General features: G+C 52.3%; 57 protein-coding genes and 1 other RNA gene (2 of these 58 cut by a window edge). 31 read left to right on the top strand and 27 right to left on the bottom strand.

Features of this window, described 5'->3' with window-relative positions; genetic code table 11:
- The 5 genes from hybB to X965_RS00525 form a co-directional block, all read right to left on the bottom strand.
- Positions 1-938 carry the 5' portion of a Ni/Fe-hydrogenase cytochrome b subunit gene (gene hybB, locus X965_RS00545; RefSeq protein ID WP_015422968.1) on the bottom strand. The gene continues 244 nt to the left of window position 1, outside the view, so the window shows 938 of its 1,182 coding nt (coding positions 1-938); the start codon lies at positions 936-938; the stop codon falls past the left edge of the window.
- The gene (hybA, locus tag X965_RS00540; RefSeq protein WP_036416591.1) at positions 928-1,911 is read right to left on the bottom strand and encodes a hydrogenase 2 operon protein HybA; all 984 of its coding nucleotides are present in this window, start codon (positions 1,909-1,911) and stop codon (positions 928-930) included. The genes hybB and hybA overlap by 11 nt, the downstream gene beginning before the upstream one ends.
- A gap of 2 nt (positions 1,912-1,913) precedes the next feature.
- Positions 1,914-3,047, bottom strand: coding sequence for a hydrogenase 2 small subunit (gene hybO / locus X965_RS00535; protein ID WP_036416587.1), 1,134 nt, complete (start codon positions 3,045-3,047; stop codon positions 1,914-1,916).
- An 870-nt stretch (positions 3,048-3,917) separates the two neighbouring features.
- Positions 3,918-5,234 carry a sodium-dependent transporter gene (locus X965_RS00530; protein ID WP_004236374.1) on the bottom strand — a complete coding sequence of 439 codons (1,317 nt, stop codon included), beginning with the start codon at positions 5,232-5,234 and terminating at the stop codon, positions 3,918-3,920.
- Positions 5,235-5,608: 374 nt separating this feature from the next.
- Positions 5,609-7,318, bottom strand: coding sequence for a pyridoxal-dependent decarboxylase (locus tag X965_RS00525; protein WP_004240468.1), 1,710 nt, complete (start codon positions 7,316-7,318; stop codon positions 5,609-5,611).
- Between the two features lie 747 nt (positions 7,319-8,065).
- Here X965_RS00525 and X965_RS00515 point away from each other — a divergent pair.
- The 6 genes from X965_RS00515 (at position 8,066) to X965_RS00490 (ending at position 11,769) form a co-directional block, all read left to right on the top strand.
- Positions 8,066-9,016: a VirK/YbjX family protein gene (locus tag X965_RS00515; RefSeq protein WP_004236371.1), complete on the top strand. Its 951-nt coding sequence runs from the start codon at positions 8,066-8,068 to the stop codon at positions 9,014-9,016.
- Between the two features lie 263 nt (positions 9,017-9,279).
- The gene (locus tag X965_RS00510) at positions 9,280-9,960 is read left to right on the top strand and encodes a DedA family protein (protein ID WP_004236370.1); all 681 of its coding nucleotides are present in this window, start codon (positions 9,280-9,282) and stop codon (positions 9,958-9,960) included.
- Between the two features lie 217 nt (positions 9,961-10,177).
- Positions 10,178-10,480: a YqjD family protein gene (locus X965_RS00505; RefSeq protein WP_004236369.1), complete on the top strand. Its 303-nt coding sequence runs from the start codon at positions 10,178-10,180 to the stop codon at positions 10,478-10,480.
- 3 nt (positions 10,481-10,483) lie between these two features.
- Positions 10,484-10,897, top strand: a complete 414-nt coding sequence (locus X965_RS00500) for a phage holin family protein (protein ID WP_004236368.1) — start codon at positions 10,484-10,486, stop codon at positions 10,895-10,897.
- Positions 10,890-11,192, top strand: a complete 303-nt coding sequence (locus X965_RS00495) for a YqjK-like family protein (RefSeq protein ID WP_004236367.1) — start codon at positions 10,890-10,892, stop codon at positions 11,190-11,192. The genes X965_RS00500 and X965_RS00495 overlap by 8 nt, the downstream gene beginning before the upstream one ends.
- 190 nt (positions 11,193-11,382) lie before the next feature.
- Entirely contained in the window at positions 11,383-11,769 is a 387-nt protein-coding gene (locus X965_RS00490; RefSeq protein ID WP_004240479.1) for a DoxX family protein, read from the top strand.
- Here X965_RS00490 and X965_RS00485 read toward each other — a convergent pair.
- From X965_RS00485 to X965_RS00480, 3 genes are all read right to left on the bottom strand, one after another.
- Positions 11,735-12,157 (bottom strand): glycosyltransferase family 25 protein, encoded by a 423-nt coding sequence (locus tag X965_RS00485; RefSeq protein ID WP_225903346.1) that lies wholly within the window; start codon positions 12,155-12,157, stop codon positions 11,735-11,737. The two genes, X965_RS00490 and X965_RS00485, sit on opposite strands and share 35 nt — an antisense overlap.
- Positions 12,158-12,211: 54 nt before the next feature.
- Positions 12,212-12,346, bottom strand: a complete 135-nt coding sequence (locus tag X965_RS19865) for a hypothetical protein (protein WP_256364898.1) — start codon at positions 12,344-12,346, stop codon at positions 12,212-12,214.
- Positions 12,347-12,544: 198 nt separating this feature from the next.
- The gene (locus tag X965_RS00480; RefSeq protein ID WP_015422972.1) at positions 12,545-13,441 is read right to left on the bottom strand and encodes a LysR family transcriptional regulator; all 897 of its coding nucleotides are present in this window, start codon (positions 13,439-13,441) and stop codon (positions 12,545-12,547) included.
- Between the two features lie 106 nt (positions 13,442-13,547).
- Between X965_RS00480 and X965_RS00475 the strand changes: the two genes are divergently transcribed.
- On the top strand, positions 13,548-14,246 hold the full coding sequence (locus X965_RS00475; RefSeq protein WP_036416580.1) for a pirin family protein: 699 nt from the start codon (positions 13,548-13,550) through the stop codon (positions 14,244-14,246).
- A gap of 49 nt (positions 14,247-14,295) precedes the next feature.
- On the opposite strand, the gene rnpB is transcribed toward X965_RS00475, so the two are convergent.
- An RNA gene (rnpB, locus tag X965_RS02400) (RNase P RNA component class A) lies at positions 14,296-14,667 on the bottom strand.
- A gap of 76 nt (positions 14,668-14,743) precedes the next feature.
- Positions 14,744-15,616 (bottom strand): 16S rRNA (cytidine(1402)-2'-O)-methyltransferase, encoded by an 873-nt coding sequence (gene rsmI / locus X965_RS00470; RefSeq protein ID WP_036412939.1) that lies wholly within the window; start codon positions 15,614-15,616, stop codon positions 14,744-14,746.
- Positions 15,617-15,676: 60 nt separating this feature from the next.
- Here rsmI and X965_RS00465 point away from each other — a divergent pair, with 60 nt between their 5' ends.
- The 4 genes from X965_RS00465 to dolP all read left to right on the top strand — a co-directional run bounded on the left by X965_RS00465 (position 15,677) and on the right by dolP (position 19,068).
- Complete coding sequence (locus X965_RS00465) at positions 15,677-17,431, top strand: penicillin-binding protein activator (protein ID WP_004236361.1); 1,755 nt, start codon at positions 15,677-15,679, stop codon at positions 17,429-17,431.
- Positions 17,432-17,498: 67 nt separating this feature from the next.
- Entirely contained in the window at positions 17,499-17,861 is a 363-nt protein-coding gene (locus X965_RS00460) for a YraN family protein (protein ID WP_004236359.1), read from the top strand.
- A 34-nt stretch (positions 17,862-17,895) separates the two neighbouring features.
- Positions 17,896-18,486, top strand: coding sequence for a DnaA initiator-associating protein DiaA (diaA, locus tag X965_RS00455; protein ID WP_004240488.1), 591 nt, complete (start codon positions 17,896-17,898; stop codon positions 18,484-18,486).
- Between the two features lie 9 nt (positions 18,487-18,495).
- Positions 18,496-19,068, top strand: a complete 573-nt coding sequence (gene dolP, locus X965_RS00450; protein ID WP_004236357.1) for a division/outer membrane stress-associated lipid-binding lipoprotein — start codon at positions 18,496-18,498, stop codon at positions 19,066-19,068.
- Between the two features lie 237 nt (positions 19,069-19,305).
- Here dolP and mtgA read toward each other — a convergent pair whose 3' ends face one another.
- The 3 genes from mtgA to arcB form a co-directional block, all read right to left on the bottom strand.
- A complete protein-coding gene (gene mtgA, locus X965_RS00445) occupies positions 19,306-20,028 on the bottom strand; it encodes a monofunctional biosynthetic peptidoglycan transglycosylase (protein ID WP_036416578.1) in 723 nt (240 codons plus the stop codon).
- A gap of 6 nt (positions 20,029-20,034) precedes the next feature.
- Positions 20,035-20,685, bottom strand: coding sequence for an isoprenoid biosynthesis glyoxalase ElbB (gene elbB / locus X965_RS00440; RefSeq protein ID WP_004236355.1), 651 nt, complete (start codon positions 20,683-20,685; stop codon positions 20,035-20,037).
- Positions 20,686-20,926: 241 nt separating this feature from the next.
- Entirely contained in the window at positions 20,927-23,215 is a 2,289-nt protein-coding gene (gene arcB / locus X965_RS00435; protein WP_371257979.1) for an aerobic respiration two-component sensor histidine kinase ArcB, read from the bottom strand.
- A gap of 661 nt (positions 23,216-23,876) precedes the next feature.
- On the opposite strand from arcB, the gene gltB reads away from it, so the two are divergent.
- Together gltB and X965_RS00425 are read left to right on the top strand one after the other, a co-directional pair.
- Positions 23,877-28,334 carry a glutamate synthase large subunit gene (gltB, locus tag X965_RS00430; RefSeq protein WP_036416577.1) on the top strand — a complete coding sequence of 1,486 codons (4,458 nt, stop codon included), beginning with the start codon at positions 23,877-23,879 and terminating at the stop codon, positions 28,332-28,334.
- 11 nt (positions 28,335-28,345) lie between these two features.
- Positions 28,346-29,764 (top strand): FAD-dependent oxidoreductase, encoded by a 1,419-nt coding sequence (locus tag X965_RS00425; protein ID WP_036416575.1) that lies wholly within the window; start codon positions 28,346-28,348, stop codon positions 29,762-29,764.
- Positions 29,765-29,840: 76 nt separating this feature from the next.
- Here X965_RS00425 and sspB read toward each other — a convergent pair whose 3' ends face one another.
- The 5 genes from sspB to zapE all read right to left on the bottom strand — a co-directional run bounded on the left by sspB (position 29,841) and on the right by zapE (position 33,539).
- The gene (gene sspB / locus X965_RS00420) at positions 29,841-30,329 is read right to left on the bottom strand and encodes a ClpXP protease specificity-enhancing factor (RefSeq protein WP_004240493.1); all 489 of its coding nucleotides are present in this window, start codon (positions 30,327-30,329) and stop codon (positions 29,841-29,843) included.
- Positions 30,330-30,335: 6 nt separating this feature from the next.
- Positions 30,336-30,986, bottom strand: coding sequence for a stringent starvation protein SspA (gene sspA, locus X965_RS00415; protein WP_004236347.1), 651 nt, complete (start codon positions 30,984-30,986; stop codon positions 30,336-30,338).
- A 347-nt stretch (positions 30,987-31,333) separates the two neighbouring features.
- Positions 31,334-31,726, bottom strand: a complete 393-nt coding sequence (rpsI, locus tag X965_RS00410; RefSeq protein ID WP_015422974.1) for a 30S ribosomal protein S9 — start codon at positions 31,724-31,726, stop codon at positions 31,334-31,336.
- Between the two features lie 15 nt (positions 31,727-31,741).
- Positions 31,742-32,170 (bottom strand): 50S ribosomal protein L13, encoded by a 429-nt coding sequence (rplM, locus tag X965_RS00405; protein WP_004236344.1) that lies wholly within the window; start codon positions 32,168-32,170, stop codon positions 31,742-31,744.
- A gap of 241 nt (positions 32,171-32,411) precedes the next feature.
- Positions 32,412-33,539, bottom strand: a complete 1,128-nt coding sequence (gene zapE, locus X965_RS00400; RefSeq protein WP_036416573.1) for a cell division protein ZapE — start codon at positions 33,537-33,539, stop codon at positions 32,412-32,414.
- Positions 33,540-33,723: 184 nt separating this feature from the next.
- Between zapE and zapG the strand changes: the two genes are divergently transcribed.
- Positions 33,724-34,128, top strand: coding sequence for a Z-ring associated protein ZapG (gene zapG / locus X965_RS00395; RefSeq protein ID WP_004236342.1), 405 nt, complete (start codon positions 33,724-33,726; stop codon positions 34,126-34,128).
- Between the two features lie 234 nt (positions 34,129-34,362).
- Entirely contained in the window at positions 34,363-35,757 is a 1,395-nt protein-coding gene (gene degQ / locus X965_RS00390; protein WP_004236340.1) for a serine endoprotease DegQ, read from the top strand.
- Positions 35,758-35,814: 57 nt separating this feature from the next.
- On the opposite strand, the gene cysI is transcribed toward degQ, so the two are convergent.
- The gene (gene cysI, locus X965_RS00385) at positions 35,815-37,542 is read right to left on the bottom strand and encodes an assimilatory sulfite reductase (NADPH) hemoprotein subunit (RefSeq protein ID WP_036416570.1); all 1,728 of its coding nucleotides are present in this window, start codon (positions 37,540-37,542) and stop codon (positions 35,815-35,817) included.
- Positions 37,542-39,338 carry an NADPH-dependent assimilatory sulfite reductase flavoprotein subunit gene (cysJ, locus tag X965_RS00380; RefSeq protein WP_036416568.1) on the bottom strand — a complete coding sequence of 599 codons (1,797 nt, stop codon included), beginning with the start codon at positions 39,336-39,338 and terminating at the stop codon, positions 37,542-37,544. The genes cysI and cysJ overlap by 1 nt, the downstream gene beginning before the upstream one ends.
- 359 nt (positions 39,339-39,697) lie before the next feature.
- Here cysJ and X965_RS00375 point away from each other — a divergent pair, with 359 nt between their 5' ends.
- The 5 genes from X965_RS00375 (at position 39,698) to degS (ending at position 44,468) form a co-directional block, all read left to right on the top strand.
- The gene (locus X965_RS00375) at positions 39,698-40,735 is read left to right on the top strand and encodes a glycine betaine ABC transporter substrate-binding protein (protein ID WP_036416566.1); all 1,038 of its coding nucleotides are present in this window, start codon (positions 39,698-39,700) and stop codon (positions 40,733-40,735) included.
- A 2-nt stretch (positions 40,736-40,737) separates the two neighbouring features.
- On the top strand, positions 40,738-41,511 hold the full coding sequence (locus X965_RS00370; RefSeq protein WP_036416563.1) for a taurine ABC transporter ATP-binding protein: 774 nt from the start codon (positions 40,738-40,740) through the stop codon (positions 41,509-41,511).
- Between the two features lie 23 nt (positions 41,512-41,534).
- Positions 41,535-42,332: a taurine ABC transporter permease TauC gene (gene tauC / locus X965_RS00365; RefSeq protein WP_036416561.1), complete on the top strand. Its 798-nt coding sequence runs from the start codon at positions 41,535-41,537 to the stop codon at positions 42,330-42,332.
- Between the two features lie 20 nt (positions 42,333-42,352).
- Positions 42,353-43,180 (top strand): taurine dioxygenase, encoded by an 828-nt coding sequence (gene tauD, locus X965_RS00360; protein WP_369749900.1) that lies wholly within the window; start codon positions 42,353-42,355, stop codon positions 43,178-43,180.
- Between the two features lie 199 nt (positions 43,181-43,379).
- Positions 43,380-44,468, top strand: a complete 1,089-nt coding sequence (gene degS, locus X965_RS00355; protein ID WP_004236329.1) for an outer membrane-stress sensor serine endopeptidase DegS — start codon at positions 43,380-43,382, stop codon at positions 44,466-44,468.
- Positions 44,469-44,524: 56 nt separating this feature from the next.
- On the opposite strand, the gene murA is transcribed toward degS, so the two are convergent.
- From murA to mlaF, 7 genes are all read right to left on the bottom strand, one after another.
- Positions 44,525-45,790 carry a UDP-N-acetylglucosamine 1-carboxyvinyltransferase gene (gene murA, locus X965_RS00350; protein ID WP_004236328.1) on the bottom strand — a complete coding sequence of 422 codons (1,266 nt, stop codon included), beginning with the start codon at positions 45,788-45,790 and terminating at the stop codon, positions 44,525-44,527.
- Positions 45,791-45,857: 67 nt separating this feature from the next.
- Positions 45,858-46,112: a BolA family iron metabolism protein IbaG gene (gene ibaG / locus X965_RS00345; protein WP_004236327.1), complete on the bottom strand. Its 255-nt coding sequence runs from the start codon at positions 46,110-46,112 to the stop codon at positions 45,858-45,860.
- A gap of 174 nt (positions 46,113-46,286) precedes the next feature.
- Complete coding sequence (mlaB, locus tag X965_RS00340; protein WP_004236326.1) at positions 46,287-46,577, bottom strand: lipid asymmetry maintenance protein MlaB; 291 nt, start codon at positions 46,575-46,577, stop codon at positions 46,287-46,289.
- Positions 46,577-47,206 carry a phospholipid-binding protein MlaC gene (gene mlaC, locus X965_RS00335; RefSeq protein ID WP_004236324.1) on the bottom strand — a complete coding sequence of 210 codons (630 nt, stop codon included), beginning with the start codon at positions 47,204-47,206 and terminating at the stop codon, positions 46,577-46,579. Before mlaC ends, mlaB begins: the two co-directional genes overlap by 1 nt.
- 118 nt (positions 47,207-47,324) lie before the next feature.
- On the bottom strand, positions 47,325-47,843 hold the full coding sequence (gene mlaD / locus X965_RS00330) for an outer membrane lipid asymmetry maintenance protein MlaD (RefSeq protein ID WP_004236322.1): 519 nt from the start codon (positions 47,841-47,843) through the stop codon (positions 47,325-47,327).
- A gap of 3 nt (positions 47,844-47,846) precedes the next feature.
- Entirely contained in the window at positions 47,847-48,629 is a 783-nt protein-coding gene (mlaE, locus tag X965_RS00325) for a lipid asymmetry maintenance ABC transporter permease subunit MlaE (protein WP_015422977.1), read from the bottom strand.
- Between the two features lie 7 nt (positions 48,630-48,636).
- Positions 48,637-49,440 (bottom strand): phospholipid ABC transporter ATP-binding protein MlaF, encoded by an 804-nt coding sequence (mlaF, locus tag X965_RS00320; protein ID WP_004236320.1) that lies wholly within the window; start codon positions 49,438-49,440, stop codon positions 48,637-48,639.
- A gap of 299 nt (positions 49,441-49,739) precedes the next feature.
- Here mlaF and X965_RS00310 point away from each other — a divergent pair, with 299 nt between their 5' ends.
- From X965_RS00310 to npr, 11 genes are all read left to right on the top strand, one after another.
- Positions 49,740-50,699 carry a calcium/sodium antiporter gene (locus X965_RS00310; protein ID WP_004240511.1) on the top strand — a complete coding sequence of 320 codons (960 nt, stop codon included), beginning with the start codon at positions 49,740-49,742 and terminating at the stop codon, positions 50,697-50,699.
- A 51-nt stretch (positions 50,700-50,750) separates the two neighbouring features.
- Positions 50,751-51,719 (top strand): arabinose-5-phosphate isomerase KdsD, encoded by a 969-nt coding sequence (kdsD, locus tag X965_RS00305; protein ID WP_004240513.1) that lies wholly within the window; start codon positions 50,751-50,753, stop codon positions 51,717-51,719.
- Between the two features lie 9 nt (positions 51,720-51,728).
- Positions 51,729-52,292 (top strand): 3-deoxy-manno-octulosonate-8-phosphatase KdsC, encoded by a 564-nt coding sequence (gene kdsC / locus X965_RS00300; protein WP_004240514.1) that lies wholly within the window; start codon positions 51,729-51,731, stop codon positions 52,290-52,292.
- Between the two features lie 40 nt (positions 52,293-52,332).
- Positions 52,333-52,914 carry an LPS export ABC transporter periplasmic protein LptC gene (lptC, locus tag X965_RS00295; RefSeq protein WP_004236315.1) on the top strand — a complete coding sequence of 194 codons (582 nt, stop codon included), beginning with the start codon at positions 52,333-52,335 and terminating at the stop codon, positions 52,912-52,914.
- Positions 52,895-53,431: a lipopolysaccharide ABC transporter substrate-binding protein LptA gene (gene lptA / locus X965_RS00290; RefSeq protein ID WP_004236314.1), complete on the top strand. Its 537-nt coding sequence runs from the start codon at positions 52,895-52,897 to the stop codon at positions 53,429-53,431. Before lptC ends, lptA begins: the two co-directional genes overlap by 20 nt.
- 6 nt (positions 53,432-53,437) lie before the next feature.
- Entirely contained in the window at positions 53,438-54,163 is a 726-nt protein-coding gene (gene lptB / locus X965_RS00285) for an LPS export ABC transporter ATP-binding protein (RefSeq protein WP_004236313.1), read from the top strand.
- 24 nt (positions 54,164-54,187) lie between these two features.
- On the top strand, positions 54,188-55,624 hold the full coding sequence (gene rpoN, locus X965_RS00280) for an RNA polymerase factor sigma-54 (protein ID WP_004236312.1): 1,437 nt from the start codon (positions 54,188-54,190) through the stop codon (positions 55,622-55,624).
- Positions 55,625-55,647: 23 nt separating this feature from the next.
- Entirely contained in the window at positions 55,648-55,935 is a 288-nt protein-coding gene (gene hpf, locus X965_RS00275) for a ribosome hibernation promoting factor (protein ID WP_004236311.1), read from the top strand.
- Between the two features lie 119 nt (positions 55,936-56,054).
- Positions 56,055-56,522, top strand: coding sequence for a PTS IIA-like nitrogen regulatory protein PtsN (gene ptsN / locus X965_RS00270; RefSeq protein ID WP_036416851.1), 468 nt, complete (start codon positions 56,055-56,057; stop codon positions 56,520-56,522).
- A 69-nt stretch (positions 56,523-56,591) separates the two neighbouring features.
- Positions 56,592-57,443, top strand: a complete 852-nt coding sequence (gene rapZ / locus X965_RS00265) for an RNase adapter RapZ (RefSeq protein ID WP_004236309.1) — start codon at positions 56,592-56,594, stop codon at positions 57,441-57,443.
- 3 nt (positions 57,444-57,446) lie between these two features.
- On the top strand, positions 57,447-57,671 hold the 5' portion of the coding sequence (gene npr / locus X965_RS00260) for a PTS phosphocarrier protein NPr (protein WP_004240520.1). Its footprint extends 48 nt past the window's final position; 225 of the gene's 273 nt are visible here — the first part of the coding sequence; it begins with the start codon at positions 57,447-57,449; the stop codon falls past the right edge of the window.

The raw sequence follows: 57,671 nt of genomic DNA, 5'->3' as shown, positions 1-57,671 counted from the left end.
AGCCGGGAGTCACGGCGGAACGCCGGGATACTGAAGACCGCCAGTGCAATCGCCATCAGCACAATCTCGCACCAGAACAGCACAGCGTAATAATCCCCGGCGAAAGCCAGTCCGAGCTTGCCGCGGTAGATCAGTTCCCCGAAGCGCAGCACCAGAAACAGTGCCATCAGCACACTGACGGTCAGTGCCAGCTTGCCGAACAGGCGTTTTTCATCGGGACCGTTGCCTTTCAGGCCGCTCTGTACCAGGGAGCCTTCAAATACCACAATGGAGAATCCCATAATAAAGGCGGTGAGCAGAGAGAACAGCGGCAGCATTTCATAACTCTGCCACAACGGATGCACTTTATAGCCCGCCGCAATCATCAGGGAGCCCATCGAGGACTGGTGCATGGCCGGTAACAGCGCGCCGAGCGCTATCACAAAGAACATGATTTTGTTCAGCCGCTTAAGGGAGACTTTCCAGCCCATGCGCTCACAGAATGCCGGTGCCAGTTCCAGTGCCATCACGCCGATATAAATCGTCATACAGACCGCGGTTTCCAGCAGGACGGAGTTAACGTTGAAAATACCCGGAATAAAGAAGTTCGGCATATTCCAGTAACGGCCGAGGTCAATGGTGATAGACAATCCGCCCAGTGAATACCCCAGCAGGCTCGCCAGCAGCGCCGGACGCACCAGCGGGTGATATTCCCCTTTGTTGAACACATACACCGCCCACGCCAGCGCCCAGCCGCCGCAGGCAAAACCGGTACCGATCAGCAGGTCAAACGCAATCCAGATCCCCCACGGATAACCACCGTTCAGATCAGAGACTGACCCCAGCCCGAAGACCAGACGTTTGACGATAAGCAGAACACAGAGGATAACAAGCGGCCCGAAAATGATGATCGGCTTACTGAATAATTTGCCGCCGAGGGGTTTGGGATCATGACTCATGATCATCACCTCCGTCGTGAGTGTCATTTTTGCTGTTGCGGCGCACCAGCACAGTGAGCCCGGCCAGTACCGCCAGCGGCAGGATCATCCCTTTGTACAGCGTGTGCTGGATGTTTTCAGAGCGGGCTCCGGTGGAGAGTTCAGCCAGTTCCGGCAACTGCAGATTTTTATACGGCACGCCGGTCAGTACCATCACCTGGGTTCCGCCACCCTCTTTTTCACCGTACAGATGCGGGTAATAGGAAGGCACGGGATGTTTGTAGTTATCGCCGGTTTTCAGTGTCTGGCGCGGATAGGCATATTCCTCTCCGGCTGTCAGCCCGAGACGGTTTTTCGCCTCACTCATCAGATCTTCGCGGGTGCCGAAGATAATCGCCCCGGTCGGACACACTTCCACACAGCCGGGTAAACCACCTTTATCGAGCAGTTCAACACCCTTCTGGTTACAGAGTTCACACTTGTGGATCATACCGAACGGGTTGTCGTAATCGTATTTCGGCACATCATACGGGCAGCCGACCATGCAGTAGCGGCAGCCGGTGCAGATATCTTTGTCATAATGCACAATACCGGTGACCGGATGCTTTTTCAGCGCACCGACCGGGCAGACGGAGACACAGTTCGGATCGACACAATGCATACATTGCTTCTTGATGTAGGCATAGCCGTCTTTTTCCTGATCTTTGTGTTCGCCGGTACCGCTCGTCCACACCTGGATAATGTTGTTGGTGTACGGCGACAGCTTGTCATTGTTAGACCACGTCTGCGCCCCTTCCGGATTACGGCCGGGGAAGTTGATATCCTGGCATTTGGTCACACACGCCTGGCAGCCGACACACAGAGTGGAGTCATACAGCATGCCTAATGCACCGGGGATAGGCGGGCGGTTCTCCGCCGCCGCGTGGCTCACGGATGTATTACCCAGCAGTAATGCCCCGCCGGAAGCCACTTTAATAAAGTCACGCCTGTTCACAGTTACTCTCCCCGCGGATCGCCGGACCGGTTTTTCTTCTGCTGGCGGCCCAGCTCACGGACAGCCATCACACTGACACCGGCCACCAGACCAACCACGCCGCCAAGCAGACCGATAGCGCCGCCCGATACCGAACCGCCCTCTTTCAGAGCCACATCCGGTTTTTCAGAACGCGGTGTCTGGTTCTGTACCCCGGCGAGCTGGTGGATCCCTTTGTGGAAGCCCACTCCGGCCTCGTTACAGCCATAGCAGGGATGCCCGATAGCCACCGGCCACACGCCGCCGACATCACAGAACTGCAGTGTGGAGCAGTTGCCGTGCGTTTCCGGTCCTTTGCAGCCGAGGTGATAGAGGCACCAGCCTTCACGGTGACCGTGGTCGCCGAATGCTTTGGCAAAACGTCCGGCGTCAAAGTGAGCGCGGCGCTCGCAGTGTTCGTGGATCAGACGACCGTAAGCAAACAGCGGCCGGTTTTTGTCATCCAGCCCCGGGGCTTTGCCATAAGTGATGATGTGGGCAACCGTTGCCAGGAAGTTATGCGGGTTAGGCGGGCAGCCCGGAATATTAATCACGGTTTTGCCGGGCAGAACCGCTTCCAGTGATGCCGCGCCGGTCGGGTTATCACCGGCGGCAGCCACACCGCCCCAGGCGGCACAGGAGCCGATGGCAATAATTGCGGCAGCGCCCTCCGCTGCCCGGCGGATGTGATCGGCAATCGGCTCGCCGGCAATCATGCAGTAAATGCCGTTATCCTTCACCGGTACAGAGCCGTCCACCACCAGCACATATTTGCCTTTGTATTTCTCAATCGCATTGTGCTTATTGGCTTCAGCCTGATGACCGAATGCTGCCGAGAGTACCTCGTGGTACTCCAGCGAAATCATATCAAGGATGAGATTTTCGATGGTCGGGTGCGTCGCCCGGAGCAGGGACTCAGTGCAACCGGTACACTCCTGTGCAGATATCCAGATGACGGGGGGACAATCCTTACGGCTGACGGACGCCGCGATTTCGGCAGATGCATTTGCACTGAGACCCATGGTGGCCGCTAAGGCCGCACAGAGTTTCAGAAAGCTTCGCCGGTCAATACCCTCAGAAGTGATATCAGAAGTAATAAAGGTATTATCTTCGATCATTCTCTATATTCCATTGTGTTAATTTAATATTAATATAATCCGGTTATTATTAAATTACTGAGACACGGAACATAATCAATAAACAAAAAAATAAAATCTGAAATATTATTTTACAGATAATGAGAATTTTTTCTATTTTTAACATTTAATCTATTTATCGGTTTTATTAATTTATATCAATTTAATATATAGCGCACCGGCTACCCGCAATGAGAATGGCGGAATTTTTCACTACCGACAGGAAAACAGGCAGCATTTACCATCTGCTTCTCACCCGTTATTCAGATACAACCCTGCGTGTTTTCAGAATTAACTGAATCAGGGTGAATAATGAATTTCACATAACCACAGCCATTTAAAATAAAAATGAAATACATTCTCATCCGGTGTTATTTAATCGGTTAAGCTCAAATAAATGCTATTTTCAATAAAGTCACGCAGTTATTTATCACTAAAAAAATCAATTTCCATAATATGGAGAGTTATTTATTTTGATTTAAATCAATTAATATTAAATATCTTATTTTTCTTCCGGGATAAATCAAATCTAATTAATCAGCTATTATCACCACAAAAAGAGTAAAAATAGTGAATAACACCTGAAAATGCATAATAAGACGATTATCCTTGTAAAACAGTCAGCTATTTATACGTAGGCGGACAATTTATATTCTGTTTATTATTCGTTTTAATAGTGATGATCACCTGAAACAATCATTTCATTTTCATCCTTTCTGCTCTTTTTTAATGAGATGAGCATCAAAACCGATGCCGCCCGCTCATTCAGCGGCTTCCCGGGGGGGGAATTACCGGTTCTGATAGTCAGTAAAACACAACGGCCTGCGCATGCGGGCCGTTTTTTATCTGTTATTAACTGATCAGACCGTGTACCAGAATCACACCGATACAGATCGGTCCCACATAACGCCAGACCAGTAATAAACTCTGACGTTTCAGTCCGGTAATATTTTCCGGAATCAGCGCATTCGCTTTACGTGACCAGCCGAAAATCAGGCAGACAGCAATACCGAACAGCGGCATCAGAATATTGGATGTCAGGTAATCGAGGATATCAAAAATCGTTTTCCCGCCGAGCGTCACATCACTTAACGGCCCAAAAGATAATGACACCGGGATCCCCATCAACATAATCGATGCCGTCACCACCAGGCCCGCTCTGCGGCGTGTCCACTGAAAACGCATCTGAACATACGCCACAATGTGCTCCAGCAGTGAGATAGCAGATGTCAGCGCCGCCATCAGCAACAGGACAAAGAACGTCACTGCCAGCACAGATCCGCCCGGCAGATGGGCAAAGTACACCGGCATGGTCATAAAGGTCAGACCCGGACCGGCATTCGCTTCCAGACCGGCCGCCGCTAATGCAGGGAAAATCATCAGTCCGGCCAGCACACACACCATGCACGAGAGGATCACCACCCACATACTGGAGTTGGCAATGCTTTTGTTATCAGACAAATACGCGCTGTATGTAATGTGGATCCCCAGACCGATAGAGAGGGAGAAGAAAGCCAGCCCCAGCGCATCCAGCACGCCTTTGCCGGTCAGTTTGCTGAAATCAGGATACAGGAATAATTTCAGTCCGGCGGATGAGCCCGGTAAGCTTATCCCGACGATAATCAGCACGATCATAATAATAAACAGTAACGGCATCATTACTTTCACGGATTTTTCCAGCCCACGCTGCACCCCGGCCAGTACCACAAAGCAGGTCATCCCCGCAAACACCAGGTGGGCAATCACCGGCCACCACGGGTTACTGATAAAGCGGGTGAAAATGCCGGTCAGCTGGCTGCTGTCAGTAATGTTCAGCTCTCCGGCGGCGGCCATCACGGTGTAACCGATAGTCCAGCCACCGACCACGCTGTAGAAGCTGTAAATACACCAGGAGCTGAATACGCCGATAACCCCGATCCACGCCCAGTGGCGTCCCATCATTTTTTTAAAGGCGTTGACGGCTTCACTGCGGGTGCTGCTGCCGAGGATATTTTCAGCCAGTAATACCGCGAGACCGATAACAAAGCTGAATAAGAGGAAAACAACCAGGAAGGCGCCACCGCCGTTATTGGCGGCTACATACGAAAATTTCCAGATGGCGCCGATGCCGATGGCAGACCCGGCAGCGGCTAAGATATGACCAAAACGGGATGTCCATTGCTGACTCATACGGCCTCCTGCTGTGTTATCTGAGAGACAGAAGCGGCGGCAGAACAACAGACCGATCGTGAAACTGCGCTGATAATAATCCTTGCGGTAAAACCTGACATCATAGGAACTCTCCCGAAAAAAACAGTTCCACCAGCAGGTTTACACGCACAAAAAAGCCACCTTACTGGTGGCTTATGAAGAAAAACAGATAAACGAAGCCACCTAACTGAGTAGTAGGTTTAGGCTTAGCTGACGGTTCATCATGCGGTTCATCGGTTTACTCTTCTCTGAAAATCATTAATTTTTGCTTCACAGGCAGTGCCGTTATATGACACTGCCGTGACGCTCTTTTTCTCTTATACCACAAACAGAAAAGAAAAAAACACCCTTTTTTATTCTGCACTCATGGTTTTAAGCATTTTTGCAAACGCATCGATGTGATGACGCTGCGTCACCGGGTTCATAAAGACCGCCTTTTCCCCCGGAATATACGCGAACCGGTTATGCTCCGCATAGGCCGAGCAGGCGATAGAATCCACCCAGTTGGTAAACAGTCCTGCTTTACCGCGTTTCAGGAACAGCTCACGATGCCAGCGGCTGTTGCGCACCATCATGTCATAGGCCGTTTTATCTCCGGCACAGGTCAGTTCGTGTGCAAACATTGCCTGCGGATCATTCACCAGTTTCGGTGAATAGAGACGGAAACCGACACTCGGCCCCTGGTTTTCCGGCACCATCACACAGGCATTGCCCATGGATAGCAGTTGGTTGCGCATGTAGTTCGCATTTTGCAGACAGTGCGCAATGATGGTCTGATAACCCTCAACCCCCAGATAATGCAATCCGGCATAAGCCCCGAACACACCGACACCGCTGCGGCTGCATTCAATGGTGGATTGCAGGTGAGTCTGTCCTTCCAGCGCATGCTCAAAATAGGTGAAGTTTTCCGGGTCATTTTCCAGTGCTTTGAAATCATCACCGTCACGCACCATCACCAGACTCGAGGTATACGGCACATAACCCCATTTGTGGAAGTCGATAGTGATGGAATCTGCATATTTCAGCTGTTTAAATTTCTCAACATTGTGACGCAGACCAGCCAGGGTGGCATCGTTAATCGCCAGCGGGTTGGTGTTAAAATCATAATCAATAAAGAAAATAATCGGCCAGCCGACCGCCGCATCCACGTGAATATGCGGTTTTTCTGTAATTTCGAACTCTTCACACAGGCGGTTGCGCAGATCATAAACCTGTTTGATTTCATCGACACCAAAGGTATCGGTTGTTCCCGCGGTCAGCAGGATCACCGGGATCTTACAGTGGACGGTATAGCAGGCACGGATTTGCTGCTCCAGATCCGCCAGGTCAATGGTGTTATCTGACGCCACCCGGATACGGATTGTTTTATTTGTGATATCCACACCTAACAGGGACAGGTTAGTCATATTGGAGTAGTGACCGCCCTGTGAGTTGATGATCCGGAAATCCTGATCAACGGACATCCCGAGATGTTTTGACTGTTTCAGCGATTTACGGATCCCGAAGAGATAGCCGTACAGATTGCACATGGTTCCGCCCTGGGTGAACAGACCGGATGCTTTGTCCGCATCATAGCCAATCAGATTGGCCACTTTACGGATAACGGTTTTTTCCATGTTATCCGCCACACCGGAGTATTCGCAGTACACCATGTTCGGGTTACCCAGCAAGCCCAGCATAGAGCCGTAAACTGCCGGGTCTGACGGCATGGCGATAACGTTTTCCACGGCCAGCGGGTTTTCCCAGTTTTTGCACAGCGCGGACGCAAACACCAGTAAATCATCCTGCCCTTCTCCCGGACGGATCACGTTCTGACGGACATGTGACTCACCGGCCAGTTGTGCAAAAAGATCCTTACCCTGCGGATAGCGGTTGATCTGCTGCACATCCGCGTCGGTGGTCTGGCGGAACTGAGTAATTGCCTGAATTTGCGGGTGATTAAAAATCGGCCATTTGCCGGGATCCCGGCTGAAGAAATCACTGATGACGTTTTGGTATTTAACTTCGAAATCTTTATTTAACGCATTCGCAGAGGCGAGCGTGATAAGTTCTGACTGATTCACAATGAGCTCCAAAATAGTAAATTACGCTGAGGTAATGTCATTACTTTGCGCCAAATTCATTGCATTTTAAATGATCTCAGAACTATAAATCACGTTACGAAATTAATAATAAAATTATAAATATCAATAACATATATACATTCAATGCATTTTATGATGACTAATAATTTTTCATAAATGCCGACATGATCACAATTTTTTACTCTGTAAAATAAACATAATTCAGTTTTTAAATTCATAAATTAAGTGAAAATACAGTTTTATATCCCGCAAAACGAAGCAAATTACAAATTATTAACAGAAACAAGAAGGCGGTTCATTAATATTGTTTAGTTTTCATTACTATTTTTCTCTGTTGTTATTTCTCTTCTGCTGAAAAACCACGGTTATTTTGCCGGTTTTTCCGTTTTTTGCAGTGGTTATTCCCTCCGGCAAGATAAAATACCGGCGGATAATAAAAATCCCCTGAATATTACTAATGAATCCCGGCAGCCCGTTTTCCGTCAGTGGCAGCAAATACACGAATAACAGTATGATTTTAAATCATAATTCAATTTTCATCGTATTTACCGGTGATAATACAACCAATTGTTGTATTTTTGTAACAGCCGGATTTCCACGGAATCCTTAAATTCCGTTAAGACTGCTGCCCGGCGATAAGCTTTTTTTAATTTTTATCTTTATTCTGCCGTTAAAATGGGTGAATTGTTTCACTGTGTAATAATTTCATTCATTAAAGGCACTACTATGTCCGGCCTCCTGCTGTTCAAACAACTACTCACCAAAGAATGCTGTCCCGGTATGCACTGGGACTCCGCCCGTAACCGCTTAAAATTCGCGGCCCGCAGCCTGTTTATGCCGCTGTCCACCATGAAATACCTGTCCGGCCTGACAAACACTGCCTGCTGTGATGCTATTCTGAAAAAGCAGCCGCTGCTGCCGACCAAATTACAGCGCCCGTATCTGAGCATTAATTTTCACCGGAAAAACAAATCGGCGGCTATCTGCGACCATTACCGGATCACCAAAGCCGTTCTGCCACCGGCTGTATTCAGCCGTATCTACAGCAATGAGCAGTTTTATCTCTGCCCGGTTGAAGGAAAAGAGAGCCTCTGTCACCTCTGGCTGGATGTGCAGGATGCATTTAACAAAGAGGGCGAGCTGACGCTGGAAATGCGGGATGATGCCGGTGAGATCCTGGCCCGCAGTGCATTCACCCTGCTGAACCTGAATGAAAAACGGTCACTGTTTATCGGCGCGCTCCAGGGCGGCGTCAGTGAGCAGGCTCACAATGCTATCCGGGCGGCGACTAAAAACTGTCACGGTGTATTCCCTAAACGCATTCTGACGGAAGTTATCTGCCTTATCGCCTCACTGTTTCAGTGTCAGCAGATTATTGCCACCAGTAATGAGACCCATATTTACCGCAGCCGCCGTTACCGCCATAAAAAACTGACACAATGGGTGGCCGATTATAATTCGTTCTGGGAATCTGTCGGTGGCACCGCCAATCCGCAGCACGAATATGTAATACCGCTGACCCTGCCGCGTAAACCCATTGATGAAATAGCCAGTAAAAAACGTGCCGAATACCGCCGCCGTTATCAGTTACTGGATAATGTGGCGCAGGCCGTCTGTGAACGCCTGCAACTGCCGCAGCCGGAAAATAAAACAGATGTTCAACATAACATTATTTAAGAAAAATCCTTCATTTACAGCAGGTTTGACCGGTAATTGACATTTCATTACAGAACTTATTGATTTCCCGTAAAATATAATCTGCAAAAGGCTGAATTTAATCTTAATATTGTTTCGGGGCTGCGGGAAAAATTCACTGTCTCCGCTACCCCTAATTTGCTAAAGTGGCCGGATTTACCAGTGTATATATCAGGGGTTCCGGTCATATCCGCAGAAATGCCCCATAACATGAAATAAGCTTACTTCAGATCCGGGAATAATTGATGGAAACAATGCAGCAACTTTTTTTCGCCCTCTGGCATCAGGACTATGAAACCCTGTCAAACCCGTCCCTGCTGTGGGCGATTTACATTATGCTGTTTGCCATTCTCTTCCTGGAAAACGGCCTGCTTCCCGCTGCGTTTTTACCCGGCGACAGCCTGCTGATTCTTGTCGGGGTACTGATCGCCAAAGATACTCTCGATTTCCCGACAACCCTGATTGTCCTCACCGCCGGTGCCAGTCTCGGCTGCTGGGTGGGCTATTTACAGGGGCGCTGGCTCAGTAATACCAAAATAGTGAAAGGCTGGCTGTCTCATCTGCCGCCGCATTACCATCAGCGGGCACACAGTTTATTCCACCGTCACGGCCTTGCGGCGCTGTTAGTCGGCCGTTTTCTGGCGTTTGTCCGTACCCTGCTGCCGATGCTGGCGGGGATCGCCGGTCTGAATTCACGCCGTTTTCAGTTCTTCAACTGGCTGAGCGGCTTCCTGTGGGTCGGTATTTTAACGTCTCTCGGTTACTGCCTCGGTATCAGCCCGATTTTCCGAAAATATGAGCATCATCTGATGAATATTCTGATGCTGATCCCGGTGGTGCTGCTGGTCTTTGGTTTACTCGCCAGCCTGTGGGTGGTGTGGAAACGCAAGCGGACAAAAACGTCTGACGACACTCACGCACAATAAATTACCAGACTATTTTTCCGGCCGGTGCAATTACAGCAGCCGGCCGGGAAACATTATCTCTCTGTCCGCCGTTTCAGCGTCATTTCCTCTGAATTACCCCGTCATCACCCGCAATGTGCAGAACAATACCGGAAAATAAACTATAATTTACCTTTAATTGCAGATAAAAAGCGGTTACTTTGAATCTGTTACGCTATAACCACCACGAGGAGTTCCTATGTCACATCATACAAATGAAGAGTTACGCGCTGAACTGAAATCATTGGCTGACACCCTGGAATCTGTGCTGAATACGGCAGAAAGTAAATCCAAAGAAGAAGTGGATTCACTGAAGAAAAAAGCACAGGCCGCGCTGGAAAATTCCCGTACCCGTCTCGCGGAAGGGAAAGAGCAGGTTGTGCAGCAGACAAAAGAGATCGCAGGCAAAGCCGATAATTATGTCCGCGAAAATCCGTGGACCGGAGTCGGTATCGGTGCCGCTGTCGGTGTGGTGTTAGGTGTTTTACTGGCCCGCCGCTGAGTTATGACCGATCAGGAGCGTCCGCAGGGGCCCGGCAAAGGGCTCCTTGATACACTGACACGTATCGCCGCCATCGTTATCAGCATGGCAGAAACCCGGCTCAGGCTTGTCGCCACTGAGCTGGAGGAAGAGAAATCCAACCTGATCCAGCTGATTCTGCTGGCCGGTGCCGCTCTGCTGCTGACAGCATTCGGTCTGATGAGCCTGATGATTCTGGTTATGTGGGCCGTTGATCCTGTGTACCGCCTGACCGCGGTGATTATCATGACATCTGTTCTGCTCGGCGGGGCACTGATTTTCGCCCTGTGGGCCGTCCGCAAAGCCCGCCGTTCATCCCTGCTGGGCGCAACCCGCGAACAGCTGGCGATCGACAGGCAACTGCTGGAAAGAAAAAAGCAGGAGCAGGATCATGAATAAGCATCTGCGTGCTGAACGCGCCCGCAAAAAGCAGGCACTGATTGACACTATCGCTGCCCAGCGCAGCGATTTGTCACAGGCCACGGATCAGTGGCTGAAAAAAACCGAATCATTTGACCGCACCTGGCAAACATTGTCACAACTGCGTCCGCTGGTTGTCGCCGGTGTCAGCCTGTTTTCCGTCTTTGCTGTCCGCCATCCGAAAAAACTTATCCGCTGGGGACAACGCGCCCTGGGACTGTGGGGTGTTTTCCGCACACTTCAGAGCAGTTTCCCCCGTAACAGGCAGAACTGACGTATCCCGCCCCCCGGATTCAAAATTTTTGATGTTGTTTATTAAGAATTCTTGCTAACAATCCTTCTCATTCGCACTTACTATTATCCCAACGAAACGGATTGGCATATCGTGCCATTTAAACAAAAGAATATGTGACTCAATCGTCATATTTACTATTCAGTATTGTTGAGCTAATAAGGATCTAACAATGAACAACTACGCTATTTTAGTCGCACGTATCATGATGCCTGTCTTATTTATTGTGGCCGGATACGGCAAATTAGGGGATGCTTATGCAGGAACTCAGCAATATATGCAGGCAATGGGTGTTCCGGGGGCATTGCTGCCGTTAACCATTCTGCTTGAACTGGGCGGCGGCCTGGCCATCCTGTTTGGTTTCTTAACCCGCACAACCGCGATTTTCACCTTTGGTTTTACTGTGCTGACCGCCCTGCTGTTCCACAGTAATTTTGCGGAAGGTGCCAACCAGTTAATGTTTATGAAAAACTTTACCATTGCAGGCGGTTATTTACTGCTGGCTGTTACCGGACCGGGTAAATTCAGTATCGATTATTTACTGAAAAAGAAATGGTAATTGCATTCAGGCAAAGCCACACAGCAATATAATAAATAATACTATTGTGAAACATCCGCTCCGGCGGATGTTTCTGAACAGATTTATCAAAAATATGCATCATTTTTTCCGCATAACCCCGGTTCACAATATAGGCATTGGCACAATATGCATATTTAAGGCTGAGAGAACAAATATCCGCTTCATGCTCATAAACGTTGTAATAATTTCCGCCTAATAATGCAACATCCCACTCTCTTTTCTGAAGCGCGGATAAAAAGAGATTAGCCTGCAGAATATGTTCATCATCGCAATAAAAATTGCAGTCATCCTCAACAACCAGCACCGGTCCCCAGTCATTTTCAGCGATCATTTTCATCACAGCGGCATGAGAAAGCGCACATCCCAGAAATCCCGGTTTTTTCTTAACCGCATTAAAGCGGATAATTTTATGGTGGGGGATTTAAATACTTTCCAGTGCTTCCATAATATCGTTTTTGCGATCCGGCCGGGATTCGAGATTGATATAAATGACTTTTTCTATAAAGCTATGATCGAGTGCGAAATTCTCATCCGACATAAACCGCTTCAGATCCACGTTGCCTCCTGCAAATACACTGATGACATACCTTTTATTGCCGGTGAATATTCACTGAATGCTAACGGATATATATCACCGGTCAATCGCTGTTGTTCTTATTATTGATTAACGCATTTCCCGGCAACCGGCCTCCGGCACACAAAAAAATACCTGCCGCGGATAACCGGGCAGGTATCTGATGGTAAGCGCCAATAATTATTTTCCACTAAACAATTTCGGAATTTCCCGCAGACACCAGGCTTTGGCCTCACCCATGCTGTCGCGGCGCCACGCCATAATCACATTGGTTTCATGGCTGTATTCGGAGCCGATCACTTTCAGGCGGCCTTCCTGAATATCTTTTTCCACCAGCGGGTACGGCATGCTCGCCACACCCAGTCCGGCAAGCAGGGCACGACGTTTATCATCAATAGAACTGACCGTCAGGCGCTGTTGTTTGTCCAGCAGTAACACCGTCAGTACCGGACGTTCGCGGGCAGTATCCGCCACGGCAATTCCCCGGTATTTCACCCGGGTGGTATCGGATAACGGCTCCGGCTCTTTGTGGATCGGGTGATCCGGTGCCGCCACATACACATTCACCACAGAATAGAGCGGGCGGGAGTTGATTTCAGAAGAAGTGCGGAAATGCATATCCGGCGCAATCACGATATCGGCACGCCCGGTTTCCAGCCGCTCCCAGGCACCGGCAAGCACTTCGGTGGCCAGAGTCAGCTGAGTGGTGGATTTCTGTGCCAGTTTGTCCACCAGCGGGAACAGCGAGGCCGTCGGGATCAGCGCCTCACAGACGATGGTCAGATGCGGCTCCCAGCCTCTTGCCAGTGCTTCCGCATCACTGGTCAGTTTATCCGCCGCTTCCAGCAGCAGGCGGCCGCGCTCCAGCAGCATCCGCCCGACATTAGTGAATTTTGTCCGGTGACCCGAGCGGTCAAACAGAACAACATCCAGCTCTTCTTCCAGTTTCTGCATGGTATAGCTCAGGGCGGACGGTACACGCCCCAGTTCTTCCGCCGCCGCCGCAAAACTTCCCCGGCGGTCGATGGCATCCATCACGCGCAATGATTCCAGCGTTAACGCTTTGTCTTTACTCATCATTATCTCAGTCAGAAATTTTGAATGTCGCCACCAGATTAACTGGCTAACAATTCAGCGTCCAGCCCTTTATTATTTCACCATGTAGAATAACAGGCAGACCATTATGATTATACACAGAACCGCCGGACAGGCCGGGTCCGCCGACTATGGCTGGTTACAGGCGAAATATGCTTTCTCTTTCGGGCACTATTTTGACCCCGAATTTATGGGGTACGGCCCGCTGAAAGCACTGAATCAGGAGGTACTGGCTCCCGGTGCCGGTTTCCAGCCCAAATCCTATCCCGATGTGGATATTGTAAACCTGATCCTCAGAGGGAAGCACGATATTCGTGATAATGACGGACTGTATCTGGAGAGCAGACAGGATGAGTGTCTGTTTTTCTCACCGCGCAGGGATGTCAGTTACACTGAAACCAATCCCTGTGAGAAATCACCGCTGACCCGGATTCAGATCTGGCTGAAAGCTGCACGCGGCAGCCTGCGCGGCAGTTCACAAAAACTGATGCTGACACAGCAGCCGGTACAGCTGATTGCCTCGCCGGATGGTGAAGACGGCAGTCTTGATTTACAGCAGGGGGTGCGGATTTCCCATATCCTGCTTCCTGCCGGTGAATCCCTGACACTGCCGTTGTACGGTAAACGGGCATTCTATCAGTCGGTTCACGGTACAGTGACGGCGGATGACGGGCAGAAACAGGGGATAATTGAATGCGGTGACGGCGCGTTTATTCAGGACAGCCGGGAAGTGACCTTTCAGGCGAAAACGCCCTGCCGGGCACTGCTTATTGATATTCTGGCCTGACACACGGCCTGAAATGAAACAACCCCGCGTCAGACGCGGGGTTGTGATAGTGAGGAGTCAGCCGTTAAGCCGGGTTCTGTCGTGGACAATCATTCCTCTGGGCCAGCACTCACGCACTGGCTCAAGCAGCCTACCCGGGTTCAGTGCGGGCCGCACCATATGAACCCCTATTTGGCCTTGCTCCGGGTGGAGTTTACCGTGCCACGGACTGTTACCAGCCGCGCGGTGCGCTCTTACCGCACCCTTTCACCCTTACCTGTGCCCTTACGGGCCATCGGCGGTTTGCTCTCTGTTGCACTGGTCGTAGGCTCGCGCCTCCCAGACGTTATCTGGCACCCTGCCCTGTGGAGCCCGGACTTTCCTCCCCTTTACCCGTCTCCCGGAGGGACTACGATAAAGCAGCGATTGCCTGGCTGACTCCGCTGCGGATTATAAGCAGCTTTCCCGCTGATGTACAGAATAACTCCGCTCCGGAAGAGCGGATGGCGGAAAAGGCATCACTCTGCGGCAGAATCCCCGTCCAGGGTGTAACGGTAAAGAGCATTTTTCTTCACGCCGTACAGTTCCGCCACCACCGCAGCCGCTTTTTTCGGCGGCAGTTCTTTCTGCACAATCGCCAGTGCACGCAGAATTTCCGGGCTGAATTCCTCATCCTGCACCGGCTTAGCACCTTCCGCAATCAGTACCATCTCCCCTTTGCGGCGGTTTTCGTCTTCCTTAATCCAGGCCAGCAGTTCCCCGACCGGTTTCCCCTGAATGGATTCCCAGGTTTTGGTCAGCTCCCGCGCCAGCACCACATAACGGTCTTCCCCCCAGACGGTGACCATATCGGCCAGTGTATCCAGAATGCGGTGGGTGGATTCATAAAAAATCAGCGTGCGCGGTTCATCGGCCAGCGTCCGCAGTGTGTCCTGCCGGCTTTTGGTTTTGGCCGGCAGAAATCCCTCGTAACAAAAACGGTCAGAGGGCAGACCGGCAGCACTCAGCGCGGTGACAGCCGCACAGGCACCGGGCAGCGGGATCACAGTAAGCCCCGCATCACGGGCGCGGCGGACCAGATGGTAACCGGGATCGTTAATTAAAGGTGTACCTGCATCGGACACTAATGCGATACTGATCCCGGACTGTAATTTGGTAATTAATTGATCTGCTTTATACTGTTCATTATGATCATGCAGCGCAAACAACCGGTTATTAATACCGAAGTGCGAAAGTAATAAGCCGGTATGCCGGGTATCTTCCGCTGCAATCAGATCGACATTCGTGAGCACCTCAAGAGCACGTGCTGTGATGTCATTCAGATTACCGATCGGTGTCGGCACAACATAAAGTGTCGCTGCCGCAACCACGGCTTGATTAGGTTGATTCATTGTTTCGTCCAGATGATCACATTAGAATTGAGCTTTCAGAAAACTATAACCGGGTACAGTATGTTTTCCTTAACTTTATCGCGTTACCGCAGGCAATTACTTTGTACCGCACTCTTTTCCACGCTGGTTCTCTCAGGCTGTACACTTGAGAACCGGCATGCGGGCACAGCCGGCAAAGGCCAGCCGGAAACACAGGTTCAGCAATATCAGAAGATTATTGATGCAGCCGCCGGAAAGCCGTCCGTTGACGCAATCCGTGCTTATATCGCTCAGGAGCCGCTGCTCACTGATCCGGATGCACATCAGCAGAATATTGATGAAACCTGGCTGATGCTAACACGTTTTACCCCCGAAGAGCGCAATAACATTCAGGTTAACGCTGATGAAAGCGTCTTACAGGGCTGGGTTGATCTGCTTATTCTGTATCAGAACAACCAGCAGGATCTGAAAGCGCTTTCCGCCGCACTGGGTGACTGGCAAATCCGTTACCCGGATAACCCGGCCGCCAAATCCCTGCCGCAGGACCTTATCCAGACCCTGAGCAGCACCTACGGCCAGACCGGTAAAAATGCCCGCGTTGCCCTGTTCCTGCCGCTGAGCGGCCAGGCGAAACTGATGGGTGATGCTATCCGTCAGGGCTTTACTGATGCACAAAACGGCGCGGTATACAGTACCGGTTACCGGGTTGCTGATATTCCGGCCGCACAGCCGGTCAGCGCCGTTCCGGCACAGACCACCCTCAGCCCGGCAGATCCGGATAAAGATATCACCGCACCGGATGAAGCAAACGGTGCACCGTCAAATGACAGCACCGCAGACGGCGCAACCGCCGCAAGTCCGGTATCTGCCCCGCAGGTACTGCCGTACAGCGGCGAGTCCCGCACTGTCACTGACGTGAAAATCTATGATACCGACAGCAAACCGCTGGCAACTCTGCTGGCGCAGGCACAGGCTGACGGCATGGACCTGATTGTCGGGCCGCTGCTCAAAGGGGATGTGGCCACACTGGCAACCGCAAACACCCCGCTGAACATTCTGGCGCTCAATGAATTAGATACACCAATCGCCCGTCCGAATGTCTGCTACTTCTCACTTTCACCGGAAGATGAAGCCCGCAACGCCGCACAGTTTATCCGTCAGGATAACAAAACCGCGCCGCTGGTACTGACACCGGATAACAGCTTCGGCCGCCGGATCGCACAAAGCTTTGCCGATGAGTGGCAGAAAAATGGTGGTGGTTTGGTACTGCATCAGACCTTCTCCGGCAATCCGGGCAGTTCACTTTCACTGACCGGCGTGCCGGTGCAGCCATCCTCATCAGCGGCAGCGCAGCCGGACGGTACCGTGGTACAGCCGCAGCCTGTCAGCGGCGGTGTGGACTCTGTCTATATTATCGCCACCTCTGATCAGCTGATTTACATCAAACCGGCGCTGGAATTTGCCACCAGTGCGCGCGGACGCCCGGCGTTTTATGCCAGCTCCCGCAGCAATAAAGCCGGAACCGGCAAAGATTTTCAGTTTGAAATGGAAGGGCTGAAACTGACAGATATCCCGCTGATTGCGGGCGGTAATCCGCAGTTACTGAGTCAGGCAGCCGGGAAATTCGGCAACGACTATACCCGTGTCCGCCTCTATGCGATGGGCATGGATGCATGGCGTCTGGCGAATCAGTTCGGTGATATGCAGCGTCATACTCTGCGCATGAATGGCGCCAGCGGAGACATCACTGTCACTGATAACTGCACCGTTTACCGTCACCTGCCGTGGCTGGAGTTTAAGCAGGGTAATCTTGCCCCGCTGGGTGCCGCAAACTAGTCTTTGTCTGAATTTTACAGGTGACAGGATGTCACCTTTATATTGCTGATATACAGGGAACGTATTTATGCTTACATGGCTGACAGGCCGTCGTCATGAACAATTTGCCCGGCGCTGGCTGGAACAGCAGGGACTGACATTTGTTGCGCAGAATGTCCGTTTCCGCCGGGGCGAAATTGATTTAATTATGCGGGACAGCGGCACCTGGGTGTTTACCGAGGTCCGCTACCGCCGCAATGCACACTATGGCGGAGCGGCTGCCAGTGTCACAAAAACCAAACAGCGCCGCTTACTTTATGCGGCTTCCTGCTGGTTATCTCAGCAACAGCTGAGTATGCTGACCTGTGACTGCCGTTTTGACATTTGCGCCATAACCGGTGACCATATCGACTGGCTGAAAAATGCCTTTGGTCACGCCGACTTTTGTTAATGTCGTTATCCGTTGCTGATAGCAGGACTTATACGTGTTAGACAGAATTAAACAGTGTTTTACTGAAAGTATTCAGACGCAGATTGCAGCCGCAGAAGCCCTGCCGGATGCTATTTCCCGGGCGGCCATGATGATGGTTCAGTCGCTGCTCAACGGCAATAAAATCCTCTGCTGCGGTAACGGCGGGTCGGCGGCGACAGCTTCGCGCTTCGCCACCAGTATGATCCACCGGTTTGAAACCGAACGCCCGAGCCTGCCCGCACTGGCACTGAATACGGATAATGTGGTGATGACCGCAATCGCCGCCAACCGGCAGCAGGATGAAATTTATGCCAAGCAGGTCCGCGCCATCGGCCAGACCGGTGATGTGCTGCTGGCGATATCCACACACGGCAACAGCCGCAATATTATCAAAGCGGTTGAAGCTGCGGTGACCCGTGATATGACCATTGTGGCCCTGACCGGCTACGACGGCGGGGAGCTGGCTGGTCTGCTGGGTCCGCGTGATGCGGAAATCCGCGTACCCTCACAGCACAGTGTCCGCATACAGGAAGTGCATATGCTGACGGTGAATTGTTTATGTGATTTAATCGACAATACCCTTTTCCCCCACCAGGAAGACTAAGGAGATATTATGAGAATTGTGCCCGTGGCAGCACTAATCTGCAGCGCGTTACTGTTACAGGGATGTATCGGCGCAGCACTTGTCGGATCTGCGGCAGTTGCGACCAAAGCCGCATCAGACCCCCGTTCTGTCGGCACACAGGTCGATGACGGCACACTGGAAGCCCGTGTCAGCGGCCAGCTCAATAAAGATAAAGATATCAAACAGCAGCGGATTATTCCGGTGGCTTATCAGGGGAAAGTCCTGCTGATTGGTCAGGCGGAAGATCTCTCTCTGGCTCGGCGGGCAAAAGAGATTGCCGCCAAAGTGGACGGTACCGAACTGGTGTATAACGAAGTCCGCCAGGGAACACCGATTGATTTGGGGACTGCCTCCAAAGACGCCTGGATTACGACAAAAGTCCGTTCTAAGCTGCTGACCAGTGATGCGGTAAAATCCGCGAATATCAAGGTAATCACTGAAAACGGTGAGATTTTCCTGTTAGGGGTGGTTACCCGTCAGGAAGGGGCTGCCGCGGCGAAAGTAGCCAGTGAAACGGATGGCGCGAAAAAAGTCACCACCGCCTTTACCTGGCTGAATTAATTCCGTCTGCTTTCGGAAACCGATAAGAAACCTGACTTAATGTCAGGTTTTTTTATGCCCGTGCCGGATGCCTGCTTTCTGCTCATCCGCCTGAATGCAGATAAAATGCAGGATATATCAATAAATAACAAATAATAAGAATATTATACCAAAACAGTCTGAGCTGCGGTCATTATTATATTTACTTATCATTTTTGTAAAAAAACAAATCAGTAAGATAAATTCATTATACTGCGGCTAATTATCAGCCAGATTATTTTTCTTCAGGAACGTTGTTCCGCCCAGCAACTGCATCTGATGCAATATCCATTGCTGACGCTGGCGGAGATACGCGGAAGGTTTATCCGCATGCAACCGGTGGGGATTCGGCAGCACGGCAGCCAGTAATGCAGCCTCAGCCGCCGTCAGATTTTTCGCGCTTTTGCCAAAAAAGTGCTGCGCCGCCGCTTCGGCACCGAAAATTCCCGGCCCGAACTCCGCGATATTGAGATACACCGTCAGGATCCGTGACTTTGACCAGACCAGCTCAATACCGGGCGTCAGCAGCGTTTCCAGCCCTTTTCGTACCCAGCTGCGGCCATCCCACAGAAACAGGTTCTTGACCGTCTGCTGGCTCAGTGTGGATGCACCGCGTGCCGCCCTGCCTTTCTTACCGCTTTTTGACAGTGCGTCGGAGATAGCACCAAAGTCAAAACCGTGGTGGTGCGGGAAATTCTGATCCTCAGACGCAATCACCGCCAGCTTCATCTGCGGGGAAATAGCGTCTTCACCCGCCCATGTACTGTGAGCGACATAAGAAAAATTGAATGTTGACCATGCCGAAAGCTGCCTTTCCAGCATCACCATAGAGTAAGGGACAGGGAGGAACGCGAACAAAATTATCATTGTTACCCATAACAACATAACAAAAACAACTATTTTTCGCAGAAACCGCAATATCCTCCCCATCATTTCCCTCATTCTTTATCAGGCCATTCCGAGCACTTTCTTCACGAGTTTATCAATCCCGATCTGTGCCTGTGCGATATTCTCAGCCAGCATATAGGCTGGGGTTGTCACGATTTTATGGGTTTCATCTACGACGATATTATCCACCGTGCAATTGACATGTACGCCGCCCATTTCCGCGATCGCCGCCGCAATATCAGAATCATTGCCAATGGTAAGTTGTACTGATGAATTAACGATTTTCGGGATCATCACCGGTGCAATACACATAAATCCCATCGGTTTGCCCTGAGATAACATCCCACGCGTCAATAATAAAAAATATTTATCTATTTCGCAGTCAGCACCTTTTACGGCAAAATCGCACAGATTTTTTGCCGCACCGAAACCGCCCGGAACAATCAGTGCATCCAGCTGTGACGCATCCGCTTCGGCCAGCGGACGGATTTCTCCGCGTGAAATCCGTGCTGACTCTTCCAGCATATTGCGCTTTTCTGATTTTTCCTCACCGGAAAGATGATTGATAACAGTGCGTTGAGGTTCATCCGGTGCAAAAAAATACACCTGTGCGCCGGATTGGGTTAAACTGAGCAGCGAAAGAACGGATTCATGGATTTCACTACCGTCGAAAACACCGCATCCGCTTAAAACGATACCAACAGATTTCATATCTGACTCCTTTTGTAGTAGATTAATGCTTAACCCTTTAGAGGTGCAAACACCAATCTTCATCACAGTTTTTAATGAATCTTGTAACAAAAATACTTATCTTTGCTATGTTGAAGCCTGTATGATGTAAGAGCCTATTTCATCACTCGCCTAAATAACGATAAATAGTTGTCGCGGGTGAACCAGTTTCCCTGGTGTTGGCGCAGTATTCGCGCACCCCAACCTCGGTTGGGGTTATTTTTTACCTGCGATTTGCCAGCCAGTTTCTTAAAATTCCCACCTGACTTTCCCAATCGTGATTCAGTTCATCGACCCACTCCTGCACGTTATCGTCCCATGCCGGTAATTCCGGTGACTGAATCTGCTGTGCAACCTGCCGCAGATGGATAAGCCCGACTGACCCGGCGGCGCCTTTGATTTTATGTCCCTCTTCCGCAATGCCTTTGCGGTCTTTCGCCACCATGTTGGAATTGAGGATCGCCAGATAGCCCGGCATCATTTTTTCAAACACATCCAGGCTGTCTTCAATCAGTTTCGGTCCCACCAGTTCGATGTACTGATTCAGCATCTCCAGATCCAGTGACTGCGCATACACGTCCTCAGACGCCGCTGAGCCGCTTTCCTCCGCAGGCAGTGCCTCACTACCGTCTCCCCAGAATTTCGCTATCATCTGCGTCAGAGCGCCCACAGCGAGAGGTTTGCTCAGCACGTCATCCATACCGGCGTCCAGATACTCTTTTTTATCCTTCAGCACATTGGCGGTCAGTGCCACCAGCGGCGGTAAATCATCCGCCTGATAACGCTGATGCAGCTCACGGGCGATATCCAGTCCGCTCATATCCGGCAGCTGAATATCCAGCAGCACAAGGTCGTACTCCTCCGGCGAGAACATCGCCAGCGCGTCACGGCCGTTCATCGCGACATCCACCGTATTACCCAGTTTTTCCAGGACAGAGCGCGCCACCACCACATTCAGCTCGATATCTTCCACCAGCAGGATATTCAGGGCCGGCAGCAGCAGACCGTCATCGTCCTCCTCCTCCGGAGCCTCCTGGGCCGGTGCGCAGACCGACAGCGTGAAGCAGGAGCCTTTGCCCGGCTCACTGGTCACGGTGATATCACCGCCCATTGCCTGTGCCAGACGGCGGGAGACCGCCAGGCCGATACCGGTACCGGTGGCAGGGCGTCCGCCCGCGCTGTCCGTTACCTGGTAATACATGGCGAAGATTTTTTCCAGCTCATCCTTCGGAATGCCGATACCGGAATCCCGCACCTCAAAGCAGAGCATATCATTGGCTTCACGCCACACTTTCACCGTGATACCGCCTTCGCGGGTGAACTTCACGCCGTTGCCGATAAGATTCCACAGGATCTGGCGCAGACGGGTGCCATCCGCCATGATCACAGACGGTACCGGCTGGATCAGGTCGAGGGTGAACTGCAGCCCTTTCGGCTGCACCAGCAGGCCGGACAGGTTTTCCAGATCAGAAATAAATTCGGTGAAATTGACCGGCTGGGTATCGAGGCGGACATTGCGCCGCTCCAGTTTGTCCATCTCAATCACGTCATTGAAGATATTGCCGAGGGTGACGGCGCTGACATGAATGGTTTTCAGGTAGTTTTCCTGTTCCGGATTGAGATCCGTATCCAGCAGAATGCGGCTCAGCCCGACAATCCCGTTCAGTGGCGTACGCAGTTCGTGACTGATGGTGGAGATAAAGGTGGTTTTCTCACGGCTGGCGTTTTCAATCGCTTCCTGATAACGCTTGCGCTCAGTGATATCACGACCAAAGCCCATCAGGCCGTGGCGTTTGCCGACACTGTCATAGAACGGTACTTTGCGCAGCTCAAAGCAGGCTTTGCGTCCGTCCGGGTAGACCAGCCACTGCTCATAGGTGAGCGAAACATTATGACGGAACACTTTTTCATCCGTTTCCATCACCTTATCAGCGATTTCCGGTTCATAAATATCGCGCGGGGTCAGGCCGCGCAGCAGTTTTTCACTGCGGCCGGTAAGCAGTTCCATCGCGCGGTTACAGCCGGAAAACTCATTTTTCTCATTGCGGTAATACACCAGGTCCGGCGAAGCATCAAGGAAGGAGCGCAGCAGGACAGATTGCTGTTCAAATTCGAGCTGGGTCTGTTCGCGGCGGCTGATCTCTTTCTTCAGTTTATCCAGCAGAACAACCTGTTCATCCTCAACTTTTTCGCGCTCGGTAATCTCCTGATTCAGTTGGGTAATGTTCTCTTTCAGCTGTTCATTGAGTTCGAGATCCCGCTTGCGCATCACTTCCAGTTTACTGACCAGTCTGGACAGGCGCTGGCGGGATTCCTCCAGCTGTTCAACCACCACAGACATAAAATAGACCGCCCACGGCGTGATCAGCAGGCCGAAGAAGACAGAGCGCACCAGGTCAATGCTCTGTACTTCCCCCTGAAGCAGCATGGTGACAGCAATCTGCACCACCATCGCCAGCACCACCAGTCCCGATGCCAGCAATAACGAAAACCGGACCAGGCCCAGTTTCATCAGTAAATCAACATAATATTGTGCTAAACCGCGTAGCAATTTCATACCTGCTCCACCCGCTGAATGAGGGTTAGTATCATAACGTAAAATTGGCGGATCACAGCGTTTCCGGCGCGGATTAAGTAAAAAATCAAATCAGCCGGCGTTACAGGCATCCTCAGCCGGATAATATGGCCGGATTACCACCCGGTACTGTTTTTTTATCTGAATAAAATTAAAAACACGACATTTATCTGCAAATTAGCAGAAACAGAGCAGATAAAATCAGGTTATAAATAAAAATGCCCATGCTGCGCGGTAATAACCCGCAAAAAACAGTGATGTACATCACACAAAAAATCGGTACTCCGGTTGCGGAAACAGCGGATTAAAATCCTGAAAATAGTTTTTTTTCATTAAATTATCGCAAAAACCATGCTCACATACTGTCAGTTACCTGATATTTGACCGTCACCGTATTTCCCGGTAAGTTGAAAAACGACGTTCCGGATCACCTGTGGTCAGCACCGATATAATAATTATTCGCTTGCCGGTCGCGGCACAAACACACATCACAATACCCTTTGCTGAGATATCTGTCGTCAGCAGGGCTGACTGAGGCCCGGAAACAGCTTTGCCGCAGAAATGCGGCCTAATGTGAGACATGCAAAAGGGGCCACTTATGCTTTATAACCCGTCACAGGATAAGGACAACTGCGGTTTCGGCCTGATTGCCCACCTCGAAGGACAACCCAGCCACAAAGTCGTGCGTACTGCCATCAGCGGGCTGGCGCGGATGCAGCACCGCGGTGCGATCCTCGCCGACGGCAAAACCGGGGACGGCTGCGGTTTGTTATTACAAAAACCCGATCGCTTCTTTCAGATGATTGCTGCGGAGAATGAATGGCGGCTGGCGCGTAATTATGCAGTCGGGATGCTGTTTCTCAGTCAGGATCCGGTCATTGCACAAGCCTGCCGCGATATTATCGAAGAAGAGCTGGCGGACGAAACACTGTTTATCGCAGGCTGGCGTAAAGTGCCGGTCAGACCGGAGATCCTCGGCGAAATCGCCCTCGCCGGTATGCCGCAGATTGAGCAGGTCTTTATCAATGCTCCCGCAGGCTGGCGGGCACGGGATCTGGAACGCCGCCTGTTTATGGCGCGCCGCCGGATTGAAAAGCGCATCAGCGACCCGGATTTTTATGTCTGCAGCCTGTCCAATCTGGTGACGATTTATAAAGGGCTGTGCATGGCCGCCGATCTGCCGCGTTTTTATCCGGATCTGGCCGATTTAAGAATGGAATCCGCTATCTGCCTGTTTCACCAGCGTTTTTCAACCAATACCGTTCCACGCTGGCCGCTGGCACAGCCCTTCCGCTATCTCGCCCATAACGGCGAAATCAACACTATCACCGGTAACCGCGAGTGGGCCCGTGCCCGTGCTTATAAATTCCGCACACCGCTGATCCCGGATCTCATCACCGCCGCCCCGTTTGTTAATGAAACCGGTTCGGATTCCAGCTCGCTGGATAATATGCTGGAACTGTTTCTCAACGGCGGGATGGATCTGGTGCGTGCCATGCGGCTGCTGGTGCCGCCTGCCTGGCAGAATCACCCGGATATGGATGATGATCTGCGCGCCTTTTTTGATTTTAACTCCATGCATATGGAGCCGTGGGACGGCCCGGCCGGAATTGTTATCTCTGACGGGCGCTATGCCGCCTGTAACCTCGACCGCAACGGGCTGCGCCCTGCCCGTTATGTCATTACCACAGACAAACTGATCACCTGCGCCTCTGAGATCGGTATCTGGGATTATCAGCCGGATGAAGTCACTGAAAAAGGCCGTGTCGGGCCGGGCGAACTGCTGGTGATTGATACACAGGAAGGCCGTATCCTGCATACCCGCGAGACCGATAACGATCTCAAAACCCGTCATCCGTACAAGGCGTGGCTGGAGAAAAATGTTGTGCGGCTCACGCCGTATCAGGATCTGATGAATAAAACACCGCCGCAGCGCGCCTTCGGTGATGCACAACTGGCGGTGTATCAGAAACAGTTCGGGTACACCCTGGAAGAGCTGGAGCAGGTTCTGCGGGTGCTGGGGGAAAACGGCCAGGAAGCGGTAGGCTCAATGGGGGATGATACCCCGTTTGCGGTACTCTCCGCCCGCCCGCGCCTGATTTATGACTATTTCCGCCAGCAGTTTGCCCAGGTAACCAACCCGCCGGTCGATCCGCTGCGGGAAGCCCATGTTATGTCGCTCGCCACCAGCATCGGCCGGGAAATGAATGTCTTCTGCGAAGCGGAAGGCCAGGCACACCGGCTGAGTATGGCCTCACCGGTGCTGATGCACACGGATTTCGAACAATTACTGAGCCGTGATCCGGATTATTACCGTGCAGAACATCTGTCACTCTGTTTTGATCCGCGGGAAACCACACTGGAACAGGCGATCCGCACCCTGTGTGATAATGCGGAAGCCGCTGTCCGCGCCGGTACTGTACTGGTGGTACTGAGTGACCGGCAGATTTCCCCGGACACCCTGCCGATCCCGGCACCGATGGCGGTAGGCGCGGTACAGCAACGGCTGGTCAGCCAGAGCCTGCGCTGTGACGCCAATATCATCGCCGAAACCGCCGGTGCCCGTGACCCGCATCATTTTGCTGTGCTGCTCGGATTCGGTGCCACCGCCATTTACCCTTATCTTGCCTGTGAATCCCTGCTGAAACTGTGCAGTGATAACGTCCTCACGCACTCACCGGCACAGGTATTGCTCAACTACCGCAACGGTATCAACAAAGGACTGTATAAAATCATGTCCAAAATGGGGATCTCTGCTGTCTCCTCCTACCGCTGTGCCAAACTGTTTGAAGCAGTCGGCCTGAGTGATTCTGTGGCAGAGCTCTGCTTCCGGGGTGTACCGAACCGGATCGGCGGCGCGGATTTCAGTGATTTTCAGCAGGATCTGCATAATCTGTCCCGCCTCGCCTGGCTGCCGCGCAAACCACTCGATGCGGGCGGTTTGCTGAAATACATTCATAACAGTGAATATCATGCTTATAACCCGGATGTGATCGCAACATTGCAAAAAGCGGTTCACAGCGGACATTATGCGGATTATCAGCATTATGCTGCCCTGGTAAACGGTCGTCCGGCGGCTATGCTGCGCGATTTGCTGGCACTGCGCACGGACACGCACCCCATCAGCATTGATGAAACTGAATCGGCGGAATCCCTGTTTTCCCGCTTTGATACCGCCGCCATGTCTATCGGTGCCCTCAGCCCGGAAGCCCATGAGGCACTGGCTGTCGCCATGAACCGGCTCGGCGGCAGCTCCAATTCCGGCGAAGGCGGAGAAGACCCGGCGCGGTTCGGCACAGAAAAAAACTCTAAAATCAAACAGGTGGCCTCCGGCCGCTTTGGTGTGACACCGGGGTATCTGCGCAGCGCGCGGGTTATCCAGATCAAAGTGGCACAGGGCGCAAAACCCGGCGAAGGCGGCCAGTTGCCGGGAGATAAAGTCACGCCGTATATCGCCTCGCTGCGCTATTCGGTGCCCGGCGTCACCCTGATTTCCCCGCCGCCGCACCATGATATTTACTCTATCGAAGACCTGGCACAGCTGATTTTCGATCTCAAACAGGTCAATCCGGAAGCACTGATTTCCGTCAAACTGGTCTCTGAACCGGGCGTCGGCACCATTGCCACCGGTGTGGCCAAAGCCTATGCCGATTTCATCACCATTTCGGGGTATGACGGCGGCACCGGCGCCAGTCCGCTCACCTCTGTCAAATACGCGGGTACCCCGTGGGAGCTGGGGCTGGCAGAAGCCCAGCAGGCACTGGTGAGCAACGGTCTGCGCCATAAAATCCGCTTACAGACAGACGGCGGACTGAAAACCGGACTGGATATCATCAAAGCCGCCATTCTTGGTGCGGAGAGCTTTGGTTTCGGTACCGGCCCGATGGTCGCCCTCGGCTGCAAATATCTGCGCATCTGCCACCTGAATAACTGCGCCACCGGCGTGGCAACCCAGGATGAAACGCTGCGCCGCGATCACTATCACGGCCTGCCGGAGCGGGTAATGAACTATTTCCGCTTTATTGCACAGGAAACCCGTGAGCTGATGGCGCAACTGGGGGTGAGAAAACTGACCGATCTTATCGGCCGCACTGATTTGCTGGTCAGAATTGAAGGCACCACTGCCCGGCAGCAGAAACTGGATCTGTCCGATTTACTGGTCTCTCCGGTACCGCATGAAGGTGCGGCACTGTTCTGCTCTCAAACTAACCCGCCGTTTGATAAGGGGGAACTGAACCGCCGCATCCTGGAAGATACCCGGACCTGTGTGCAGACACAGCAATCCCGTGCCTTTTATTATGATATCCGCAATACCGACCGCTCAGTGGGGGCTGCGCTCTCCGGCTTTGTGGCAGAATTGTACGGCAACAGCGGGATCGCCGCCTCGCCGCTGAAACTGCATTTTACCGGCACCGCCGGGCAGAGTTTCGGGGTCTGGAATGCCGCCGGGATTGAACTGACGCTCACGGGCGATGCCAACGACTATGTCGGTAAAGGCATGGCGGGCGGGCAGATTGTTCTGCATCCGCATCCGGGTTCTGCCTTTGCCGCTCACGACACCACAATTGCCGGAAATACCTGTCTGTATGGTGCCACCGGCGGCAAACTCTACGCCGCAGGCCGTGCCGGAGAGCGCTTTGCTGTCCGTAACTCCGGCGCACTCGCGGTGGTCGAAGGCGTCGGTGATAACGGCTGTGAATATATGACCGGCGGGATTGTCTGTGTGCTCGGCAAAACCGGAATTAACTTCGCGGCCGGGATGACCGGCGGATTCGCTTATCTCTATGATGAGGACGGCACCGCCGCCGGACGTGTCAATCCTGAAATGGCGGAAACCCGCGATATCAGCGGGCTGCCGGTTCTGCAGGAACATTTGCGCGGCATGCTGGAAGACCACCGCCGCCTGACCGGTTCCGCCAGAGCAGACGCACTTCTCAGAGATTGGACAGAGCAGGCCGGGCGGTTTATCCTCGTCAAGCCGAAATCTGCGGATATTTATGCACTTGCCGGGGTAACCCGCCACGCAGACACTGAATTACGGATCCGGGCACAGTAAGGGGAATCAAGATGAGCCGCAATGTTTATCAGTTTATTGAATTACAGCGTACGGATCCGCAAAAGCTGCCGCTGGCACTCCGTAAAACCGAATTTATCGAGATTTATGAGCCGTTTTCGCCGCCGCAGGTGAAAGAGCAGGCGACCCGCTGCCTCGGCTGTGGTAATCCGTACTGTGAATGGAAATGCCCGGTACATAACTATATCCCCAACTGGCTGCGGCTGGCGGAGGAAGGCCGGATTATTGAGGCCGCAGAGCTGTCACACCAGACCAACAGCCTGCCGGAAGTGTGCGGCCGGGTGTGTCCGCAGGATCGGTTGTGCGAAGGTGCCTGTACCCTGCATGACGAGTTTGGCGCGGTCACCATCGGCAATATTGAACGTTACATCACCGATAAAGCCTTTGAAATGGGCTGGAAACCGGATCTCTCCGCTGTCCGTCCGACCGGAAGAAAGGTCGCGGTGATTGGCGCCGGTCCTGCCGGGCTGGCCTGTGCCGATGTGCTGATCCGCAACGGCGTAACCCCGGTGGTGTTTGATAAACACCCGGAAATCGGCGGGCTTCTCACCTTCGGTATTCCGTCGTTTAAGCTGGAAAAATCCATTATGCAGCGCCGCCGTGAGCTGTTCACAGAGATGGGCGTGGAGTTTCAGCTGAATACCGAGATCGGAAAAGAGATCACGCTCAGTGAGTTACAGCAGAATTATGATGCCGTCTTTATTGGTGCGGGCACCTATCAGTCGATGGGCGGCGGGCTGAAAAATGAAGATGCCGCCGGGGTGTACAGCGCCCTGCCGTATCTGATCGGCAATACCCGTCAGGTGATGGGGTTGCCGGATGATGATTCCGCTCCGTTTATTGACCTGAAGAATAAACGCGTCGTGGTACTCGGCGGCGGAGATACGGCAATGGATTGCCTGCGGACCGCCATCCGTCAGAGTGCTGCGGAAGTAACCTGTGTGTACCGCCGGGATGAGGAGAACATGCCGGGTTCGCGCCGGGAGGTGAAAAATGCCAAAGAGGAAGGGGTTAATTTCCGTTTTAACTGTCAGCCATCCGCCATTGAAACCGATGCAACGGGTAACGCCTGTGGTGTCCGCGTATTAACCACCCGGTTGGGTGATGCGGACAGCAGCGGCCGCCGTCAGATTGAAACGGATGATAATTCCGCTTTTATTATTGATGCCGATGCGGTCATTATTGCTTTCGGTTTCCGGCCGCACGCGATGCCGTGGCTGGACGCTCTCAGTGTCACACGGGATCAGCAGGGCAGGATCAGCGCCCCGGCACAGGCAACTTATCCGTTTGAAACCTCTGTCAGCGGTATTTTCGCCGGCGGGGATGTGGTACGCGGCTCGGATCTGGTGGTTACCGCCATTGCCGAAGGCCGCCGGGCGGCAGAAAGTATTCTCGATTATCTGCACGTATGAGCAGAGTAATTACCTGATCATGCTGCCTTAAATGCAAAAAAGACCGCTTTCGCGGTCTTTTTTATTTATCGGTCTGTTACTTCACGACACGTAAGTTCGGACGGCCACGCGGTGGTTTCGGCGGCTCCGGGTCATCCCCGTCGGTGCTTTCTTCCGCCGGTTTTACCGGTTCGTCGTGGATCAGGGTGATGTTATCCACTGCCGGAGTCAGAATATCTTCTTCTTCCGCAGCCTCATAAGCCACTTCCGGCTCAAACATCATCCCGGCACCGTTTTCACGGGCGTAGACCGCAATAATGGCAGCCATCGGCACATCCACCTGGCGCGGAACACCGCCGAAACGGGCATTAAAACCGACCCACTCGTTGGTCATTTCCAGATTACCCACAGCGCGCGGTGCAATATTCAGGACAATCTGACCATCCTGAGCATACTCCATCGGCACATTCACACCGGGGGTGTTCACATCCACCACCAGATGGGGTGTCAGTTCATTATCCAGTAACCATTCATAGTGCGCCCGCAGCAGATAAGGGCGGCGCGGTGTTAATTCCTGAATATCCATCAGCGGTTAACCCCGTGACTGTAAACGCATCTCACGCTCAGCTTCCGTCAGGGAAGCCAGGAAAGAGTCACGCTCAAACACGCGCTGCATGTAGAACTGCAGGTGTTTGGTATCAGAAGACGGACGTGCGGACAGGTCGATACCCAGTACCGGCAGACGCCATAACAGCGGAGACAGATAGCAGTCCACCAGGCTGAATTCTTCATTCATGAAATACGCGTATTCTTTGAATACCGGCGAGACAGCAACCAGCTCTTCCGTTAACTGTTTGCGGGCCTGGTTCGCTTCCTGGGCAGAGCCCTTTTCAATTTTATTCATCAGCGAGTACCAGTCCTGCTCGATGCGGTGCATCATCACACGGCTCTGCGCACGCATCACCGGGTAAACAGGCATCAGCGGCGGATGCGGGAAACGCTCATCAAGGTATTCCATGATAATACGTGAATCATATAAGGTCAGCTCGCGATCCACGAGTGTCGGTACCGTCTGGTATGGGTTCAGATCGATCAGGTCTTGTGGCAGATTGCCTGCTTCGACATGCTCAATTTCAAAACTTACCCCTTTTTCCGCCAGTACAATCCGTACCTGGTGGCTGAAAATATCGGTCGGGCCGGAGAACAGAGTCATTACCGAACGTTTGTTGGCAGCGACAGCCATGAAAACCTCCAAGTTTATCAAAATAAAGGAATGAACAGCGCACTACGCCATTCCTACCTGTAATCTCTCACTGAATCCGGGAAAGAAAACCACAGCGCGCCAATCCGGGCGCGCGGCAGTGTGTTCAGGGGCGAGAAAAATGTTTGTGCCAGTTTACCAGATTTTGCTCAACTTAGGGTGAGTCAGGGCAAAAAATCATTCAAAAACACTAAAAATGGGGGTTAACAGGGACAGATTCATGAAATAAACATGAAATTACAGGTTATGTCGGGATAATTTGCGGCAGTTATACGGTTATAAAAAAACCCGCCGATGGCGGGTTTTTTGTATTCCAACGAAACCAGTGATTAACGTTTGGAGAACTGTGGACGGCGACGTGCTTTGCGCAGACCCACTTTTTTACGTTCAACTTCACGTGCATCACGCGTTACGAAGCCTGCTTTACGCAGCTCAGAACGCAGAGATTCGTCGTACGCCATCAGAGCACGGGTGATACCGTGACGGATTGCGCCTGCCTGACCAGAGATACCACCACCTTTAACAGTGATGTACAGGTCCAGTTTTTCTAACATTTCAACCAGTTCCAGCGGCTGGCGAACTACCATGCGTGCTGTTTCGCGGCCGAAATAGTTTTCGAGGCTGCGTTGGTTGATGACGATGTTACCACTACCCGGCTTAATAAAGACACGAGCGGATGAACTTTTGCGGCGACCAGTGCCGTAGTATTGATTTTCAGCCATTGCCTATAATCCCGATTAAATGTCCAGAACTTGCGGTTGCTGTGCCGCGTGATTGTGCTCGTTACCTGCGTAAACTTTCAGTTTACGGTACATTGCACGACCCAGAGGGCCTTTCGGCAACATGCCTTTCACAGCGATTTCAATAACGCGCTCAGGATGGCGTGCGATCATCTCTTCGAAGGTCGCTTGCTTAATACCACCAACGTAGCCAGTGTGGCGATAGTACACTTTGTCTGTACGCTTGTTGCCGGTTACAGCAACTTTTTCTGCGTTCAGAACGATGATGTAATCACCGGTGTCAACGTGAGGAGTATATTCCGCTTTGTGCTTACCGCGCAGACGGCGGGCTAATTCAGTTGCAAGGCGGCCTAAAGTTTTGCCGGTTGCATCAACAACGAACCAGTCGCGTTGTACGCTTTCTGGTTTAGCTGTAAAAGTTTTCATTAAAGCTTACCCAATAAATAAGTTACATGTTGGTGAACCAATGTTCAGAAACTGAGGCTCACACGACGCTTGTCCAGTAAACCTACCCCTTCGAGCAGAATCATCTGGCGCTAGTTGCAGTCTTCTTTGGGAAATAAAGAAAACAGCTGTAACGTGGGGTCGCAAGATTATAGAGAAGTCCCTGCAAAAAATCGACCCCAAATTAAAAAAATTTCCCCGAAACCCTTTTCAGGCGCGCGCATTATACCAGATGCGGCAGTTTCAGGTACTCCTCACTTTGCATTTCCTGCAGCCGGGAGAGGCATCTGGCGAACTCAAAGGACAATAACTGCCCCTGATAAAGAGAATCCATCCCGCTCTGCGCCTGAATAATCAGTTTTACTTTCCGCTCATAAAACTCATCCACCAGCGCCAGAAAACGCCGCGCCGCATTCTCATTTTCCGTGGTCAGCACCGGAACCTCATACAAAAGCACGGTGTGATAGATTTTCGACAGCGCAATATAGTCGAGCTGGCTGCGCGCATCCTCACACAGTGTCCGGAAAGTCACCGCCAGCACACCATCCGTTTCCCGCACCACCGGCAGCTGACGGTGATTGATGGTCAGCGCCGCCTGACCGGCTTTCTGTCCGCCGGTCAGCCGGGAGAACATGCTGTCCATTGCCGCTGACGTTTCCGCATCCGCCGGGGTCAGCCACAGATGGGCCTGAGTCAGCGTGCGCAGACGGTAATCAATCCCCGCATCCACATTCAGCACATCACAGTATTTTTTGATCTGATCAATGGCCGGCAGAAACCGGGCGCGCTGTAATCCGTTACGGTACAGATCATCCGGCGGGATATTGGAGGTCGCCACCAGCGCGATACCGCGCTGAAACAGGGCTTCCAGCAGAGTGCCGAGGATCATGGCATCCGTGATATCGGCGACAAAAAACTCATCGAAACAGAGAACATCCGTTTCCTGTGCAAAGCCGTCGGCAATGTTCTCCAGCGGATTTTCATGTCCCTGAATCGCCGTCAGTTCCTCATGCACCCGCAGCATAAAGCGGTGGAAATGCAGCCGCAGCTTACGCGGCCCGGGCAGGCTGTCATAAAACAGATCCATCAGCCAGGTCTTGCCGCGCCCGACCCCGCCCCACATATAAATACCCTGCACCGGCGGACAACTCACCGGCGCGGGGGCTTTTTTCAGCCAGCGGTTCAGGGTGCCGCGCAGCCCTTTTTCCGGCTCAGGGGAGCATGGTGTGCGCATCAGGAGCGCCTGATGCATCTCTGTCAGCCGGTCAACGGTACGCCGCTGCACGTCGTCCGGCGCAAATCCGCTGCCGTTCAGTGCCTGCTGATACAACTCACGCGGTGTTGTGCTCATAAACGGTAATCCCTTAATATTATCAGAGGTTTTTATTGAGATTTTTATGATGTAGCGGCGGGTATTATACCCGGAAATCCGGGATAATGCCGGAAAGCCTTACCTTCACTATTCCCCCCGGACAGCAAATCCGGTTATAGTGACAACAGATTCTAACGCGCATGATGCACTTAAAGGAGTAGCCATGATTTGGGTATATGCACTCATCGGATTAGCAGTTGGTTTAATCATTGGTGCGCTGGCCGTTCGTCTGGGCAGTTCTAAGTTCAGAGAGCAGGAAGCCATGAAACGGGACCTGGAAAAAAACAAGGCCGAACTGGAAGAGTACCGCAAAGAGCTGGTCAGCCACTTTGCCCGCAGTGCAGAACTGCTGGATAATATGGCGAAAGATTACCGCCAGTTATATCAGCACATGGCGAAAAGTTCATCAGAACTTATGCCGGAACTGTCCGCACAGGATAATCCGTTCAGCTACCGCCTGACGGAAGCTGAAGCCGATAATGACCAGGCGCCGGTAAAAATGCCGCCGCGTGATTATTCAGACGGCTCATCCGGCCTGTTCCGTCCCGTCGAAAATAAAGAAAGCTAATCATTGAAACCGCAGGCGACTGCGGTTTTTTTTCGCCTGAATTCAGCCGCTTAATACAGTCTTCCAAACCATTCCCCTCACTAATCTTCAGTTCACGTAAAGCCTTGTAAAGGTTGTTTTATTTCCGTTGAATGAGGAACTTTTACACACACATAGAGTCATAGGAGTATCTGCGTATGCTGCGGCTTCTCATGCCTGCAGATTCAGCTTATTAATTGATGAGACACAAAACGAATGATGAATAAAAAGAAAAAAAACCTGCTCAGTGCTGTTGCCATCAGCCTCGGGTTATCCCTCGCGGCGCTGCCTGCGGTATCAAATGCGGCCTTACCGGCCAAAATGGCCACCGGCGAATCTCTGCCGAGCCTGGCACCGATGCTGGAAAAAGTGCTGCCCGCTGTGGTCAGCGTGGAAGTTTCCGGTACCGCCGTTGCCCGCCAGCAGGTACCGGAAGAGTTTAAATTCTTCTTCGGCCCGAATATGCCATCACAGCAGGAAAGTGTCCGCCCGTTCCAGGGACAGGGTTCCGGTGTCATTATTGATGCACAGAAAGGCTATATTCTGACCAATAACCACGTTATTCAGAATGCGGATAAAATTCAGATCCAGCTCAATGATGGCCGCAAATATGACGCGACCTTAATCGGCCGTGATCCGCAGACCGATATTGCCCTGTTACAGGTGAAAAATGCCCCGAATCTGACCGCCATCACCCTGGCGGATTCCGATAAACTGCGCGTCGGTGATTTCACCGTTGCTGTCGGGAACCCGTTTGGTCTGGGTCAGACCGCGACCTCCGGGATTATATCAGCATTAGGCCGCAGCGGTCTGAATGTGGAAGGGCTGGAAAACTTTATCCAGACCGATGCCTCCATCAACCGGGGTAACTCCGGCGGTGCGCTGGTCAATCTCAACGGTGAACTGATCGGTATCAACACCGCGATTCTGGCACCGGGCGGCGGTAATATCGGGATCGGCTTTGCTATCCCGAGTAACATGGCCAAAGACCTGACCTCACAGCTGATTGCCACCGGTGAAGTCAAACGCGGCTCCCTCGGCATCCGCGGTGCTGAAATGAACGCAGATATCGCCAAGGCAATGAGTGTGGAAGCTCAGCGCGGGGCGTTTGTCAGTGAAGTGATCCCGAAATCCGCCGCTGCCAAAGCGGGGATTAAGTCCGGTGACGTGCTGGTCTCAGTTGACGGCAAACGCGTCAGCAGCTTTGCGGAACTGAGAGCCAAAATCGGTACCACCGCACCGGGTAAAGAAGTGAAAATCGGTCTGCTGCGCAAAGGCAAACCGCTGGAAGTCAGCGTGATCCTGGATGACAGCGAAGGCCAGACCACCAAAGCGGAAAACCTGACCACTCTGCTTCAGGGCGCAACCCTGAGCAACGGCAGTAATAAAGAGGGTAATAAAGGCGTGAATATTGACGCGGTACAGAAAGATTCTCCGGCGGCCATGTCCGGCCTTCAGCCGGGAGACCTGATTATCGGCGTCAACAACCAGCGTGTGATGACCATTGTTGAACTGCGCAAAATTATCGACGGCAAGCCAAGCGTGCTGGCACTGAATATTTTACGCGGCGACGACAATATTTATCTGCTGCTGAATAATGCCGGCCGCTGATACATTTTTGCTGTGAATACTGAAACCGCGCCGCGTAACACGGCGCGGTTTTTTATTTCAGGCAGCACCTGCCTCATAAAAATCCACGGCGGAATTCAGAACCGGTGTTACCACCCCGGCGCGGATCAGATAATCGCCGAAATCCTCCCCGTCCGTCCGCTCCTGTGACCAGCGTCCGATAAGCTCATCAAGCACCGATAAAATCACCGCTGAGCTGATATTTTCGCGGTACATGCGCGGGATACGGGTGCCGGTGCGGTTACCGCCGAGATGCAGATTATAGCGATCCGGCGCTTTGCCGACCAATCCCACCTCCGACAGCATGGCTCTTCCGCAGCCGTTCGGGCAACCGGTGACCCGCAGAACAATCTCTTCATTTCCCACGCCGTGCGAGGACATAATTTTCTCAACCTCTGTGACAAACTCCGGCAGAAACCGCTCCGCTTCCGCCATTGCCAGCGGACAGGTCGGGAATGACACACAAGCCATTGAGTTTTCCCGCAGCGGTGTGACATTGTCGCTGATAAGGCCGTGTGCCCGCGCAAGGGATTCGATACGGGATTTTTCCGCCTCCGGAATACCGGCAATAATCAGGTTTTGATTGGCGGTTAACCGGAAATCTCCCCGGTGGATTCTGGCGATTTCCGCCACGCCGGTTTTCAGCGGTTTGCCCGGCAAATCAATCAGACGCCCGTTTTCAATAAACAGCGTCAGATGCCAGTGGTCATCAATCCCTTTTAACCAGCCGATCTGATCACCACGCAGGGTAAATTCATACGGGCGGATCGGGGAAAACGTGATACCGGCACGCCGTTCGGTTTCCTGTTTAAATGTGTCAACCCCCACCCGCTCCAGCGTGTATTTGGTTTTGGCATTTTTGCGTTCCGTCCGGTTTCCCCAGTCGCGCTGAGTGGTGACAATCGCCTCTGCCACCGCCAGGGTATCTTTCAGCGGGATAAAGCCGAACTCACTGGCCAGACGGGGAAAAGTCGCGGTATCACCGTGAGTCATCGCCAGGCCGCCGCCCACCAGCACATTAAAACCAATCAGTTTACCGTTTTCCTCAATCGCCACAAAATTCATATCATTAGCGTGCAGATCAACATCATTCAGCGGCGGGATCACCACTGAGGTTTTAAATTTACGCGGCAGATAGGTTTCACCTAAGATCGGTTCCTCATCGGTTGCCGCCACTTTTTCTTTATCCAGCCAGATTTCAGCATAAGCGCGGGTGCGCGGCAGCAGATGCTCAGAGATTTTTTTCGCCCACTCATACGCTTCACGGTGCAGGCCGGACTGAACCGGGTTCGAGGTACAGAGCACATTGCGGTTCACATCATTGGCGGTTGCCAGTGAATCCAGCCCCGCCTCATGCAGCATCTGATGCGCCGGTTTGACATCCCCTTTCAGAATGCCGTGGAACTGAAAGGTCTGCCGGTTGGTGATCCGGATACTGCCGTACAGCGTCTGTTCTGCAGCAAATTTGTCTATTCTCAGCCACTGTTCCGGTGTGATCACACCTCCCGGCAAACGGCAGCGCAGCATCATGGCGTGACGCGGCTCCAGTTTCTGTTCTGTGCGTTCCGCCCGGATATCCCTGTCATCCTGCTGATACATGCCGTGAAAGCGGATCAGCAGGAAGTTATCCCCTTCAAATCCGCCGGTCAGACCATTTTTCAGATCCTCTTTGATGGTGCCGCGCAGATAGTTGCTGTCGCGCTTCATTCTTTCGCTGTCGCTCAGTTTGCCTTCCACGATTAAAGGCCCGTTGTATTTATCGCTCATTAATAGACATCCCTCTGGTACCGGCGCGCTGTGCGCAGCTCACTTAAAAACTCATCGGCTGATTCATGATCCCGGTTACCGTACCGGCTGATGATCTCCAGTAATGCATCTTCGGTATCACTGGCCATCAGGCCCGCATTACCGCAGACGTAAATATGTGCGCCGTCCTCAATCCAGCGCCACACGTCCGCTCCCTGCTCGCGCAGTTTGTCCTGAACATAGGTTTTCGCCGGTTTATCCCGCGACCAGGCCAGCGAGATCTGGGTCAGCACACCATCACGCACATAGCGCTGCCATTCGGTCTGATACAGAAAATCCTCGGTAAAATGCTGATTGCCGTAGAAAAGCCAGTTTTTACCGGAGGCACCGTCATTTTCCCGTTGCTGCATAAAGGCACGGAACGGCGCAATACCGGTGCCCGCACCGATCATAATGACCGGCACATCCGGGTCAGCAGGCAGTCGGAAATTATCATTAGACTCAATGAAAACCCGCACATCCCCGCCCTCCTGTATATGATCGGCGAGAAACCCGGAAGCCCCGCCGGTCCGTGCCCGGCCATCTGTGTCATAACGCACCACGCCGACGGTCAGATGAATTTCATCGTCCGCTTCTGCCTGTGATGATGAGATGGAATAGAGTCTCGGGGTCAGCGGCCGGAGAATACCGGCGAAAGCCTGCGCTGAAGGCCGGGAAGGCGCCTGACGCAGCATTTCCGCGACAGGTGTTTTCTGCGCGTAATACAGCGCGGCCTGCTTATCACTGATCAGTGCAGATAACGCGTCATGTTGTGATAACTGTGCGTATTTGCTGACCGTCACCCCGTTATTCTGTGTGAGCTCCAGATGCCGGATCAGCGCCTCGCGCAATGTGCAGGTATTGCCGGACACTGTGATCTCCGTTGCCGCATCTGCATGCAGCAGGCTGATAATTTCATCCGCCAGTGCCGGATCATTCTCAAACCAGACCCCGAGGGAATCCCCGGGCTGATAATGCAGACCCGAATCCCCGGCAGAAATTTCAATATGCCGCACATCCTTCAGGGAATTGCGGCCGGTAATTTTCTGATTAACGGAGAGGGATGCTGTCAGCGGTGCGTCTTTACTGTAACGGTTTTCAGTGACACTGACTGCCTGAGCGGTAGTCTGCGATGGATCTCCCGCCGCAATCCCCCTCTCTTTCAGCACCTGTGTCAGTGCGTCTGTCCACGCCGCTGCCGCAGGCTGATAATCCACATCCGCATCCGCTCTCGGCACAAGTGCGGTTGCCCCGGCTTTTGCCAGCTGAGTATCAAAATCAATACCCGCCTGACAGAATTTTTCGTATGACGAATCTCCCAGCGAGAAAACGGCATACGCTGTTGCGCTGAGATCCGGGCGTTTTGATGAATGCAGATATTTATAAAACGCCACCGCTTCTTCCGGTGGTTCACCGTCCCCCTGAGTGGATGTCACAATAATGACAATCTTCTCCCGGGCGAGCTGTTTATATTTATATTCTCCGGCGTTTACCAAATTAACCGCAAATTTTTCACTGAGAAAACGCGTTTTTAATTCTTCACATACGCGACGTGCATTACCGGTTTGTGACGCGGAAATAATGGTAATAATGTCACTGTCTGTTGTATTTGATGCCGGTAGAATAGCTGTCTGCACAGACGTACTTCCCCGTCCCCACAAATAACCGGATAACCAGGCCAGTTGCTGAGAGGTAAAATCTGCTGTTACCGTCTGCAAAGCCGCAAGCTGCTCCGCAGAAACCGGAAATACCTGTTCCGGTAATATCTGTGCTGCCATAGTCCTGTTACTCCCGCATTGCTCATTGTGGTTATTATTCCGTTATTTCCCAGGTTATCGTATTACGGCTTATTGAGAATAAGAAAATAAAGCCATAACTCATAACTAAATAATCTGATATATCATGACGATTATTCATCAACCGTATATTTTCGGAATTCACACTTAGACAAACAATGAATTACACGTAAAAAATAACGAATTTCTCACCCTTCCTTTTAATTGAAAAATGATCTTCAGCGGGAATATTATTCATGTATAACAAAAAGGCATTTCAATATAAAAAGTAATTCTTTCCCGGAATATATTCTCTGACACTAAATAGATAACTACTCATGACTTCATAACGGAAGAAAATAATGTCGTTATATCAGCCTCAGAAAAAAAATAAATTAAAGGTCATTTTGTCCTTACTGGCGGCGCTGGCGGTGATAAGCGCATTTATTTACAGCCAGAAAGCGCCTGCACCACAGGCAACCACTGAAAAACCGGTGGTGATCGCTTATCAGGCGATTATCGATCCCGGCAAAATTGCACAGGCAAACCACGCCTATGAGGCCGCCACCGGTAAACAGATTATCTGGAAAAAATTCGACAGCGGCGCGGATGTGCTGACCGCCCTGGCTGCCGGTGAGGCGGATATCGCCAATATGGGCTCCGCGCCGTTTACTGTTGCCGCCAGCCGCGGACTGCCGGTGGAGGTTTTTTATATTTCCGGCATTCCTGACACCGCCGAGGCACTGATTGTCCGCAATGACCGTAATCCGTCAGGCGGACTGGCCGGTAAGAAAATTGCCGTACCTTTTACCTCCACGGCCCATTACAGCCTGCTTGCGACACTGGAGAACCTGAATGTTGATGAAAAATCGGTACAGCTGATTAATCTGCGGCCTGCTGAGATTGCCGCAGCATGGGAGAGAGGTGATATTGATGCAGCCTATGTCTGGGAACCGGCCTTAAGTCAGCTGAAAGCAAACGGACAGATCCTGATTTCCGGCCGCGACGTACGGGCATGGGGTAAACCAACCTATGACCTGTGGGTCGCGGACAGCAAATTTGCTGCACAGCATCCTGATGTTCTGGCGCAGTTTGCCGCCGTTACTGATATTGAGGTTCAGTGGTATCAGCGGAACAAAAATACTATTGCGGACTTTCCTGACATCACAGGCAAAATTGCACGACTGACCGGTGCCCGCCCGGAAGATGTACCAGGCGTGATGGCGGGTAGTGATTATCCCGTTCTGAAAGAACAAAAACAGATCCTGACGACCACCCTGGCGGATGATATCCGCAATACCGCGCTGTTTTTACAGCAGCAGGGCAGTATTGATTCGGTTAAAGATTCCTATGCCGGAAATATCAATACGGAGGCCGTCACCACAGCGGCGGGGAAATAATAATGGCAGATATCGTACTGGAGAATATTGATCTGGTTTATCACGGTCAGCCGCAGACAACCTTATCCGGTATTAATTTAACCATTCCGGATAACGGTATTACCGTTATTCTCGGCGCTTCCGGCTGCGGAAAAACATCGCTGCTGAATATTGTTGCCGGGTTTTTAACGCCCTCCGGCGGAAAAATAACGCGGAACGGAAACGACATTCAGCATCCCGCCTCTGACAGAGCCGTGGTATTTCAGAATGACGCACTGATGCCCTGGCTGAATGTCTATGAAAATGTCGCACTGGGACTGAAAATTAAAAAGCTCGGTAAGCAGGAAGAAAAAGCGATTGTCGAAGAAAACCTGCAAAAAGTCGGATTACTGCATGCTATTACCGACAATATCTGGTCACTCTCCGGCGGTATGCGTCAGCGGGTCGGTATTGCACGGGCACTGGCTGTAAAGTCTGATTTTATTCTGATGGATGAACCCTTCGGCGCACTCGATGCCGCCAACAGAGAACAGATGCAATCCTTAATTCTGACGCTGTGGCAAAAACAGCAGAGTGCCTTTTTTATTATTACTCATGATATTGAAGAGGCACTGTTAATGGCCACAAAGCTGATATTAATGGCGCCGTATCCCGGCCGGATAATATCCGGAGAAGAACCCCCGTTTTATAAACAATGGTCGCAGGGACGGCGTATCCGTGAGATTAAATCGGATCCGGCGTTTATTCATCACCGCGACACACTGTCAGACAAAATAATGGCGTATCAGCGCGGTTAATTAACGGACACGGAGTGACATCAATGGCAGATATAACCGGAAATAAACAACCCCGCCACAGCCGTTTATTACTCAGCATTGTGAGTTTATCCGTGCTGATTACCGGCTGGTGGCTGATTACCGCATTTCAGTGGGTTAATCCGCTCTATTTACCCGCCCCTGCTCAGATAGGACACCAGTTTCTGGCGTTATCCGAATCCGGTTACATGAATGCCACGCTGTGGCAGCACCTGGCGGCCAGCCTTGACCGCATGCTCAAAGCGCTGCTTCTGGCGGTTATCACCGGGATCCCGCTGGGGGTACTGATGGGGCTGAGTTCACGGATACGCGGAATACTGGATCCGGTGGTTGAACTGTACCGCCCGGTTCCCCCGCTCGCCTACCTGCCGCTGATTGTTATCTGGTTCGGGATCGGGGAAACCACCAAGATCCTGCTGATCTGGTTAGCGATTCTCGCTCCGGTCCTGATTTCAACGATGCAGGGCATTATGGCCGCGCCGGGAAACCGGATCCGCGCCGTGCAGTCACTGGGAGCAAACCGGCTTCAGGTACTGAGATATGTGATCCTGCCGTCAGCACTGCCGCAGATGCTGACCGGGATCCGGATTGGTCTCGGCGTGGGCTGGTCAACCCTGGTGGCGGCAGAGCTGGTCGCGGCACAGCAGGGGCTCGGGTTTATGGTGCAGTCCGCCGCGCAGTTTCTTAACACCGGTATTGTCATCACCGGTATCGCAGTGATTGCCGTGGTGGCACTCGCCATCGAACTGGCATTGCGTCATTTGCAGCAGGCATTAGTGCCGTGGTACGGCAAAGAATCTTAACCGACAGAGAGGTAATGAATATGGATATCAGACAATTAACACCCGCTATCGGCGCGCACGTCAGCGGCATTGATCTTAACCTGACACCGGATGCCGCCACGCTGGCCGTATTACAGGATGCCTTACTGGAACATCAGGTGCTGTTTTTCCGCCAGCAGTATATCAAACCGGAAGCTCAGCGGGACTTTGCCGCTGCGCTGGGAGAACTGCATATACATCCGGTTTTTCCTTCACATAAAAATGTGCGGGAACTGATTGTGCTCGACAGCCACCTGCTTGATCTGAAGGATAACGAACTGTGGCACACTGATGTGACATTTCTGGAAAAACCGGCCATGGGCTGTGTGTTATCCGCGGTACAGGTTCCCCCTTTCGGCGGCGATACTCTGTGGGCCAGCCTGACCCGGGCTTATGATGATTTATCACCGCCGTTGCAGGAATTTTTATCCGGCCTGACGGCGGAACATGATATCAGCCTCTCTTTTCCGGACAGCCGTTTTGCGCAGACCGGGGAAGCCAAAGCCGCGCTGGAAAAAGCCCGCCGCGATTTCCCGCCGAGACGTCATCCGCTGGTCAGAACCCATCCGGTCACCGGTAAAAAAGGTTTATTTGTGACCGCTGGTTTTACCAGCCGTATCTGTGAATTAAGCCCGGAAGAGAGTGATACATTGCTGACGTTCCTGTTTAAACACAGCACACAGCCGAAATATTTTGTCCGCTGGCACTGGCAGGACGGCGATGTGGCGGTCTGGGATAACCGCTGCACCCAGCATCTCGCCAGTTTTGATTACGGCGATTTTCACCGCATTATGCACAGAGCAACCGTGATGGGGGATAAACCTGTTTAACCGGCTGTACCGCATGAGACTGTCAGTGACCGGCGGCTGACAGACTCATGACCGTCAGTGATAAATAACCGCCTGATACCGCACCTGTTTATTTGTACCACATCATAAAATACCGCAATTACACACATATAATTTCCCCGGATTATGCTATTCTGCCGGAAGTATCTGCTTCCCGTACTCACAACACCGGTTAAGGACTATGTGGTTTAAATTATTGCGCTCCGTTTTTATGGGACTTCTCGTGGCTGCCCTGCTTCTGGTCAGTGTCCCGTCTATTCGCCCGCAATTTGTGACCCAGTGGTTTACCCATCTGTTTAATAATGACGAACCGGTCAGCTACAACAAAGCGGTACGCCGCGCCGCGCCTGCCGTGGTCAATGTTTACAGCAGTAATATGGGCAGCCTCTCCCAGCAGGGTCCCGAAATGACCTCCCTCGGTTCCGGTGTGATCATGAATGATCAGGGTTATATCCTGACTAACCAGCACGTCATTAAAAACGCCGATCAGATCCTGATCGCCCTGCAATACGGTAATTACGGCCGCCTGTATGAAGGCATGCTGATCGGCGCGGATGATCTGACCGACCTCGCGGTGCTGAAAATCAATACCACCGATAAACTGCCGGTGATCCCGATCAACCCGAAGCGTCAGTCTCATGTGGGTGATGTGGTGCTGGCGATCGGCAACCCGTTTAATGTCGGGCAGACAGTTAACCAGGGCATTATCAGTGCAATGGGCCGTGTCGGGCTGAGTCCGACCCGCCGCCAGAATTTTCTCCAGACTGATGCCTCGATTATGGCCGGTAACTCCGGCGGCGCACTCGTCAATACCGAAGGCGAGTTAGTCGGCATCAATACCATGTCTTACGACAGCAATGATCCGTCACGGATGAGTGACAGCATCGGGCTGGCGATCCCCGCAGAGCTTGCCCTGCGCATTATGAATAAACTGATAAAAGACGGCCGTGTGATCCGGGGGTATATCGGCATCACCTCCAAAGAGCTGCCGCCGATCCGGACTAACAACAGTGATATCAATCAGATAACCGGTCTGCGGGTCTTTCAGGTTGCCCGTGACGGCCCGGCGGATAAAGGCGGGATTCAGGTCGGGGATATCATCACCAGCGTCAATAACAAACCGAGCACCTCACCACTCGAAATGATGGATCAGGTGGCGGAACTGAGCCCGGGCAGTGTTGTGCCGGTCACCCTGTTACGCAATGGTCAGATGCGGTCTGTCGATGTGACCATCGAGGAGTTCACTCCCTCCCCCGGCGGACAGGAATAAGACACAAAAAAAGAGCGGATATCCGCTCTTTTCTGTTTATGGCTTACATCAGAGAATTACTCCGCTGAATGAATGCGTTCGATATCCGCACCCAGGCCGCGTAATTTCTCTTCAATATGCTCATAACCGCGATCGATATGATAAATACGATCGACGATTGTGGTACCTTCCGCGATACAACCCGCCAGCACCAGGCTTGCCGATGCACGCAGGTCGGTCGCCATCACCTGAGCACCGGACAGTTTTTCCACGCCGTGGCACAGCACAGAATTACTCTCGATTTCCGCGTGAGCACCCATACGGATCAGTTCCGGAATGTGCATAAAGCGGTTTTCAAAGATGGTTTCCGTGATCATACCGGAGCCTTCCGCCACCAGATTCAGCAGACTGAACTGCGCCTGCATGTCTGTCGGGAAGCCCGGATGCGGCGCGGTACGGAAAGTGACCGCTTTAGGACGCTGCCCTTTCATATCAAGGCTTATCCAGTCGTCACCGGTTTCGATTTCCGCCCCGGCTTCGCGCAGCTTGGCCAGTACCGCATCCAGCGTATCCGGCTTGGCGTTACGGCACAGAATTTTACCGCGTGAAACTGCCGCTGCGATCAGGAATGTCCCGGTTTCAATACGATCCGGCACAACGGTGTGAGAGCCGCCGCCGAGGCGTTCAACACCTTCAATCACCACGTGGTCAGTCCCTGCGCCGGTGATTTTGGCACCCAGCGCATTCAGGAATGCAGCGGTGTCTTCAATTTCCGGTTCACGGGCCGCGTTTTCGATAACGGTTTTGCCTTTCGCCAGGACTGCCGCACACATAATCGTGATGGTGGCACCCACGCTGACTTTGTCCATCACGATAGTGTTACCGGTCAGGCGACCGTCCACTTCCGCTTTGACATACCCTTCATCGAGGGTGATTTTCGCCCCTAACTGCTCTAAACCGGTGATATGCAAATCAACCGGACGGGCACCGATAGCACAGCCGCCCGGCAGAGAAACCTGACCGTGACCAAAACGGGCCACCAGCGGCCCCAGCGCCCAGATAGATGCGCGCATGGTTTTGACCAGATCATAAGGTGCACAATATTCATTAATTGCAGAGGCATCCACACGCAGTGTGGTTCCTTTGCGCTCAATTTTTGCACCCAACCGCGTTAACAGCTTCACAGAGGTGTCGATATCCCGCAGTTCCGGCACATTGTGTAATTCAACCGGTTCTTCCGCCAGAATTGCAGCGAACAGGATAGGCAATGCTGCATTTTTTGCCCCTGAGATAGTCACTTCGCCCTGAAGAACGGAAGGACCTTTTACCCGAAATTTATCCATCTGTAGACACTCTCATTATCATTAATTGCTGCCGCGTTACTTGTCACTGCATTGTCAGCCGCCGCGGTTACAGCCCGCTCAGTTTACGATCCCGTTCCCACTGAGCCGGGGTATAGGCTTTGATAGACAACGCGTGGATACGGTTATCCGCAATATATTCCATCAGCGGCGCATACACGGCCTGCTGCTGTTTAACGCGGCTCATGCCGTCAAAAAGATCGCCGACCGCGATCACCTGAAAATGGCTGCCGTCACCGGTCACAATTGCGTCAGTAAGTGCTAACTTATCCATCAGCACCTGTTTGATTTCATTCGTATCCATAATTTCTCAAATTGGTTATCAGATTGTGTTATAGGCACTATCGTAATCGAATATGCCCCGCTCTTAAACCATTAAAAATGCCTCCGGCTGTGGTGACACAACCGGAGGCAGTTACCTTACGGAAAATAACGGCAAATATGTATCTGTCGCGCCGTTATTTACATTATTTTAAATTCACGCGTTCTGACTGAATTCAAACTCAACGCCGTAGAGTGACATCAGCATCTGCAAGTTAGCGCTTACTCCGGATAACACAAACGGCGCTTCCGGGCGCTCTCCCCGCAGACGGACCAGCATGGCCAGCCCGGCAGAATCCACATGACTGAGACCGGAAACATCCACCGTCTGCACGGCGCTCATCTGCTGCTGACGTGCATTCCAGAACGACAGCAGTGTATCGCGATCCAGTTCCCCGTTCAGGGCGAGCGTTTCACCCTGTTTTTCCCACGTCAGCGCAGCCGTCATTATTTCTGATCCAGGGTAATCGGGGTTTTCGCGCTGCGTTCCAGCTCCGCAGTCAGACCATCAACCCCTTTCTGACGCAGAATAGATGCCCACTCATTCTGTTTGGTGGTGATCATACTCACGCCTTCGGCAATCATGTCATAAGCCTGCCAGTTACCGGTTTTGGTATTTTTACGCCACTGGAAATCCAGACGGATTGGCGGACGCCCTGCCGGCTCTGTCAGTGTCACACGGATAGCCACGATGGTTTTATCACCCAGTGGTTGTGCAGGATCAATCTGATAAGTCTGGTTAGTGTACATTGCCAGTGCCTGGCCGTATGCCTGTGCCAGATAAGCCTCAAAGGCTTTGAAGTAAGCATCACGCTGTGCCGGCGTCGCATCTTTGTAGTAAGAGCCTAACACCAGTGCACCGGCGTATTTGATCTGCACATACGGCAGTAATTCTTCCTGAACAACAGTGCGCAGATAGTCCGGGTTCTGCCGGATTTGCGCCTGTTCGGCTTTCAGACGGCTGAAGGTTTTCGCCGCCGCATCGTTCATCAGTGTATACGGGTTTGTCTGGTCAACAGCTCCGGCAAACGGGGCCATCACCACCAGCATCGCCGCTATCAGTAAACGCTTAAACATAATCAACTCCTGATTAATCACCGGCACTTTCCGCCGTGAAGGTGTCTTCGGTAAACAGTATTATGCAGGATGTCTGCCTCTGCGGGCAAAAACATCCGTTTTTACATTACTTTTCGTATCAGTGCTGTGCAGCCGGTGCCGGGGTATTACCCCCTTCGCCGTCGCCGCTCTTATACAGGAACTGACCGATTAAATCTTCCAGCACCATCGCCGGTTTGGTGTCCTGAATACGGCTGCCGTCTTTCAGCATTTCAGTCATCGGCAGATCCGGATCGGTTGTATTCTCAAACCCTTTACTGAGCGCCAGATACTGCTCACCCAGCAGACCGGAGGTGCGGATAGACAACGAACTGGTGTCCGGAATCTGGTCATACCGGCTGTAGATATCCAGCGTCACTTCCGGTTTATAGTCCTTGTCCAGACGGATGTCATTGACGCGGCCAATCACCACACCGCCGATTTTTACCGGTGAACGTGCCTGCAGGCCGCCGATATCATCAAAGGTGGCAGACACGCGGTAGGTTTTTTCGCTGCCGACAGAGCGGATATCCGCCACTTTCAGTGCCAGGAAGATAATCGCCGCAATGGCAATTAAGACGAAAAGCCCGACCCAAACTTCATTTTTCTTGCTTTGCATTGTTTAATTCCCGAACATCAGTGCCGTAAGCACAAAATCTAACCCTAACACGGCAAGCGATGAATGAACGACCGTGCGTGTTGTTGCCCGACTAATCCCTTCAGACGTCGGAATAGCATCATACCCGTTGTACAGGGCAATCCAGGTGACGGTGAAGGCGAAAACCACACTCTTGTAAATGCAGTTCATCACATCTTTCTGCCAGTCCACATTGGCCTGCATGGAAGCCCAGTAGAAACCTTCATCGATCCCTTTCCAGTCCACCCCGACCATGACCCCGCCAAGAATACCAACGGCGACAAAAATCATGGATAACAACGGCATACTGATCAAACCGGCCCAGAAACGCGGTGCAATCACACGGCGCAGCGGATCCACCGCCATCATTTCCAGGCTGGATAACTGTTCTGTGGCTTTCATCAGCCCGATTTCCGCGGTCAGCGCAGAACCGGCACGTCCGGCAAACAGCAGTGCGGTCACCACCGGCCCCAGTTCACGCAGCAGCGACAGCGCCACCATCATGCCAAGGCTGGCTTCCGCACTGAAGGTTTTCAGAACCAGATATCCCTGTAAGGCCAGAACCATCCCGATAAACAGCCCGGATACTGAAATAATCAGCAGGGACTGCACACCGACGCTGTACAGCTGCTTGCGCAGCAACGGCCACTGCCGGGCAAACTGCGGTTTGCCGAACAGCGCACGGAACAGCATGTATCCTGACCGCCCGAAAGACGCACATGTCGCTAACGCGCGGCGTCCCAAAGCAGCAAGTGCCTGTGTCAACATGTCTCGTTTATCCTAATAAATCTGATTGGTAATCACCCGCCGGATAGCGGAAAGGAACCGGTCCGTCAGCAATACCATCCAGGAACTGGCGCACACGCGGTTCGGTGTTCTCCTGCAACTCTTCTGCGGTGCCCTGTGCAATAACGGACTGCTCCGCAACGATATAAGCCTTATCCGCAATACTGAGCACTTCCGGCACATCGTGAGAGACCACGATGCAGGTTACACCCAGCGACTGATTGAGTTCATCAATCAGTTTTACCAGCACACCCATGGTAATCGGATCCTGGCCGACAAACGGCTCATCAAACAGGATAAGATCCGGATCCAGAGCAATGGCCCGCGCCAGTGCCGCACGCCGTGCCATCCCGCCGGAGAGTTCTGACGGCATCAGGTTTGCCGCCCCGCGTAAACCAACCGCTTCCAGTTTCATCATCACGGTTGTCCGGATCAGGGATTCCGGCAGACGGGTATGCTCGCGCAGCGGGAACGCCACGTTGTCATAGACTGTCATATCCGTGAATAATGCGCCGGACTGAAACAGCATGCTCATTTTGCGGCGCGACTGATAGAGTCTGCTGCGGGAAAGTGCCGGGATATTGTCGCCGTCAAACCAGATCTCGCCGCTGTCCGGGCGTAACTGCCCGCCAATCAGGCGTAACAGTGTGGTTTTCCCGATCCCGGACGGCCCCATAATCGCGGTCACTTTGCCGCGCGGCACATCCAGGCTGATATCATTAAACAGCATGCGCGAACCGCGCCGGAAGCACATGTTCCGGATCTCAATAATATTTTCCGTCTGTCGGTTCATGACCTCACAACCTTAACGTTATGTTTTTTGTGTTTCTGCAACACATACAGGACTGACCCATCATAATATAAAAAAATCCGGCAGTTTTCGCCTTTAAATGCGGGTGTTACTGTCTGAATTATTTATCACCCCTGAGTGACGGGGTATAAACAGCGTGATACACAAGTATATCAGCATTTAACATTAACGCCCCCGCCGGGCGCAAAACGTCTGTTTTACTTTTGCGCCTCAGCCCGTACAATACCCTCAATTTCCCGTACTTCATTATTTCTGACTGTTTTTCAGCCCGGAGGAGAGCCATGTTACTTACCAGCATCCTTTTACTGACCGGGTTGATTCTGCTGGTTTATGCCTCTGACCGGATTGTGTACGGTGCGGCGGTTTTCTCCCGTTCTCTCGGCATCTCCCCGTTTATCACCGGTATTCTGGTGGCCGGTCCCGGTACGTCGCTGCCGGAACTGCTGACCTCCGCCGGTGCGGTGCTTGAAGGGCAGCCGGATCTGGCGCTCGGCACCATTATCGGATCCAATATTACCAATTTACTGCTGATTGCAGGCCTCGCCGCCCTTATCCGCCCGCTGAGTGTGCAGTCGGCGGTACTGCGCCGTGAGCTTCCGCTGATGCTGGCGGTAATGGCGCTGTTCGGGCTGTTTATCTGGTCCGGCGGTATCACACGGGTTCAGGGCGGGTTTCTGGTGCTTGCGGGGCTCGCCAGTCTCTGGCTGGTGGTGAAAATTGCCGCAATGGCGCGGCGGGATCAGTATGACGGCTTCACTACTGAACAAAACCATGAACTGCCGCAGGAAAATAATTTGCCGGTTGCTTTATTGTGGCTGGTCGCCGGGTTGCTGATTATGCCGGTGGCGGTCCGGATTGTGATCGATAACGCCTCTGCATTCACCCGCTATGCGGAGATCAGCGGGCGTATCACCGGACTGACTATCCTGGCTGTCGGTACCAGTCTGCCGGAACTGTGCACCACGATTGCGGCGGCGGTCAAAGGTGAAAAAGATATCGCGCTGGGGAATCTTATCGGCGCGACACTGTTTAATACCACGGTCGTTGCGGGGATCCCGGCGTTATTAGCCACCGCGCCGATGGCAGCAGACAGTTTTATGACCGATTTCGCCGTGATGATCGCGGCCGGTGTGTTATTTATTTTCTTTGCGGCCGGCCGGAACCAGCGGCTGAACCGGCTGAAAGGCATTATTCTGCTCAGTGCGTTCACCGCCTGGCTGATAAGCCTTTTTACCGGCTGATAAGCGTCAGCCATTAATACACAGACAGATACTGAAAGTGAGAAAAAACTGATGTCCCGAACTGATTTTCAACTAACAGGTAAACGTGTCCTCCGGATTGAACGTGAAGGTCTCGCGTCACTCGAACAGTATATTAATGATGATTTCGATAAAGCCTGTGAACTGATATTCCGCTGTGAAGGCAAAGTGATCATCATGGGGATGGGAAAATCCGGTCATATCGGCCACAAAATGGCCGCGACATTTGCCAGCACCGGCACCTCCTCCTTCTTTGTGCATCCGGGTGAAGCCGCACACGGCGACCTGGGGATGGTCACAAAGAAAGATGTGGTTATCGCGATTTCAAACTCCGGTGAATCCTCAGAAATTCAGGCGCTGATCCCGGTTATCAAACGTCAGAACATCCCGCTAATCTGCATGACCGGCAACCCGGACAGTACCATGGGAAAAGCGGCGGATATCCATCTGTGTATTAAAGTCCCGCAGGAAGCCTGCCCGCTCGGCCTTGCGCCGACCACCAGCACCACCGCCACACTGGTGATGGGTGACGCGCTGGCGATTGCCTTATTACAGGCGCGCGGCTTTACCGCTGAAGATTTTGCCCTCTCACATCCGGGCGGCGCGCTCGGCCGCAAACTGCTGTTACTGGTTTCAGACCTGATGAACACCGGGGATGATATCCCGCGTGTGCCGAAAACCGCCTCACTGCGCGAAGCACTGGTGGAAATCACCCGTAAAAAACTGGGTATGACGGTTATCTGTGACGATGACATGATTATTCAGGGCATTTTCACTGACGGTGACCTGCGCCGGATTTTCGATGCGGGCACAGACCTCAATAACTGCCAGATTGCCGATGTGATGACCCCGGGCGGGATCCGCATCAAAGCCAATACCCTGGCGGTTGAGGCACTGAATTTAATGCAGTCCCGTCATATCACCTCTTTATTAGTCACAGAAGGTGATAAACTGCTCGGCGTACTGCATATGCATGATCTGCTCCAGGCCGGAGTGGTGTAAGGACTGACGATGACACAAATTACCACTATTGACACCTGCTATGGCCCGATAGCGCAAACAGTTATGGAAAAAGCCGCTAAAATACGGCTTCTTATCTGTGATGTGGACGGCGTGATGTCTGACGGCCTGATTTATCAGGGCAACAGCGGTGAAGAACTGAAAGCATTTAATGTCCGTGACGGCTACGGTATCCGCTGCCTGCTGACCTCCGGAGTGGAGGTGGCGATAATTACCGGTCGTAAAGCCAAATTACTGGAAGATCGTGCCAATACACTCGGAATTACACATCTTTACCAGGGACAGAGCGATAAGCTTTTGGCGTATCGCGAACTATTAGATAAACTGGTACTTCGCCCCGGCGAAGTCGCCTATATCGGCGATGACCTGATTGACTGGCCGGTCATGGCAGAGGTCGGTTTATCCGCCGCAGTGGCGGATGCCCACCCGTTATTGTTACCCAAAGCGGATTATGTTACACAGATTGCAGGCGGCCGCGGGGCTGTCCGCGAATTGTGCGATCTGATTCTGCTGGCACAAAATAAGCTGGATGCGGCCAGAGGCCTGTCCGTCTGAAGAGAATTTCATTGGTTATAATGGCTTTATCAGGGATCTCATGAGTAAATTTAAGCTTTGGCTGATCATTATTCTGGCGCTTATCGCCCTCGGTCTGCTCGGCTGGAACCTGTCGGTCACCCGTTCAGGTGACACCGACGGTAAGATTGTGGAAGACGGTACGCCGACGTATAAAACCCAAACGTCCTCAACCCTGGCTTACGAGCCGACAGGGCTGCTGGCGTACCGGCTGAATGCGGATGATGTGCAGAACTTTGCTCAGGAAAAAATAACCTGGTTTACTAATCCGGTGCTGACCACCTACGACCCTGATAAAACCGCCACCTGGACGATTCGTGCAAAGCGGGCCAAATTAACCAATGACAGAATGTTATATTTATACGGTGATGTGCAGGTTGACAGCCTGACCACCGATACACAGCTCAGGCAGATCACCACGGATAACGCCGAAGTCAATCTGACAACCCAGGATGTGAGTTCTGACGATAAAGTCACCATCACGGGAACAGGACTGCGTTCCGTCGGATTGCAGATGCGGGGTAATTTACGCAATCGTAATGCGGAACTGATCAAAGATGTACAGACTTACTATGAGATCCCAAATGAAAGCAAACATCCTTAATACTCTGATTGCAACAGCAATTCTGGCCGTCAGTGTCCCTGCTTTGGCGTTAAAAGAAGATACACAGCAGCCGGTGACGGTAACATCATTAAAACAAGCCCTTGATTTAGAAAAAAATATCACCACATTTACTGACAATGTCGTGGTAAAACAGGGAACAATTGATGTCCGCGCTGACAAAGTGGTGGTCACCCGTCCGGGCGGCGATTCCAATAAAATGGTGATCGAAGCATTCGGTAATCCGGTGACCTTCTACCAGATGCAGGATAACGGTAAGCCAATCAAAGGACGCGGCAGCAAACTGCGTTACGAAATGGCCAATGAACTGGTCACGCTGACCGGTAATGCCTATCTGGAACAGCTGGACAGCAATATCACCGGTGACAAGATTACCTACGTGGTGCCGACACAGCAGATGCAGGCATTCAGTGACAAAGGCAAACAGGTGACTACCGTACTGCTGCCGTCACAACTTCAGGAAAAAGGCCCGGCGGCAACCGGCCAGAAAGGTAAGTAACGATTTATGGCAAAATTAACTGCAAGCAAATTAGCCAAAGCCTACAAAGGGCGCAAAGTCGTCGAAGATGTGACGCTTGAAGTCAGCTCCGGCGAAATCGTCGGGCTGCTCGGCCCGAACGGTGCCGGGAAAACCACGACCTTCTATATGGTCGTGGGTATTGTTCCCCGTGATGCCGGTGCGATAAGCATCGATGATGAAGATATCTCCCTGCTGCCGCTGCATGAACGTGCCCGCAAAGGGATTGGCTATCTGCCTCAGGAAGCCTCTATTTTCCGTCGTCTGACGGTATGGCAGAACCTGATGGCGGTGCTTGAAATCCGCAAAGATCTGAACAATGATGAACGCCGGGAGCGGGCGGAAGAGCTGATGGAAGAGTTCCATATCAGCCATCTGCGCGATAACCTGGGGCAATCACTGTCCGGGGGTGAACGCCGCCGTGTGGAAATTGCCCGCGCGCTGGCCGCCAACCCGAAATTCATCCTGCTGGATGAACCGTTTGCCGGTGTTGACCCGATTTCTGTTATTGATATTAAAAAGATTATTCAGCACCTCCGTGATTACGGGCTCGGCGTCCTGATCACTGACCACAACGTCCGCGAAACACTGGATGTCTGTGAACGGGCTTACATTGTCAGCCAGGGCCATATGATTGCCCACGGCAGCCCGGAATCCATTCTGAATAATGAGCAGGTTAAACGTGTTTATTTAGGCGAAGGTTTCCGCCTGTAATGCCGTAAGGAGCCCGTGTCCGTAATGAAGCAGAGTCTGCAGCTTAAACTCAGCCAGCAACTGGCGATGACGCCACAACTTCAGCAGGCTATCCGTTTGTTGCAGCTTTCCACGCTTGAACTCCAGCAGGAGATCCGCGAGGCGCTGGAATCTAACCCGTTGCTGGAACTTGATGATAACCATCAGGAAATTGACACGCCGGCTGAATCTGAACCACAGAAAGAGCTGGACAGCGCCGAGGCTCTCGAACAGACCGCCATGCCGGATGATCTGCCGCTGGATGCACAGTGGGAAGAAATCTACACCGCCGGTACACCGTCCGGCACCGGCAATGATTACGGCGACGATGAACTGCCGCTCTATCAGGGTGAAACCACCGAAACCTTACAGGATTATCTGATCTGGCAGGCCCGCCTGACCCCCTTTACCGAAACCGATGCCGCGATTGCCTTCTCAATCATTGATGCGATTGATGAAACCGGCTATCTGACCGTTTCTGTCGATGATATCCGCCTGAGTATCGGTGACGATGAAGTCACCACCGAAGATGTGGAAGCCGTACTCAAGCGCATCCAGCGTTTTGATCCGGTGGGTGTGGGCGCCCGCGACCTGCGGGAGTGTCTGATGGTGCAGCTGAAAATTCTGCCGCCGGAAACCCCGAGCCTGAAAGAAGCCCTTGCTATCGTTGATCAGCATCTGGCATTGTTGGGGAACCGGGATTTCCGGACCCTGGGCCGGGTGACCAAACTGAAAGAAGAGGCGCTGAAATCCGCTATTGATCTGATCCAGTCGCTGGAACCGCGTCCGGGCCTGGTAGTCAACACCGGAGAATCAGAGTATGTTATTCCTGACGTCCTCGTGAAAAAACACGGCGAACGCTGGGTAGTGGAACTCAATTCCGACAGCATTCCCCGTCTGCGGGTCAATAATCACTATGCCGCAATGGGTTCGCGGGCCCGCAGTGAGAGCGACAGTCAGTTTATCCGCAACAATTTGCAGGAAGCAAAGTGGCTCATTAAAAGTCTGGAAAGCCGGAACGATACTCTGCTCAGAGTCGCGACCTGTATTGTGGAAGAGCAGCAGGCGTTCTTTGAACAGGGCGAAGAATATATGAAGCCCATGGTGCTGGCTGATATCGCACTGCGGGTTGAGATGCATGAATCAACCATTTCCCGGGTGACAACACAGAAATTTCTGCACAGTCCGCGGGGGATCTTTGAACTGAAGTACTTTTTCTCCAGCCACGTCAGTACTGACAGCGGGGGCGAGGCGTCCTCCACAGCCATCCGTGCACTGGTGAAAAAACTGGTTGCAGCCGAGAATCCGGCGAAACCGCTCAGCGACAGCAAACTGACCGATATGCTTGCCGAACAGGGCATTCAGGTCGCCAGACGTACTGTCGCGAAATATCGTGAGTCGTTATCCATCCCGCCCTCAAATCAGCGTAAACAGCTGATTTGATACACATTGAGAAGGAAGACACTATGGAATTACAAATTACCGGCCACAACGTTGAAATTACAGACGCATTACGTGAGACTGTGACAGCCAAGTGTAAGAAACTGGAGCAGTTTTTCGATAAAATTAACAGCGTTCAGGTGATCCTGCGGATTGAAAAGGTGAGTAAAATTGCGGAGGCAACGGCTCAGGTAAACGGTGCGGATCTTCACGCCTCAGCGGAAAAAGAGGATATGTACGCGGCAATTGATGAGATGGCAGAAAAACTCGGCCGTCAGTTGTCCAAACACAAAGAAAAACTGAGAAACCGGTAAATTTTCTGCACCCGGGTGCATGACTGAATTAACAGTCTGAATTTTCTCAGGAAAAAGCAGTGCTCTGATCCCGGTTACCATGGTGGTTGCCGGGATTCTGATCCTAAGTGAACAATGAAATGAATAACGAAGCAAATTTGTCCCTGAGCGATGTACTGAGTATCAGCTGTACACGCAATAATATTCACTGTACCAGTAAGAAGCGCGCGCTGGAGATTATCAGTGAACTGACTGCCACCGCGCTGGCGCTGCCGGAAAACACGCTGTTTGAGGCACTCCTTACACGGGAAAAAGTCGGGACAACCGGTATCGGTGGCGGGATTGCCATCCCCCACGGAAAACTGGACAAAAGCGAGGCGCAAACCGCCTGCGGCGTATTTTTACACCTGGAGCAACCTATCGCGTTTGATGCGATTGATAATCAGAATGTGGACATTCTGTTTGCGTTATTTGTTCCGTCTGATCAGTGTCAGACGCATTTACACACACTGTCGTTAGTGGCCAAAAAACTGGCTGACAAAGCGCTCTGCCGCCGGTTGCGTCAGGCGCAAAGCGATGAAGAGCTGTACAGTATCATCACTGAGTGATGATAACCGGCTGACGACAACGGATAATGGCGTATTGCCATTGAAAGAGAAACGATAGGGAGTCCCCTCATGGTGCTGATGATTGTCAGCGGCCGCTCTGGTTCGGGTAAATCTGTTGCCCTGCGGGCGCTGGAAGATATGGGTTTCTACTGCGTTGATAACCTGCCGGTCACTCTTCTGCCGGAGCTTGCCGCTACCCTGGCAACACGCGATACCTCTGCCGCAGTAAGTATTGACGTCCGCAATATGCCGGAGTCTCCGGAGGTTTTTGAGGAAGCCCTGACCAGATTACCGGACAGTTTCTCACCCCAGCTGCTGTTCCTGGATGCGGATCGCAATACGCTGATCCGCCGTTACAGTGATACCCGCCGTCTGCATCCCCTTTCCAGTAAAAATCTCTCGCTGGAAAGCGCTATTGATGAGGAAAGCGATCTGCTGGAGCCGCTACGCTCCCGTGCGGATCTGATTATCGATACCTCTGAAATGTCAGTGCATGAACTGGCAGAAATGCTGAGAACCCGTCTGCTCGGCAAACGCGAACGCGAGCTGACCATGGTATTCGAATCGTTCGGGTTTAAACACGGCATTCCGATTGATGCGGATTATGTGTTTGATGTCCGCTTCCTGCCGAACCCGCACTGGGATCCGAAACTGCGTCCGATGACCGGTCTGGATAAACCGGTGGCGGCGTTCCTCGACCGCCATACAGAAGTACATAACTTTATTTACCAGACCCGCAGTTATCTGGAACTGTGGCTGCCGATGCTGGAAACCAACAACCGCAGCTACCTGACCGTCGCTATCGGCTGTACCGGCGGGAAACACCGTTCTGTCTATGTGGCGGAGCAACTGGCGGATTACTTCCGCTCACGCGGGAAAAACGTGCAGTCGCGCCACCGGACACTGGAAAAGCGGAAATAATCCATGACTATCCGTTGTCAGGTTGAAATCAAAAACCGGCTGGGGCTGCATGCCCGGCCGGCCATGAAACTGTTTGAACTGATCCAGACCTTCCGGTCAACGGTGGTATTCCGTAATAAGCAAAATGAAGAAGCCCGGGCAGACAGTGTGCTCGCCATGCTGATGCTGGATTCCGAACAGGGCAGTTTTATTGAAGTGGAAGCAACAGGACCTGATGAAAATTCTGCC

The sequence above is a fragment of the Morganella sp. EGD-HP17 genome (genome assembly GCF_000512315.2).
In the GTDB taxonomy this organism is placed as follows: Bacteria; Pseudomonadota; Gammaproteobacteria; order Enterobacterales; family Enterobacteriaceae; genus Morganella; species Morganella morganii.
The sequence above is the reverse complement of the archived record's forward strand: the minus strand, read 5'-3'. Positions and strand labels throughout refer to the sequence as shown.

Bases quoted from the DNA above. Each gene is read 5' to 3' on its own strand.
- mlaE (WP_015422977.1), bottom strand. From the start codon at position 48,629: ATGTTGACACAGGCACTTGCTGCTTTGGGACGCCGCGCGTTAGCGACA.
- kdsC (WP_004240514.1), top strand. From the start codon at position 51,729: ATGACACAAATTACCACTATTGACACCTGCTATGGCCCGATAGCGCAA.
- gltB (WP_036416577.1), top strand. From the start codon at position 23,877: ATGCTTTATAACCCGTCACAGGATAAGGACAACTGCGGTTTCGGCCTG.
- degQ (WP_004236340.1), top strand. From the start codon at position 34,363: ATGATGAATAAAAAGAAAAAAAACCTGCTCAGTGCTGTTGCCATCAGC.
- cysI (WP_036416570.1), bottom strand. From the start codon at position 37,542: ATGAGCGATAAATACAACGGGCCTTTAATCGTGGAAGGCAAACTGAGC.
- X965_RS00515 (WP_004236371.1), top strand. From the start codon at position 8,066: ATGTCCGGCCTCCTGCTGTTCAAACAACTACTCACCAAAGAATGCTGT.
- hpf (WP_004236311.1), top strand. From the start codon at position 55,648: ATGGAATTACAAATTACCGGCCACAACGTTGAAATTACAGACGCATTA.
- lptB (WP_004236313.1), top strand. From the start codon at position 53,438: ATGGCAAAATTAACTGCAAGCAAATTAGCCAAAGCCTACAAAGGGCGC.
- X965_RS00530 (WP_004236374.1), bottom strand. From the start codon at position 5,234: ATGAGTCAGCAATGGACATCCCGTTTTGGTCATATCTTAGCCGCTGCC.
- lptC (WP_004236315.1), top strand. From the start codon at position 52,333: ATGAGTAAATTTAAGCTTTGGCTGATCATTATTCTGGCGCTTATCGCC.
- X965_RS00465 (WP_004236361.1), top strand. From the start codon at position 15,677: ATGTTTTCCTTAACTTTATCGCGTTACCGCAGGCAATTACTTTGTACC.
- rapZ (WP_004236309.1), top strand. From the start codon at position 56,592: ATGGTGCTGATGATTGTCAGCGGCCGCTCTGGTTCGGGTAAATCTGTT.
- X965_RS00495 (WP_004236367.1), top strand. From the start codon at position 10,890: ATGAATAAGCATCTGCGTGCTGAACGCGCCCGCAAAAAGCAGGCACTG.
- zapG (WP_004236342.1), top strand. From the start codon at position 33,724: ATGATTTGGGTATATGCACTCATCGGATTAGCAGTTGGTTTAATCATT.
- X965_RS00375 (WP_036416566.1), top strand. From the start codon at position 39,698: ATGTCGTTATATCAGCCTCAGAAAAAAAATAAATTAAAGGTCATTTTG.
- lptA (WP_004236314.1), top strand. From the start codon at position 52,895: ATGAAAGCAAACATCCTTAATACTCTGATTGCAACAGCAATTCTGGCC.
- X965_RS00505 (WP_004236369.1), top strand. From the start codon at position 10,178: ATGTCACATCATACAAATGAAGAGTTACGCGCTGAACTGAAATCATTG.
- tauC (WP_036416561.1), top strand. From the start codon at position 41,535: ATGGCAGATATAACCGGAAATAAACAACCCCGCCACAGCCGTTTATTA.
- tauD (WP_369749900.1), top strand. From the start codon at position 42,353: ATGGATATCAGACAATTAACACCCGCTATCGGCGCGCACGTCAGCGGC.
- ptsN (WP_036416851.1), top strand. From the start codon at position 56,055: ATGAATAACGAAGCAAATTTGTCCCTGAGCGATGTACTGAGTATCAGC.
- cysJ (WP_036416568.1), bottom strand. From the start codon at position 39,338: ATGGCAGCACAGATATTACCGGAACAGGTATTTCCGGTTTCTGCGGAG.
- mlaB (WP_004236326.1), bottom strand. From the start codon at position 46,577: ATGACGGCTGCGCTGACGTGGGAAAAACAGGGTGAAACGCTCGCCCTG.
- sspA (WP_004236347.1), bottom strand. From the start codon at position 30,986: ATGGCTGTCGCTGCCAACAAACGTTCGGTAATGACTCTGTTCTCCGGC.
- mlaC (WP_004236324.1), bottom strand. From the start codon at position 47,206: ATGTTTAAGCGTTTACTGATAGCGGCGATGCTGGTGGTGATGGCCCCG.
- X965_RS00490 (WP_004240479.1), top strand. From the start codon at position 11,383: ATGAACAACTACGCTATTTTAGTCGCACGTATCATGATGCCTGTCTTA.
- elbB (WP_004236355.1), bottom strand. From the start codon at position 20,685: ATGAAATCTGTTGGTATCGTTTTAAGCGGATGCGGTGTTTTCGACGGT.
- arcB (WP_371257979.1), bottom strand. From the start codon at position 23,215: ATGAAACTGGGCCTGGTCCGGTTTTCGTTATTGCTGGCATCGGGACTG.
- X965_RS00460 (WP_004236359.1), top strand. From the start codon at position 17,499: ATGCTTACATGGCTGACAGGCCGTCGTCATGAACAATTTGCCCGGCGC.
- murA (WP_004236328.1), bottom strand. From the start codon at position 45,790: ATGGATAAATTTCGGGTAAAAGGTCCTTCCGTTCTTCAGGGCGAAGTG.
- sspB (WP_004240493.1), bottom strand. From the start codon at position 30,329: ATGGATATTCAGGAATTAACACCGCGCCGCCCTTATCTGCTGCGGGCG.
- X965_RS00480 (WP_015422972.1), bottom strand. From the start codon at position 13,441: ATGAGTAAAGACAAAGCGTTAACGCTGGAATCATTGCGCGTGATGGAT.
- rpoN (WP_004236312.1), top strand. From the start codon at position 54,188: ATGAAGCAGAGTCTGCAGCTTAAACTCAGCCAGCAACTGGCGATGACG.
- hybO (WP_036416587.1), bottom strand. From the start codon at position 3,047: ATGATCGAAGATAATACCTTTATTACTTCTGATATCACTTCTGAGGGT.
- X965_RS00310 (WP_004240511.1), top strand. From the start codon at position 49,740: ATGTTACTTACCAGCATCCTTTTACTGACCGGGTTGATTCTGCTGGTT.
- mlaD (WP_004236322.1), bottom strand. From the start codon at position 47,843: ATGCAAAGCAAGAAAAATGAAGTTTGGGTCGGGCTTTTCGTCTTAATT.
- X965_RS00475 (WP_036416580.1), top strand. From the start codon at position 13,548: ATGATTATACACAGAACCGCCGGACAGGCCGGGTCCGCCGACTATGGC.
- kdsD (WP_004240513.1), top strand. From the start codon at position 50,751: ATGTCCCGAACTGATTTTCAACTAACAGGTAAACGTGTCCTCCGGATT.
- degS (WP_004236329.1), top strand. From the start codon at position 43,380: ATGTGGTTTAAATTATTGCGCTCCGTTTTTATGGGACTTCTCGTGGCT.
- X965_RS00370 (WP_036416563.1), top strand. From the start codon at position 40,738: ATGGCAGATATCGTACTGGAGAATATTGATCTGGTTTATCACGGTCAG.
- X965_RS00425 (WP_036416575.1), top strand. From the start codon at position 28,346: ATGAGCCGCAATGTTTATCAGTTTATTGAATTACAGCGTACGGATCCG.
- mlaF (WP_004236320.1), bottom strand. From the start codon at position 49,440: ATGAACCGACAGACGGAAAATATTATTGAGATCCGGAACATGTGCTTC.
- dolP (WP_004236357.1), top strand. From the start codon at position 18,496: ATGAGAATTGTGCCCGTGGCAGCACTAATCTGCAGCGCGTTACTGTTA.
- rpsI (WP_015422974.1), bottom strand. From the start codon at position 31,726: ATGGCTGAAAATCAATACTACGGCACTGGTCGCCGCAAAAGTTCATCC.
- X965_RS00500 (WP_004236368.1), top strand. From the start codon at position 10,484: ATGACCGATCAGGAGCGTCCGCAGGGGCCCGGCAAAGGGCTCCTTGAT.
- zapE (WP_036416573.1), bottom strand. From the start codon at position 33,539: ATGAGCACAACACCGCGTGAGTTGTATCAGCAGGCACTGAACGGCAGC.
- rplM (WP_004236344.1), bottom strand. From the start codon at position 32,170: ATGAAAACTTTTACAGCTAAACCAGAAAGCGTACAACGCGACTGGTTC.
- X965_RS00510 (WP_004236370.1), top strand. From the start codon at position 9,280: ATGGAAACAATGCAGCAACTTTTTTTCGCCCTCTGGCATCAGGACTAT.
- rsmI (WP_036412939.1), bottom strand. From the start codon at position 15,616: ATGAATCAACCTAATCAAGCCGTGGTTGCGGCAGCGACACTTTATGTT.
- ibaG (WP_004236327.1), bottom strand. From the start codon at position 46,112: ATGGATACGAATGAAATCAAACAGGTGCTGATGGATAAGTTAGCACTT.
- mtgA (WP_036416578.1), bottom strand. From the start codon at position 20,028: ATGAGGGAAATGATGGGGAGGATATTGCGGTTTCTGCGAAAAATAGTT.